This window comes from Alkalicoccus luteus (genome assembly GCF_012034335.1).
GTDB classification, from domain to species: Bacteria; Bacillota; Bacilli; order Bacillales; family Salisediminibacteriaceae; genus Alkalicoccus; species Alkalicoccus luteus_A.
Genome location: NZ_JAATHJ010000002.1, coordinates 115,344 through 173,014, shown reverse-complemented (window position 1 = coordinate 173,014; position 57,671 = coordinate 115,344). Strand labels below are relative to the sequence as shown.

Genomic DNA, 57,671 nt, shown 5'->3' with positions numbered 1-57,671 from the left:
ACGTCAGCGGCAGTATTTCTGAAATGCTTCATGAATAACAAGGAGAGTGGCACATATGGCACTGCTCGGTGATATCGTCATTCAGGTGTTAAATGTATATTGGTTCGTCTGTATTATTTATATTTTCATGTCCTGGTTTCCAAATGCACGGGAATCCGCTTTTGGACAGGCCATCGGTCGAATTGTAGAGCCGTTTTTTGCTCCGTTTCGTCAAATGATTCCTCCGATCGGCATGCTGGATATTTCCCCTATTGTCGCCCTTGTCGGATTGCGTTTTGCGATCCGGGGAGTAGAATTTCTGTTTGGATTGGTCGGGTGAATATATAGATGAGCTTGTATGAACACTTCCGGAGAGATGAGCATCCGTTTATCGATCAGGTAACGGATTGGCTTGGCACAGTGGAAAATGAATATCGAACGAAGCTGACCGATTTTCTGGATCCGCGGCAGCAGTTAATAGTGACAAGCCTGACTGGACAAGGAAGCAGCGTGCGCTGTGCGTTTCTAGGGGGAACGGACAAGGCGGAACGCCGACGGGCTCTTCTTTATCCGGATTACATAGAACCTGAAAAAGAGCTGTTTGAACTGGCAGCTTTTGAGCTTGACTTTCCATCAAAATTCGTTCGTCTGACGCATCCTCAAGTACTCGGAGCTTTGCTGTCGCTCGGACTTAAACGGGGAAAATTCGGGGATATTTTAATCAGCAGCGATGCAATTCAATTCTTAACATGCCAGGACACAGCCGATTACGTGGAGCAGCATTTTCGTGAAGCTGGAAGCGCTCCGGTTCTTCCAAAGCGAATTGACCTTTCGAAATTGAGGTTTCCGGAGGAAGAATCTGCTGACATTCAGGTTACTGTCTCCTCTCTGAGATTGGATACGGTTATATCTGAGCTGTACCGACTGTCCCGTGCCAAAACAAAGCCGCTCATCCAGCAGGAAAAAGTAAAAGTAAACTGGAAAATTACGGATGATCCGTCGTTTCGTTTAGAAGCAGGAGACATGATTTCGGTCAGAGGGATGGGCCGCTGCAAAGTTGTGGAGATTGGTGGTACGACAAGAAAAGGGAACACGGTGCTGAAAGCTGAGAAAATCGGTTCTCAGAGCTGAGCAGGATATTGGCATCATATGTCGAAATGATGCATATAAAACATTCTATGTGGAGGTGCCTTACATAATGCCATTAACACCGCTTGATATTCATAACAAAGAATTCACAAGAGGATTCAGAGGCTATGATGAAGATGAGGTGAATGAATTCCTTGATCAGGTCATCAAAGACTATGAAACCGTTACCCGGGAGAAGAAGGAGCTTTTCGACCGCGTGAATGAACTGGAACAAAAACTGAGTCATTTTTCGAATATCGAGACGACGTTAAATAAATCGATTCTTGTCGCTCAGGAAACCGCAGAAGAAGTAAAGCGAAATGCGGATAAAGAATCCAAGCTGATCATCAAGGAGTCTGAAAAAAATGCAGACCGAATCGTGAACGAAGCGCTTTCCAAATCACGCAAAATTGCGTTGGAGATTGAAGAGTTGAAAAAGCAGGCTGCTGTTTACAGGACCAGATTTAAGATGCTTCTCGAAGCCCAGCTGGAAATGCTTCAGACAGATGACTGGGAAGAGATTATCGATTCACATGACGAGGCACATTACGAACCGCAGGAAGAGCGTTCTTGACGCGTCAGGCAACGTCGCTTATACTGATAATTACTTTCATATTGGCGTAGACAGGGACGAGTAGCTTTCAGACTCTGCTGACCAGCGATTCGGGGACGGTGAAAGCCCGAAAGCAGACCGATTGTGAAGATCACCCTCGAGCCGCGACCTGAATTTGCAAGCTGCAATAGTAAGGGAGCCGGGTCATGACCGTTATTTCATGCCTTAGAGAGCAGTTTTTACAACTGCAGCTGGGTGGTACCGCGGGTTTAATGCCTCGTCCCTGTTATCAGGGGCGAGGCTTTTGTTTTGATCGTGTATTTTACTTTTTACAGGAGGAATACAACATGGACTATAAACAGACATTGCTCATGCCGCAAACGGATTTTAAGATGAAGGGAAACCTGCCGAATAAAGAACCGGTAATGCAGCAGGACTGGCAGGAGCAAAAAATCTACGAGAAAGTTCAGGACCGGACGAAGGACCGCCCTGTTTTTGTTTTGCATGATGGACCGCCCTACGCTAATGGCGATATTCATATGGGTCACGCTCTAAATAAGATTCTGAAGGATTTTATCGTTCGGTCCCGTTCGATGATGGGCTGGCACGCTCCTTATGTGCCTGGCTGGGATACGCATGGTCTGCCGATTGAAACTGCTCTTACGAAAAAGGGGAAAGTAGACCGTAAGAAGCTAAGCATCGCTGAATTCCGGCAAAAGTGTGAAGAGTATGCCCTGGAACAAATCGACAGCCAGCGCGAGCAGTTTAAGCGGCTCGGAGTACGGGGTGACTGGGAAAATCCGTATGTCACGCTGACTCATGACTACGAAGCTCAGCAAATTAAAGTTTTCGGAGATATGGCGAAAAAAGGATACATTTATAAAGGAAAGAAACCGGTTTACTGGTCGCCATCTTCTGAATCTGCTCTTGCGGAGGCAGAAATTGAGTACCATGATAAACGTTCGCCTTCGATCTACGTTACGTTTGACGTCACAGAGGGGAAGGGGATCCTGCTGGGTGATGAAAAGTTCGTCATCTGGACAACGACTCCCTGGACGATTCCGGCTAACCTGGCAATTGCCCTTCATCCTGAACTAGAGTATGCGGTTGTTCAGGAGAAAGAAGAAAAGTATGTTGTAGCGCTTGGTCTTTTAGACGAATTGAAGGCTGCGTTTGAATGGGAGCAGGCAGAGATTGTTAAAACGCTCCGCGGACAGGAACTCGAGGGCATCCGTACAAAGCATCCTCTCTATGACAGAGAATCTCTAGTCATCTTAGGTGACCACGTCACGCTGGACGCAGGTACAGGCTGCGTTCACACGGCCCCGGGACACGGGGAAGATGACTATGTGGTCGGACAGCGTTATAATCTGGATGTTCTTTGTCCGGTTGATGACAAAGGTGTTTTCACAGATGAAGCTCCAATGTTCGAGGGACTGTTTTATGATACGGCAAACAAGCCGATCACAGAGAAGCTTGATGAAGCAGGACACCTGCTGAAGCTCGCCTTTTTTACCCATTCGTACCCGCACGACTGGCGTACGAAAAAGCCGGTTATTTTCCGTGCCACCGCTCAGTGGTTCGCTTCAATCAAAGATTTCAGGGAAGAGCTGCTTAATGAAATTAAGGAAGTGAACTGGCTGCCGGATTGGGGAGAAACCCGTCTTTACAACATGGTCCGTGACCGGGGTGACTGGTGCATTTCCCGTCAGCGCGCATGGGGCGTGCCAATCCCGGTTTTTTACGGCGAGAATAACGAACCGATTATCACGGATGAAACGATCGATCACGTATCCAGCTTGTTCCGCGAGCACGGATCAAACATCTGGTTTGAATGGGATGCGGGCGATCTGCTGCCTGAAGGCTTTTCTTCAGAACACAGCCCGAACGGAACATTTACGAAGGAAACGGACATTATGGACGTCTGGTTCGACTCCGGCTCTTCCCATCAGGCTGTGCTTGAAGAGCGTGATGATCTCGTACGGCCTGCAGACGTTTATCTGGAAGGGTCTGATCAGTACAGAGGATGGTTTAATTCCTCTCTCTCTACGTCAGTGGCAGTCACCGGCAAAGCGCCGTTTAAGTCGGTCATCAGCCACGGCTTTACGCTGGACGGCAAAGGCAAAAAAATGAGTAAGTCGCTCGGGAACGTGATCGTGCCGGATAAAGTTATGAAGCAGCTTGGCGCCGATATCCTGCGCCTTTGGGTGGCATCAGTGGATTATCAGGCGGACGTGCGTGTGTCGGACGATATTTTAAAGCAGGTTGCAGAAGCATATCGTAAAATTCGAAATACATTCCGCTTTTTACTCGGCAACCTGCACGACTTTGATCCTGCTGTGCACAATCGTTCGTTTGACGACTTATCCGGTGTCAACCAATTTATGACGGTCAAGCTGCATAATTTGATCAAAGATGTAAAAACTGCTTATGAAGCTTATCAGTTCTCAACCGTTTTCAATCGTGTTCACAACTTCTGTACGATTGAGTTAAGCTCGTTCTTTATGGACATTTCGAAGCATTCGCTTTATTTGGAGCATGCCGACCATGAAGAAAGACGAGGCATTCAGACAGTGATGTACGAAACGCTCACTTCACTCGTCAAGCTGATGAGCCCGATTCTGTCTCATACTTCAGAAGAAGTGTGGGCGTATATCCCAGGTACAGAAACCGAAGCAGTCCAACTAACCGACATGCCGGACCCTGCTTCCTTTCCGGGAACAGAAACGCTTGTGGCGGAATGGGATCGTTTTATGGATCTTCGGGATGACGTGCTGAAAGCTCTGGAGCTGGCAAAAAATGAAAAAGGTATTAAACGCAGCCTGCATGCGTCCGTTACGGTATATGCTTCTGAAAATGATAAGCTGATGCTCGACAATACAACGGATCTGCATCGCTTATTCATCACCTCAAATGCTGAAGTGAGGCCGCTTTCTGAGGCACCTGAAGAAGCCTTTGCCGGTGATGAAGCAAAGGTGCTGGTAGAAGAAGCTGCTGGCAGCACTTGTGTCCGCTGCTGGCACGTACGCGGCGATATTGGACATCATCCGGACCATCCTGAATTATGCCCGGAATGCGCTGAAACGGTGGAAACGTACTACGCGGATAAAGTCTGAACCCGGACAGGCAGGGCCGGCGGCAGGAGATGCCGGCCCAAGTTCAGGGGAAAACGGAGGAAAAGCGCTTGATTTATTACGTGATTGCAGCAGTAATTATCGGTGCTGACCAGCTGACGAAGTGGCTGGTCATCGACCGGATGGAAATCGGCCAGAGCATTGAAATCATCGAAGGGTTTCTTTATTTAACTTCTCACCGGAATGCCGGGGCTGCTTTTGGGATTCTCCAAGGACAGATGTGGCTGTTCTATATCGCTACCGTTGTCGTTGTCGGGGTGATCATCTACATGATCCAGGCTAAACTGGACGGAAGCCGGTGGTACGGAATAGCACTGGGATTAATTCTGGGTGGTGCTATCGGAAATTTTATCGATCGGGTATATGCTGGAGCCGTTGTGGATTTTATTGATGTTTATATCTTCACCTACAACTTTCCGATCTTTAACGTAGCGGACAGCGCCCTTGTAACCGGTGTTATAATGGTGATTCTGCATGTATTTATAGAAGAAAAACGTCAGGAGACGAATACGACATGAATGAACACGAATTTCAGCCGGAAGAATCCGGCTTAAGGTTAGACAAATGGCTGAGTGATCATACAGAATGGACCCGCAGTGCAGTCCAGGACTGGATTAAATCCGGATACGTTACAGTAAACGGCAGCCAGGAAAAAAGCAATTATAAGCTGAAAGCAGGGGATGTCATTCACGTAGAGGAACCGGAACCGGAGGAGCTTGAGCTCATCCCCGAGAATTTACACCTTGACGTTATCTATGAAGATAAAGATGTGATCGTCGTTAACAAACCTCGTGGAATGGTCGTTCATCCTGCTCCCGGTCACCCATCAGGTACGCTCGTGAACGGCCTGCTGCACCATTGCACGGATTTATCATCTATAAATGGTGTAGTCAGACCAGGTATCGTTCACCGCATCGATAAGGATACTTCCGGCCTGATTGTAGCAGCAAAGAACGACCGGGCTCATCAGTCGCTTGTAGAGCAGCTGAAAAACAAAACGACCAAGAGACGATACGAGGCGATAGTGGCCGGTATTATTCCGCATGATAAGGGAACAATCGATGCTCCAATCGGCCGTGATCCGGAGGACAGGCAAAAAATGGCCGTTACAGACCGGCACTCGCGGGAAGCGGTGACCCATTTTCAAGTTATTCAGCGCTACGAGAGACATACGCACGTGAGCTGTGAACTTGAAACCGGAAGAACGCATCAAATCCGCGTGCATATGAAATACATCGAATTTCCGATTGTCGGCGATCCTAAGTATGGTCCGAGAAAAAAGCATGAATTCCCAATCGAAGGTCAGGCGCTGCATGCAGCGCTGCTCGGATTTCGTCATCCAGTCACGGATGAAGAAATTCTGTGTGAAGCAGAGCCTCCTGCTGATTTTCAGTCCTGTCTGGTGCATGCTGCTTCATTTTAAGTTGACAAGCTAATTATGGTGTGCGATACTTTTGAAAGATCAATATAGTCCTTTAAATCAGTTCAGAGAAACTGGTAAGGAACGTACCGAAGTTGAAGAACTTCGTATATTCTCCTGCCCGGTTTCACTGGCAGGAGTTTTTCGTGTTGGAGGTGGATGGATATATGACAAAAGAACTGATGGACGAACAGGCTGTCAGAAGGGCGCTTACGAGAATCGCCCATGAAATTATTGAACGCAATAAGGGTGTGGAGGAGTGTGTCCTCGTTGGAATTAAAACTCGCGGAGTATATCTGGCTCAAAGGCTGGCCGAACGAATCGAGTCGATTGAAGGTTCGCCTGTAAAAACCGGGGAAATCGATATTACGCTCTACCGCGACGATCTTACTCATAAACGTCACGATGAGGAGCCGGAAGTTCACGGCACGGAGATTAAAACGGACGTAACGGACCGTAAAGTTATTTTAGTCGATGATGTCCTTTACACCGGCCGCACTGTCCGGGCTGCTCTGGATGCAGTAGTTGACCTCGGCAGACCTGCTCAAATACAGCTTGCTGTTCTCGTTGACCGTGGGCACAGAGAGCTGCCTATAAGGCCGGATTACGTCGGAAAAAATGTACCGACCGCTAAATCAGAAATTGTTGAAGTGAAACTGCAGGAATCAGACAGGGAAGAAGGAGTCAGCATCCTTAACCCCAGATCATAACAATACATCATCAGCAGAAACCTCCCTTTTAAAGCGGGCCCGTGAGCCTGAAAAGGGGTGTGTTTTCTGAAAGCCTGTTCGTTGCAGGCCTTTTCAGTAAACAGACCTCTTAGGGAGACTAAGAGGTTTTTTGCTGTTCAGGAGGCATGTCATTCATGGAAACGAACACTGTAGGAATCAGAGAAATACCAAGACTTGATAAATGGCTGATGCTCAGTATTCAGCATTTATTCGCCATGTTCGGTGCGACCATCCTCGTGCCGCTTCTCACAGGTTTAAGTCCGGCAGTCGCTCTCGTCAGCAGCGGGCTCGGCACACTGGCGTATCTCGTTATTACGAAAGGCAGAATCCCGGCTTATCTTGGTTCTTCATTTGCTTTTATCGCCCCGCTGATCGCAGCTGTCGGCATCGGAGGTCCTGAAGGTGCAATGATCGGAAGCTTTTTCGCAGGGATCCTGTACGGAATTGTAGCACTTGTCATCCAGGCTACCGGTGTCAGCTGGCTCATGAAGCTTCTCCCGCCGGTTGTTATCGGTCCGGTGATTATGGTGATTGGACTCGGTCTTGCAGGCGTTGCAATTGAAATGGCAATGGAGAACCCTGCTACGGAAAGCTACAGCGGCACTCATTTCGGTGTCGCCATGATAACACTGGCGATTACGATTACGGCAGCCATTTTTTTCAGAGGTTTCTTCAGTCTTGTACCTATTTTAACGGGGATTGTCGGAGGTTATACAGCAGCCTGGTTTTTTGGACTTGTCGATTTCAGCGCAGTGCGGGAGGCATCCTGGATCCAGTCTCCGGAATTTCTCGTACCGTTTGTCACCTATGAACCTGCATTAAACTGGACAATTATTGCGATCATGGTGCCGATCGCGGTCGTAACGCTCAGTGAGCATATCGGCGATCAGATGGTCCTCAGCAAAGTAGTGGAAAAAAACCTGGTGAAAGAGCCGGGTTTGCACCGGTCTATTATGGGCGACGGCGTCGCAACTGTGATCAGCTCTCTGTTAGGAGGTCCTCCAAATACAACGTACGGAGAAAATATCGGTGTAGTGGCGCTGACAAGAGTGTTCAGCGTGTTTGTTATCGGAGGTGCTGCAGTCGCTGCTGTATTGTTTGGCTTCGTCGGCAAGGTCTCAGCGCTCATCACAACAATACCAACATCCGTTATGGGAGGCGTTTCTATTCTGCTGTTCGGAATCATTGCCTCAAACGGCCTCCGCATGCTGATTGATAATCAAGTGGAAATCGGAAAAAAGCGCAATCTTGTTATCGTTTCAGTCGTGCTTGTCATTGGCATCGGCGGTGCTTTTATTCAAGTATCAGATGATGTGCAGATTGCCGGTATGGCACTTGCAACGATCGTTGGAATTCTGCTTAATCTAATTTTGCCGGGACGGGATCCTGTCAAAACGAACGAAGAAATGTTTCACGATATGAGCCGGAAGAAAGATGGCTCAGCTGCATAGTAACACCTTTTAAAGCCGGTCTGTGAACCGGCAAAGGGTGACGCTTCCGGAGTGATCCGGGAGCTGAGGCACCCGTATATTGATTACGGGTGCCTTTTATTACCATTAAACCGTGGCTCTTTACTTCAAAGGAGGTATTCGATGAAATCTTTAACATCACTGCAGCATCTGTCAGATCAGGCTATTTTGTCACTGCTCGATCGAGCAGACAAGGCCGAATTTCCGAATCTTGCTAATCGAATGGCAGCAAATGTGTTTTTAGAACCAAGCACAAGAACAAAATGCAGCTTTGAAATGGCGGAGATGAACCTCGGAATGCGCTCAATCACCATTGACGAGGCAGGCTCCAGTTTGCAAAAAGGTGAAACGCTTTACGATACCGTTAAAACGCTGGAAGCTATAGGCGTGAGTGCTGTCATCATCCGCACGAAAGAGAAAGCATTTTATAACGAGCTGCACGATGTTCAGATTCCGATTATTAATGCAGGAGACGGATCAGGCGATCATCCGACTCAGTCGCTGCTGGACTTGCTGACAATCAAGCAGGAATTTGGCACATTTCGCGGGCTGCAAGTAGTAATCAGCGGGGATATTCGTCACAGCAGGATTGCGTCAGCGAATGCAGCCGTTCTCGAACGGCTTGGGGCGACTGTCCGCTTCAGCGGACCTTCTGAATGGATGCCTGAAGATGCGAAGACGATTACTGCCGATGAAGGCTGCAGACAGGCAGACGTGTGGATGGCGCTCCGCACCCAGCTTGAAAGGCACGATGAGTCAGAGCCTGTGTTTCCACATTATCTGGAGGAGTTCGGATTGACGCCTGAGCGTGCTGACACATTCAGGCCGCATACGATCTTGATGCATCCCGGCCCTGTAAATCGTGGAGTCGAGCTGCACACGTCGCTTGTCGAAGCACCTTTTTCACGTATTTTTAAGCAAATGGCAAACGGAGTTAAGATCAGGCAGGCTGTTCTGGCTGAAGTGGTAAAAACAAAGGAGGAGAAATGCTATGAAAAAGCTGTATAAAGGTGCACGTGTCTATCAGAACGGGAAGCTAATCAGGCAGGATCTTGTTGTTTCGGAAGTTACCGGGCTGATAGAGCAAATGGCAGTGGAGCTGTCTCATGATACGGCAGATGAAACGATAGATGTAAGCGGACTTATTATCAGTCCGGGATTTATCGATGTGCATGTGCACCTGAGGGAGCCTGGCGGAGAACAGAAGGAAACGATCAGTTCCGGTACGAAGGCAGCAGCTAAAGGCGGTTATACGACTGTGTGCGCAATGCCCAACACCCGGCCAGTTCCGGATACGAAAGAGCAGATGGAAACGCTGCAAGCAATGATTGGCCGCAATGCCCATGTTCGGGTTCTCCCCTACGGCTCGATTACGATCCGCGAAGCCGGAAAAGACCTTACGGATGCTGAAGCTTTAAAGCAGGCAGGCGCCTTTGCCCTTACTGATGACGGAGTGGGTGTTCAGTCGGCAGGTATGATGTACCGCGCGATGAAGCAGGCGGCACAAGCAGGCATCCCTGTTGCAGCTCACTGTGAGGATAACAGCTTACTATTCGGGGGACATCTTCATGCCGGACGTAAAGCAGAAGAACTGAACATAAATGGGATTCTTTCCACGACAGAATCTGTACATATTGCAAGAGATGTTTTACTCGCTGAAGAAACAGGGGCCCATTATCACGTTTGTCATGTCAGCACAGAAGCATCGGTAAGAGTAATCAGGGATGCTAAAAAAGCCGGCATTCACGTAACTGCCGAAGTTTCTCCGCATCATTTGCTGTTAAATGAAGATGATATTCCAGGAGATGATGCTCAATTCAAAATGAATCCACCGCTTCGAAGCCGCCGTGATCAGCTCGCGTTAATCGAAGGGCTGATTGACGGTACGCTCGATTTTATTGCGACAGACCACGCTCCCCATACAGAGGAAGAAAAAGCTGAACCAATCCAGCATGCGCCGTTTGGAATAACGGGCCTAGAGACAGCTTTCCCGCTGCTGCACACTTTTTTTGTAAAGACGAAGCTGTTTAAGCTTGAGGAGCTGCTGGCGTGGATGACGGACAAACCGGCAAATGTGTTTAATCTGCCTTACGGGAGGCTGGCTCCAGGAGAAAAAGCAGAATTTACTGTACTGAATTTGGAGAAACAGTTCAAAATTGACGCCTCCTCGTTTGTATCCCGAGGTAAAAATACACCGTTTGACGGTTGGGAAACGATTGGTCAGCCAGTGATGACAATTTTTAACGGAAAAGACGTGTTGAAAAAGGAGGAAGTAAAATGAGAAAGCTTGTACTGGAGAACGGAGCCGTTTTTAAAGGGAAAGCATTGGGAAGTGATCAGGCTGGTCAAGGAGAGGTGGTCTTCAATACAAGTATGACAGGCTATCAGGAGATATTAACAGATCCATCCTATCGTGATCAGATTATCTGTATGACATACCCGCTGATAGGCAATTACGGCATTAATCGAGATGATTTTGAAAATATCATCCCGCATTGCGCCGGTATGATTGTAAAAAAAGCGGCAGTGCATCCTAGTCACTTCCGACGGGAGCGAACCTTGAATGAATGGCTGAATCATCATAACATACCCGGAATACAGGGGATTGACACACGGAAGCTAACAAGAATGATCCGCACAGGCGGAACGATGCGAGGTGTATTATCTGACAGCACAGAGTCTGTCGAAGAAGCACGTCTGCGGGCTGCTGCTGTTCATAGCGGTGATCAGGTCCGAAACGTTTCTGCGTCTCAGCAGTACTGGTATCCGGGACGAGGCAGACACCGCATCGTGCTCATTGATTACGGAGCAAAAAAAGGCATTATCAGCCACCTTCTTAAGCAGGAATTTGAAGTGATTTCTGTGCCATGGAATACAACTGCAGAGGATGTGCTTTCCCTTTCACCGGACGGTGTGATGCTCAGCAACGGTCCCGGAGATCCTCAGGATATCCCGGAAGCAGTGCAGCAGGTTCGAAAGCTTGCAGAAGTGCTGCCGGTGTTCGGCATCTGCCTTGGCCATCAGCTGCTTGCACTTGCTTTTGGAGCAGATACAGAAAAAATGACGTTTGGACACCGGGGTGGAAACCATCCGGTTCGTCATCTCGAGAGCGGCAGAGTTGCCATCACTTCTCAAAACCACAGCTATACGGTGAGAGAAGCGTCGCTTGCCGGAACTGGACTGAATGTGTCACATGTGAACGTAAACGACGGTTCTATTGAAGGGCTGATACACGAGTCACTTCCGTTATTCAGTGTACAGTACCATCCGGAAGCTGCTCCAGGACCGACGGAATCAGCGGTTTTGTTTGACCAGTTCAAAGCGCTCGTTCATGAGCAGACAGGGGGAACGATTCATGCCTAAACGTAAAGACATTCAAAAGATACTTGTAGTAGGATCCGGACCGATCATTATCGGCCAGGCGGCTGAATTTGATTACGCGGGCACGCAGGCTTGTCAGGCATTGAAGGAAGAAGGCTATGAAGTCGTGCTGGTCAACTCGAATCCAGCGACAATCATGACCGATGCTGCAACAGCTGACAGTGTCTATATTGAACCGCTCACACCCGAATTCGTGACATCTGTGATTCGCCGGGAACGCCCGGATGGCATCATTGCTACTCTTGGTGGACAAACCGGATTGAACCTCGTGATGGAATTGGAGAAACAAGGAATACTGGGGCGCTACAATATTGAGCTGCTCGGAACTGATTTGGATGCAATCCGACAGGCAGAAGACAGAGAGGCATTCAGGGAGCTGATGCACAGCATTTCACAGCCGGTGCCTGATAGTGAAATTGTTCATTCAGTCGAAGAAGCGGAAGCCTTCGCTGATACGATCGGACTGCCGGTTATCGTCCGCCCTGCATATACGCTCGGTGGAACTGGCGGGGGAATGGCACACACGGATGAAGAGCTGAGAGATATAACTGCTCAGGGACTTTATGCAAGCCCTGTGAATCAGTGTCTGATCGAAAAAAGTATCGCCGGCTTTAAAGAAGTAGAATATGAAGTGATGCGCGATAAGAGCGGACAGGCAATTGTAGTTTGTAACATGGAAAATCTGGACCCTGTCGGCGTTCATACAGGAGATTCGATCGTAGCAGCGCCGAGTCAGACATTGTCTGACAGAGAGTATCAAATGCTCCGCACAGCTTCTCTTGAGATTATTTCTGCCCTTGGCATCGAAGGCGGCTGTAACGTCCAGTGCGCCATTGATCCGCATAGTGAGGACTACTACATCATTGAAGTGAATCCGCGTGTCAGCCGATCGTCAGCGCTCGCATCAAAAGCAACGGGATATCCAATTGCAAAACTGTCTGCAAAAATTGCGGTCGGATACAGACTGGACGAGCTTCAAAATCCAGTTACGAAAAATACATTTGCCAGCTTCGAACCAGCGCTTGATTATGTCGTGACGAAATGGCCAAGGTTTCCCTTTGATAAATTCGACTCGGCAAACCGTACGCTCGGCTCTCAGATGAAAGCGACCGGTGAGGTGATGGCGATCGGCAGGACACTTTCGGAATCCTTGCTCAAGGCCGTCCGTTCTGCCGAAATCGGACTGTTTCACTTGATGCCTGAAGATGCTGATGGGACCGATCTGAGAGGAAAACTAGCTGCTCAGGACGATGAACGGCTCCTTTATTGTGCAGAGGCGCTTCGCAGAGACTGGACACCAGAGGAGATCCATGAAGTCACGGCTGTCGACCTTTATTTCCTTTACGAAATACAGGAAATTGTGCAGCTCGAGCAACGATTGAAGACAGAAGAGCTGACGAAAGATCTTTTCAAAGAAGTAAAAGAAGCAGGCTTCTCTAATCAGGCAGTTGCTTACTTCTCCGGAACAGAGACCGATGTGCTGGAATCGATGCAGGAAGAACAGGCGCTCTATCCTGTCTTCAAAATGGTTGATACATGTGCAGGAGAGTTCGAATCTGCAACGCCGTACTACTACAGTACGTTTGAAGAGGAAAACGAATCTGTGGTGACATCAAAGCCTTCCATTCTGGTACTCGGTTCCGGCCCGATTCGTATTGGACAAGGCATTGAATTTGACTATGCCACGGTTCACACTGTCAAAACCATTAAAGAAAGCGGCCGGGAAGCGATTATTATGAATAATAACCCGGAGACAGTCTCAACGGATTTCGAAATTTCGGACAAGCTCTATTTTGAGCCGCTGACGATTGAAGATGTAATGAATGTCATCCGGCACGAGAAACCGGAAGGGGTTATTGTCCAGTTCGGCGGACAGACGGCTCTGAATCTGGCAGGGGAATTAGATAAGCGAGGCGTACCGATCATTGGTACAGCACTCGAATTTCTTGATGCATGTGAAGACCGTGATAAGTTTGAAGCTACTCTGCAGCGGCTGGGGATCCCGCAGCCAGAGGGAAGAACAGCTGTGTCAGTATCAGAAGCCGCAGCTATCGCAGCCGGCATCGGTTACCCGGTCTTAATCAGACCATCATACGTGTTAGGCGGACGAGCGATGCAGATTCTTTATCATGAGTCAGAGCTTGTCACCTATATGCAAAAGGCGGTAAAGGTCAATCACAATTACCCAGTGCTTATCGATAAGTACCTTGTCGGGAAAGAAGTGGAGGTCGATGCCGTTTGTGATGGCGATACGGTTGTCATCCCAGGCATTATGGAGCATATAGAGCGGGCGGGTGTCCATTCGGGAGACTCTATTGCCGTCTACCCGCCTCAAAACATCAGTGACCTCGTAAAAGAGAAATTAATTGAATACACGATTAAACTGGCAAGAGGATTTCAGGTGAAAGGACTCATGAACATCCAGTTTGTCATTCAGGAAGACGATGTGTATGTGCTGGAAGTGAATCCGCGTTCAAGCAGAACGGTACCGTTTTTGAGCAAGATTACGGAGATGAATATGGCGGAAGCAGCTGTAAAAAGTCTGCTTGGCCAATCACTCCGGGATCAAGGCTTCACATCTGGCCTGCTGGAAGAGCCTGAAGAAGTGTCAGTTAAAGTTCCTGTCTTCTCTTTTCAAAAGCTGCGCAGTGTCGACATAACGCTGGGCCCTGAAATGAAATCTACAGGTGAAGTCATGGGACGTGATCATTCACTGGAAAAAGCTCTGTATAAAGGACTGGTAGCATCCGGTATGGATGTGCCGCTGCACGGAAAGGTGCTTTTTACTATTGCAGATCAGGATAAAGAAGAAGCGGGCGTTCTTGCACAACGCTTTCATCAGCTTGGTTTTGACATTACAGCAACTCCTGGAACGGCGGCGTACTTGAGAGGACTTGGAATTCCTTCCGAAACTGTTTACAAGGTCGGCGGAGGAAAGCCGGACATGCTGGACGTCATCTCAAGACGTGAAGTGCACTATATTGTTAATACATTAACGACAGGAAAGAAGCCCGCCACAGATGGTTTCAGAATTCGACGGGAGGCAGTGGAACGTGGAATTGTATGCAATACTTCTCTTGATACGACAAGAGCAGTGCTGCAGGTTATCGAATCCATGCACTTCAGCACGATCCCGGTAAGGGAGAAAAAGGCGGTGACCGTATGATCAAAGAAAAGCTGAAGCTCGCTAAAAAGGAAGAGGTTGCTGCAAACGTCTATAAATTTACGCTGGAAGGGTCACATATTCCGCCTCGATGCTCGCCCGGCCGCTTTTTGCACGTTCAGGCAGGAGATGGAAGAGCGATGCTGTTAAGAAGACCAATCAGTATCAGCGCCGCAGATGACCAAACGTGCGTCATCATATTCAGAGCATCGGGAGCTGGAACTGAAGCGATAGCATCAGTACGCGTTGGCGATACGATTGATGTTTTTGGACCGCTCGGTTCAGGGTTTCCTTTGCTCGATGATGGAACAGCGCTGCTCGTAGGCGGCGGGGTAGGGGTGCCGCCGCTTCATTTTCTTGCAGAAGAGCTCGTAAAAAACGGAATTCGTGTTAAATCAGTGATCGGCTTCCGATCTGCAGAGGATGTATTTTTGGCGGATGAACTGAGGCAGTATGGAGAGGTTGAGGTAACAACGGAGGATGGAACGTATGGAACGAAAGGATACGTCACGGATGCTGCGTTAATGAATTCGGAGTTTGACACCTTTTATGCGTGCGGACCGAAAGCGATGCTGCATCCGCTTCAGGAAAATATCGAGGCGCCAGGATATGTCTCGCTGGAAGAACGAATGGGATGCGGAATCGGTGCCTGTTTTGCATGTGTGTGCGATAAAAAAGACGGCGGCTACGTCAAAATTTGCAGCGATGGTCCTGTTTTCGAGAAGGGAGTGGTTCAGCTGTGAGCAGATTGAAAACTAAACTTCCGGGACTAGACATGAAAAACCCGGTGATGCCAGCTTCTGGCTGCTTTGCTTTCGGTGCAGAATTTGCTGATTTGTACGATCTCTCAGTGCTCGGAGCTGCTGCTGTAAAAGCAGCTACACCGGAGCCCAGACGCGGAAATCCGGTTCCGAGAGTAGCTGAGACGGACAGCGGAATGCTCAATGCGATCGGTCTTCAAAATCCAGGCGCCAAAGCAATCAGGGAAGAGCATCTCGGCCACTGTGGAAAAGCAGGCATTCCAGTGCTTGCTAACATTGCCGGCACTTCTATTGACGATTACTGCGAAGCTGCAGCCGTTATGGCAGCGGCGCAGGAGGTTGGCGCGCTGGAGCTTAATATCTCATGTCCGAATGTGAAAGAAGGAGGCATTCAATTCGGCAATGATCCGCAGCTGGCTGCTGAAGTAACGAGAGCCGTGTGCGAAGTTTCTGCAAAGCCTGTTTATGTGAAGCTGTCCCCGAATACCGGAGACATCGCAGCTATAGCAACATCAGTTGAAAAAGCAGGAGCCTCAGGTTTAAGCATGATTAATACGCTGATCGGCATGCGTCTTGATACCGAAACGGGAAGGCCTGTTCTGGCAAACAAAACCGGCGGACTTTCCGGTCCTGCAGTTAAGCCAGTAGCGATTCGAATGATTTACGAAGTCAGTCAGCGGACGGATCTTCCTATAATCGGCATGGGAGGCATTTCCTCAGTAGAAGATATTATTGACTTTTTAAGTGCTGGAGCTTCTGCTGTAGCAGTAGGAACTGCTAATTTTCAAAATCCTTTTATTTGTCCGGAGCTGATTGGAGAATTAGATGAATGGCTTGAAAAACGACAGATTTCCCACGTTTCAGAATTAACAGGAAGGAGCTGGAAGTCGTGCAGCGTTCCCTTATCGTAGCACTTGATGTAGAAAATAAAGCAAAAGCATTCCGGCTTCTTGATCAGCTCGGAAGCGGCGTTTATGTCAAAATCGGCATGGAACTGTTTTATAAAGAAGGGCTCTCCTTTGTTGATCGCGTTAAACATAACGGGCACGGTGTTTTTCTGGACGTGAAGATGCATGACATACCTGAAACTGTGAAGCGGGCCATGATAATCGTTGCTGCATCCGGAATTGATCTTGTAAATGTTCATGCGCTTGGCGGCAGACGCATGATGGAGGCAGCCCGGGAAGGTCTCGAAATCGGTTCGGACTCCTCCGGTCGTCCCTCCCTTATAGCCGTTACGCAGTTGACGAGTACATCCGATCAGCAAGTTATCGAGGAGCAGGGAATGACATCTGGTTTAGAGCGCTCTGTTAATCAGCTTGCAGCTTTGACAAAAGAGAGTGGTCTGGACGGAGTAGTCTGCTCCGTTCATGAAACCAGACAGATTAAAGTAGCCTGCGGAAGTGATTTTCTTTGTGTCACACCGGGTATCAGATCGATCCATGCAGCAGGACATGATCAGGTCAGAACGGCGACGCCCGCTCATGCAGCAGCGGCCGGAGCAGATGCAATTGTTTGCGGGCGCGAGATTACAAGAAGCAGCGATCCGGCGAGAGCTTATCAGGCAATACAAAAGGAGTGGCTTAACAATGAACGAGTTTAAGGCAGCAGAACTTCTGCTTGAAATCGAGGCAGTTGTGCTTTCCCCGGAAAACCCATTTACATGGAGCTCCGGTCTCCGCTCACCAATATACTGTGACAACCGATTACTTATGGGGCACCCGGAAGGCCGTAAACAAATTGCTGCATGGTTTGCTGAAAAAGCACGGGAGCTCGATGCAGATGTTATTGCAGGAACAGCAACTGCAGGGATACCGCACGCTGCCTGGGCAGCTGATCAGGCAGAACTGCCAATGATATATGTTCGCAGTTCACCAAAATCTCACGGTCGGAAAAATAAAATAGAGGGAAATCTTCTAGAGGGAGCGAAAGTATTGGTTATTGAAGATCTGCTCTCTACCGGTGGGTCCGCACTGAAAGCAGCCGATGCTGTTCAGGCAGAAGGCGGCATACCGGTTGGCATAGCGGCCATTTTTACATATGATTTGCAGATGCTTCATGAACAAACGAAAGACCGCTCCTATCCAGTTGAAGCATTAACCTCCTTCTCCGTCCTGCTCAAGGCTGCAGAACGCAAAGGACTTATTTCCGAAGCAGACGCAGACAGGCTAGCCAGCTGGAATACGGATCCTGCCGGATGGAGCGACGCTTTTACAAGGAGTTGACCGGCATGAGAAGATTTACCGCAGAAGACTTTGATAACAAAACAAACTTTTTCGATCAAATGGCAGCCTCCTCCTGGTTTATCCGGCTTCAAGATGAAACATGCAGGAACTTATCAGGTGAAGAGCTGTTGGATTCCGGGTGCGGAACAGGCAGACTTGCAGCGCGGCTCCGTCAGTTTCAACACCGCGTGGGGATTGATCTTTCTTCTGAAATGATCAGGGAAGCAAAGCAGCTTCACCACGGGGAAAGCGGACTTACGTTTTTACAAGCAGACGTTGAAAAACTCCCGTTCCCTGACGAACAATTTGACGCAGTCATCAGCACCTGCGTTTTGTTTCTGCTTCCGGAGCCTGACCGTGCCCTTTCAGAATGGTTTCGGGTACAGCGCAGAGGTGGCGAGCTGCGACTGCTGAATCCAGCACCTGGATTCTCGTCAGCACGCGCAGAACAGGACGCTCTTCAGCTGCCGGACAAGGAGCGAAACGGTTTGCTGCAATGGGGACGCATTGCAGAACGGCGGCACCGGTTTTCTGAAGCGGAGCTTGAGCGCAAATTGACAGCTGCCGGCTATCAGGAAGTGGAAGTCCGTTTGTCAGCATGTAAACGGGCAACGATCGCGGCTGCAATAAAGTAGCGGCTTGTACGATTCTGTCCCTTTTGCTAGCATGAGAGGGGCAGTTTTGTCATGAAATTCGTTTTCACTATGATCGTAAGATGTGAAATAGCAGCTTATTTCATGTGTTTTAATTCCATTTATCAGGGTACTGACAGTCTAGAGAAACTGGGGGGAGATCGCTTGCTTCATGAACCGCTTCATGCTGCTGCTTGGCTTTTTTTATTTGCTGTTACAGCTTTTGCAGCAGGATTTTCAATATGGAAGGGAGTAAAGCTCAGTCATTATATGGCTGTCGGCTCAAGCATGATTGCAGCAGGGCTTATTCCATTTGTTTCGACCCTGGAATTGATGACTTACAGCTATCCGGCCCCAGAGCTTCCACAGCTCACAGGCAGGCTGTTACAAGCAGAACCGCTTGCTCTAACAGCAGTGCTGCTGCACATTTATCTCTATACCGTTCCAGTCTATCTGATAACGAAAAAGAAACATTGATTTTCTGCCGCCTGCATGATATTCTCATGAAGGCTTTTTTACATTAGTGGTTTATCACGATAAAGACAGGAGCGTACCGTTTAATGAATGCAGTTATTGTTGCCGTATTAGTCATGATTATTCTCAGCTTATCGCGTGTTCACGTTGTCGTAGCTCTTCTCATCGGTGCAGCAGCCGGCGGGATCACTGCCGGTATGGGAATAAGCGAAATAATTCAAGTGTTCTCAGATGGACTTGGAACAAATGCACAGATCGCGTTGAGCTACGGGCTGCTTGGAGCTTTTGCAGCAGGGATCACATTCACTGGTATACCGGACAAACTTGTGGCAGGGGCAGTGAAGCTGTTAGGAAAGCGCGGTGAAGCCAGGAAAACGACACTCGTTAAAGTGCTGCTTCTATTTACTACGGCGCTTATCGCGTGTTTCTCACAAAATCTGGTTCCTGTTCACATTGCGTTTATTCCGCTGCTCATTCCGCCTTTACTAAAAGTGTTCAATGAACTTCTGCTGGATCGCAGGGCAGCAGCAACCGCATTGACGTTCGGGCTGAAGGCTCCTTATATTCTGCTGCCAGCGGGCTACGGTCTCATTTTTCATCAGACGATCTCAGAAAATATGGAAGCAAGCGGTATGGCGATCGATCTCGCTGATATCCCGCTTGCCATGGCACTCCCTGTTGCCGGAATGGTCGCAGGACTGGCCGTAGCTATACTGGTAACCTATCGTAAAAACCGCTCATATGAAAACAGGGAAATTGCAGAAGCCGGAACTCGTCGGGAAGCGCCCCCATTCGGAACAGCAGTAGGATCTCTTGCTGTTCTTGCGGTACTCGCAGCACAGATATGGTCAGATTCTATGATCTTTGGTGTATTTGCAGGATTAACACTGCTTTACGTTTATTTCGCAGTCCTGCACGGCCTAAAAAAATACTCCCTTCAGGAAGCTGACGGACTAATTACGAACGGGATGAAAATGCTCGCCTTCATCGGTTTTGTCATGATTACTGCAGGTGGTTTCGCCGAAGTGATCCGGGAAAGCGGGCACGTCGAGCTTCTTGTAGCATCGGCAGAAACGTGGTTTGATGGCAGGCAGGCGCTGGCAGCACTTGTCATGCTGCTCATCGGCCTATTTATTACAATGGGGATTGGCTCCTCATTTGCCACGGTACCGATATTAGCAGCTATTTTTGTTCCGCTGGCGGCATCGCTCGGGTTTTCACCGCTTGCGGTCATTGCACTTATCGGCACAGCGGGCGCACTTGGTGACGCAGGAAGTCCGGCTTCTGACAGCACGCTGGGACCTACTGCCGGGTTAAATGCTGACGGCCAGCATAATCATATCTGGGATACCGTCGTTCCAACTTTCCTGCACTTTAACATTCCACTGCTGCTTTTCGGCTGGGCAGCGGTGATGATTTTTATGTGAGAATAAAGCTGTCCAGGGCTGAACACTTGGTCAGCTTTTTTTGCATTTACCGATTATATACAGGGTATTCTTCAGCAGGCATATTCATTCTATTTTGACGTATGAAAGAGTATAATCCAGTGAAAAGGTGAAAATATTCAGAAATCACCTGATAATTCCAGGTTACAGTCGAATCTGACTTTATATAGTACTGGATTATTATTTCGGAAACCGATATATTAGAAGAACTGCCATTGGTCGGAAGGAGGAACTATCATGGATACATTTAAGAAATTGAAACAGTTTTACTGGCCGTTTAAAGCCTATTTTTTCTGGTCGATCGTTCTGCTGCTTGCCGTGACAGGCTTCACCGTTGCCTATCCGGTCATTCTGCAAATCACAATAGACTACATTGTGCTTGATCAGAACTACGGCTGGATTCCTTATGTAGCCGTAGGTTTTTTTGTGATAACGCTGCTCAAAGGGATCGCTGTTTACTTTCATCAATATCTAGGTGATTTATTCGGAATTCGTGCCGTATTCGAGCTCCGTAATGCGCTTTATAAAAAGCTTCAGTATCTTCCGTTCCGTTATTATGATAATGCCAGAACCGGAGATCTGATGTCTCGTCTGACAGCCGATGTAGAAGGCTTCCGCTTTTTTCTGTCTTTCGGGTTTGCTCAGTTGATTAATCTCGTGATGCTTGTTGGCCTCAGCTTAGGAATTATGTTCTTTTACAGTCCTTCATTAGCGGTCGTCACGCTTGCAGCGATGCCTTTTCTGATTATCACCGTCTATAGGTTTGACAAAAAAGTTCATCCTGCATTTACCGACATCCGCAAGTCCTTTGCAGGGCTGACTACGAAGGTTCAGGAAAACATAAGCGGTATGACGACCGTAAAATCGCTCTCTAAAGAAAATTATGAGATGGGAAGATTTGAAGATAAAAACACAGACTATAAAGATAAATATATTTATACGTCAAATATTTGGGCGTCCTATTTTCCGTTCATGGAATTGATTGGTCACATTTGTGTGGTAGTACTTCTTGGCTACGGTGGTTTTCTTGTCATTAGCGGAGACATTCAGCCTGGTGTGCTCGTTGCGTTTTTCAGCTTAATCTGGTTTATTATTAATCCGCTCATGAACCTCGGATTTATTGTAAATACATTTTCTCAGGCTAAAGCTTCCGGAGAAAGACTGCTTCAGGTGCTCGAGCAGCCGGAAGAAATTATGGACAAACCAGATGCCATTGCTAAAGACCGTCTTGAAGGCAGAGTAGAATTTAAACAGGTGAGGCACCGCTATGACGAAGAAGAGGATTTAGCGCTTGAGGACCTCAGCTTCCGGGCAGAACCTGGTATGACGATTGGATTAATAGGAGCAACCGGCTCAGGCAAAACGTCGATCACTCAGCTCATTACCAGATTTTACGAGCCCGATCAGGGTGAAGTATTGATCGATGACAGGCCGCTCGCTGATTATACGCTGCGGACCATCCGAAGCAGTACAGGCGTCGTCCTTCAGGAGTCATTTTTATTTTCTTCCTCCGTTAAAGATAATATTTCATACGGGAATCCAGGTGCTGAGATGGAACAGATTATCGATGCGGCTAAACGAGCAGATGCACATGAATTTATCATGCAGCTGCCGGACGGTTATGACACGGTTCTCGGAGAACGCGGAGGCGGTTTATCAGGCGGTCAAAAGCAGCGGATTGCGATCGCCCGGGCCATTTGTGTTGACCCTAGCATTCTGATTCTTGACGATGCAACGAGTGCCGTAGATATGGAAACTGAAGTAAAGATTCAGAAAGCATTTCAGGAAGTGATGAAAGGAAGAACGACGTTTATTATTGCACACCGTATATCCTCTCTTATGCATGCTGATGAAATTTTGGTTATGGATAACGGGCGAATTGTTGAGCGCGGAAATCATCATGAATTGATGCAGCAGCAGGGAGCATACCGTCGTATTTTTGATCTGCAGTACAAAGATAAACATACATTTATGCAGGAAGCTAAATAAACCAGGGGGGGGTGAAACTATGAATGACAAGCAGGAAAGCCGGACGTTGAAACGATTTCACTACTCAACGGATCAGGCGATTGAAAAGCCCTTTAACTGGAAACAAATGACACGGCTGCTTCAGTACATGAAGCCTTACGCCAAAACTATTCTTCCGATCGCTGTTTTTGGAATGCTGCTTTCCACAGCGGTTCGTCTGCTGGCGCCGATTCTTATCGGCAGCTATGCACTTGATCACATTATCGAATTTGGAGATATGAATTTCCTCTTTATAATGGTAGCAGTCATTGCAGGATTATATGTAATATCCTGGGTTGGAAACCTGCTCCGGATTAAATACATGAACAAGCTTGGTCAGTATATTATCTTTGATTTGCGGACAGCATTATTTAATCACATCCAGCGGCTGTCGCACCGGTTTTTTGATCAGCGTTCAGCAGGATCTATCCTTGTACGGATCACAAATGATGTGAACAGCCTGCAGGATTTGTTCACGAACGGTGTTATTAACTTGTTGATGGACATTATCATGCTGATCGGAATCATTGCACTGCTTTTCTATATCAGTCCGGAGCTGACACTTGCTATCATGATCGTTCTGCCGATTATGTTCTTTATCTCGACAAGGCTCCGCCGGAATATCAGACGGTCCTGGCAGGATGTCAGACTGAAGCAGTCGATGCTGAATTCCCATTTGAATGAAAGCATTCAGGGAATCCGGGTAACGCAGTCCTATACGCAGGAAAAGCCAAATATCGGCTTCTTTAACAAGATCAATGGCCAAAACTATGAGTCCTGGAGAAATGCCACGCAGAAAAGTGCCATGTTTCGTCCGTTCGTTGAAATGAGCGGTGCGATTGGAACGGCAGTGCTGCTGTGGTACGGTGTTTTTCTTATTCAGACAGGAGGACTTACAATAGGCGAATTCTTCACGTTCTCTCTCTTTCTTGGTATGTTCTGGGAGCCTATTTCGAGGCTTGGTCAGGTTTATAACCAGCTGCTTGTCGGGATGGCATCTTCAGAACGTATCTTTGAATTTCTTGATGAACTGCCTTCCGTTCCGGAACAGGAACACGCAGTTGAATTAGGTCAGGTCGAGGGACATATCGAGTTTGACAATGTGGAATTCGCATATGACAGTAAGCGTAAGGCACTCCAGTCGATTAATCTGGAAATGAGAGCAGGACAGACGATCGCTCTTGTTGGACATACAGGAAGCGGAAAGACGACGATTGTTAACCTGATCAGCCGCTTTTATGATCCTACGTCAGGAACCGTGAAAATAGATGGTCACGATCTCCGGGATGTGAGTCTGGACAGCCTCCGGAAGCAAGTCAGCATCGTTTTGCAGGACACGTTTATTTTTTCAGGCACCATCATTGATAACATACGATTTGGAAAGCCCGATGCCTCGGATGAAGAATGTAAACGGGCAGCACAGACTGTTGGAGCAGATAAATTTATAAAACAGCTCGCAAACGGATATGAAACAGAGGTTGAAGAACGAGGCAATATTCTTTCAGTCGGCGAAAGGCAGCTGATTTCCTTTGCACGTGCGCTGCTGGCAGATCCGCAGATTTTAATTCTGGATGAGGCAACTGCTTCTATCGACACAGAGACAGAGCAGCTGATCCAGCGTGCTCTTGAAAAACTGCTTCATGGAAGGACGGCTGTTATGATCGCTCATCGACTCTCAACTATTCGGGAAGCGGATCACATTTTCGTGCTGGAACAAGGAGAAATTTTAGAACAAGGCAGTCATGACGAGCTGATTGAACAGCGGGGAGAATATTATGCGCTGGTCAAATCACAATTCGCTGCACTCGATGCAGGCTGATCTCTGAAACGAAGAAAACCTCCGGGCTGACAGCTCCGGAGGTTTTCTAGTATAAAAAGAAACTTCACGTAGTTTTAAAAGAGCGTATGCTGTATAAAACGGCATGTCTATCTGATTTTCACGTGTAAAGCAGTCGGTCTGGTATGACGGAATGTATTCACCAATCCATTATCTTTACAATCATCCAACTGCAGCTGACGTGCCTCAAGCTGAAAATCAATTTGTTTATGAAACGGGGACGGACTGCAGGTAAGCTCTCCATCAGTCCACTCTGCCTGAAAAGACAGGCCGTTTGTAAAAGGAAGGTCTTCTGAAGCATGAAATCCGTTTTCTTCCTGGCGGTATATTCCCGCCACGCCGGGGCGCATGCACACGTACAAGGAGAGACTGTCGGTAAATTGAAGCAGTTTCAGAAGCCCGTCTAAATCGGCCTCCGGTACAAAATCGGCTAACCTGGCCTGTCGAACCTGTTCCCGTTTTAAAAAACGCTTTTCACCTGAAGTGCGGCCTTTTACAAGGGAGCAGTAGTGAAGACTCTGCAGCAGCGCGCAGCCCGGATTTTCTGACTCCGTCTGCTGCAGACCCTGCTCATAAAACACCATCTTCATGTCAGCAGGAAAATCAAGAAACGAGTATGGCTTTTCAGCATGGTCATTCCAAAGAGGTTCTCTGTCCAGAATTTGCCAGGCACGGTCATGTCCTCTCACAGCTGCAGTCAGCAGCTGTGGCATGTCAGTCAGGCCAGGCTTGAACGCAGCAGCCATAGCAGCGGAGAGGCGAGCGTGTTCATGTTGATCAATCATCCAGAAGCTGCGGTCCCGACGTGTAACAATCATCGACTTACCCCCTTTGACTCTGCTTCAATGAACGGATTTTTTGTTCATCAGGCGTGACAAACAGTGTTGTTTGCTGATCATAAGTGACGAAGCCGGGCTTTGCTCCATTCGGCTTTTTAACATGGCGGATTTTCGTGAAATCGACCGGCACATTGCCTGACATTCTGCTTTTGCTGTGCCAGGCTGCAATCTCTGCAGCTTCGTGAAGCGTGGTTTCATCCGGTTCGGTGCTTCGAATCAGCACATGAGAGCCCGGAATATCTTTCGTATGAAGCCAGATTTCATCCTGGCGTCCGAGCCTCATCGTTACATGCTCGTTCTGCTTGTTGTTTTTACCTACAAAAATCTCAATTCCTGATGAAGACAGATACCGATCCGGCATAGGCTTTGAAGCTTTCTTCTTTTTCTTTCTGGAAGGTTTAGCTTTAATATATCCTTCTTCGGTAAGCTCTTCACGAATATCTTCAATATCCTGGGTGTCAGCAGTTTCAAGCTGCTGCATCAGCCTCGAAAGATACTCCATGTCAACTTCCGCTTTTTTAATTTCCTTTTCGACAAAGACCGCAGAGTTTTTTAATTTATGGTATTGCTTAAAGTATCTTTGAGCGTTCTCAGAAGGGGTGAGCCGTTCTGATAGTGGAATAGTAATTTTGGACTGATTTTCATCATAATAGTCTATGACGGTGGCTTCCTTATCACCAGATTTGACGGCATGCATATTTGCTGTGAGTAACTCTCCCAGCTTTTGTTTTTGATCTGCTTTATCTGCATCTTTGAGCGTTTTTGTCAGTTTTTTAATTTTGGAGGCGCTGCGGTCATATTCATTTTTCAGCAGCCGCTCTAAATCATGCGCCTGCTGCCGCACCCGGTCCCGTTCTGCTTTTCCTTCATAATATCGATCAAGCATCGCATGAACGGTGTCGAACGTTTCTGTTTGCCCTTGAAGGTGATGGAGAGCAATGACATGAAAATAAGCTTTCCCGTCGACTTGGGTTATTGCCGGTGTAAACCTTCCATTTCTAACATCGTCCATAACGCTTTGGAAAGAGTCACTCAGCGTGCGGCTGTTTAGAAAACCGGAACGATCCAGAATTTCATCAATAATAAGCGGGGAAAGTCCGCTAAACAGCTGCAGAAGCTGCCGGTTCATTTTCCCCTGATTGAAATCTACCTGCCGGATCAGCTCTTCGGTGCTGATTTCCATCGGATTCCGCTTATCCATGTATGGAGGATTCATGTAATCGTGTCCTGGCAGAACTGTCCGGTACTGAGAGATGGAAGGCGGAACGTGTTTCATGCTTTCAATTATCTTTCCGGTTTCGGCATCTGTGAATATTAAGTTGCTGTGGCGCCCCATAAGTTCCAGGACAAGCTTCTTTTCGGACACATCTCCAAGTTCATTTCTGCCGGTAAAAGAAAATGTGATGATTCGCTCCAGACCATGCTGCTCAACAGAATCCAGAACAGCCCCTTCTAAATGCTTACGAAGCACCATACAAAAGAGAGGCGGCTCAGATGGGTTTTGAAACTTTACATTCGTAAGTTGAAAACGGGCAAAGCTGGGATTGACTGAAATAAATAAAGGGTGGTTTTTCCCGTTAGCCCGAATTGTCATTACTAAATCATGCGGGTGAGGCTGGTGTATTTTTACGACCCTGCCGCTGACTAACGTATCAGCGACAGACTGCGTTACGGCTCGGGTAACGATTCCGTCGAATGCCATGACTGTTTCACTCCTCTTAGATAACTACGGCTCATTATAGCAGAAGCACTCCAGTGAGGGAATTTACTCGACAGACTTGTCCTGTTATTGGAAATTGTTTAGAATGTAGAAGTGGAAGTGATAGCAATGCTGAGAAGTATGACAGGATTTGGCCGTTCGGAAGGATCAGTTCAGGGAAGTCGGCTTACAGTCGAAATTAAGACTGTAAATCATCGTTTCCGGGATGTGTCTGTCAAGCTGCCTAAAGGCTGGGGAATCCTTGAACCGGCATTCCGTTCAACGCTGGAGGATAAGCTTATCCGCGGCCGCGTAGAAATACATGTGCACGTTTCTTCAACGGAACAGGCAGGCAAACTGACCCTGGATCGAGAACGGCTGAAGCAGTATGCAGATGTATTATCCGAAATAAACCAGGTGCTTCACACTAATTTGACTGTCGAGGCTACAGATCACTTATTTCAGGCGGGCGTTATCAGGGAGTCGGAAGCGCTCCCCGGGCTGTCAGTTATGACAAAAGCTGTAATACCTCTTTTTGAAGAGGCTCTAGAGGAAGCAGTCGAAATGAGATGTAGTGAAGGCAAAGCATTGCAGCAGGATCTGCTCATAAACCTGGGAAGTCTAAAGAATCTGCGGGCTGAAACAGAGCAATCATTTCTAGAGAGTCGCAAAGACGTTTACAGTATGCTTAAACGAAAGCTTGAGCAGTTTCTTCATGGAACCGGTATGGAAGAACAGCGTGTTGTTCAGGAGGCAGCAGTGCTGGCTGAGAAGGCTGATATTTCAGAAGAGCTGTCACGAATGGCGAGTCACATCAGCCAGTTCTATGAAACATGTGTCAGCGGGTCTCCGGCAGGCAGAAGACTGGAATTTATACTTCAGGAAATTAACCGCGAGACGAATACGATCGGATCGAAGTCCGGTTCGGAATTCGTAGGCCGGCAAGTAGTTGAAATGAAAGATGTTTTGGAAAAGATGCGGGAGCAAGTGCAGAACGCAGAATAAATATAAGGCGGTGCCAGAATGGATATTAAACTGATCAACATCGGATTTGGTAATATTGTATCGGCTAACAGGATAATCTCGATCGTAAGTCCGGAATCAGCTCCGATCAAACGGATTATTTCTGACGCAAGAGAACGGAATATGCTCGTAGATGCTACATATGGGAGACGCACAAGGGCCGTGATTATCGCGGATAGTGATCACGTTATCTTGTCAGCTGTGCAGCCCGAAACAGTGGCGCAGCGTGTCATTACTAGCAAGGAAGACGCGACAGAAGAATAGTGCGTGGCGAGCAGCCTGTGTGCATGCTATACTAAAGAAATCATGGATTCAGTTGGAGGCGAAGAATGAAGCGAGAAAAAGGTCTGCTGATCGTACTCTCCGGCCCTTCCGGTGTAGGGAAAGGGACGGTATGCGGTGCGCTCAGACAGCATGATACAGATATTAAATACTCTGTTTCCGCCACTACACGCTCCCCGCGTGAAGGTGAACAGAACGGCATCAATTATTTTTTCAAATCGAAAGAAGAATTTGAAAAGATGATCGAGGAAGGTGAGATGCTCGAGTACGCGAGATATGTCGATAATTATTATGGGACTCCGAGGGCATACGTGACGGAGATGATTGAAAAAGGATACGATGTTATTCTCGAGATCGAAGTGCAGGGCGCTCTGCAAGTAAAAGAGAGCTTTCCAGAAGGTGTCTTTATTTTTCTAATGCCGCCAAGCCTCAATGAGCTTCGCAGCCGGATCGAAGGGCGCGGAACAGAAACGGGAGACCTTATTGAAAGCCGGATGACGGTGGCACGTGACGAAATCGAGCTTATGGATAAGTACGATTACGTTGTCGAAAATGATGAAGTTGAGCTTGCAGTAGAGCGGATCAAATCCATCGTAACCGCAGAAAACTGCAAAAAAGATCGGCTGATTCATCAGTATAAACAACTAGCGGAGGAGTGAATCAACAGTATGCTGCAACCATCAATTGATTCGTTACAAACTAAAATTAACTCAAAATATACCCTTGTGACCGTTTCTGCTGCCCGGGCCCGCGAACTTCGCGATTTCCCCGACAAGTTCAGCAGACCTCAAGGCTCGAAATCGGTAAACTTTGTCGGAAAGGCTCTGGAAGAAATTGAAGCAGAAAGTTTAACGTATGAGCTGAATGATGACGATGTCCACGAAACGATCTGAGTTCCCAGATCGTTTCTTTTTTTGATCGGGAACCATTGTTTATTACTGGGACGCACCTTATGGCTTTGCTTACAGAGGATGAAATAGTTAAGTGCAGTCGTGCACCCGGTTAAACCTGCAAGGCTGATGCACGATAAGGTATACTGGTAGCAGATGATTGAAAAAGGAGGCTGCAGACGGTGAAAGGTAAAAAACGAGTTCTTCTGGCAGTATCGGGGGGGATTGCAGCATTTAAAGCGGCAGCTCTGACATCCCGGCTCGTTCAGGCAGATTATGAAGTGAAAGTTATGATGACAAAAAATGCGCTGAATTTTATCGGCGAAGTAACGTTTCAGGCGTTGTCCCGTAACCCGGTCTATACAGATACATTTATTGAGCCGGATCCGGAGAAAATTGCTCATATTGACGTCGCTGACTGGGCTGATATTATTTTTATCGCACCTGCTTCTGCCGATGTAATCGCGCGGCTTGCAAATGGATTAGCTGATGATATGGTGTCGACGACTATTATGGCTTCAACTGCTCCAAAGTATATCGCACCGGCAATGAATGTACATATGTATGCGAATCCTGCTGTACAGCGGAATATGCAGCGGTTAGTTCAGGATGGATATCAGTTCGTGGAGCCGGATGAAGGATACTTAGCCTGCGGCTATACTGGTAAAGGCCGAATGGCAGAGCCGGAGGATCTTCACGCGATGATTGATCATCATTTTATCCGAGCGGCTCATCCTGAATGGCACGGCAAACGAGTGGTTATAACGGCCGGTCCGACTCAGGAAGTCATCGATCCGGTAAGGTTTTTGTCAAACCGTTCTTCCGGGAAAATGGGATTTTCTCTTGCTGCAGAAGCTGCAGCCCGCGGAGCGGACGTTACTCTTGTTGCAGGGCCTGTGTCGCTTGATACGCCCCATGGGGTGAATCGGATTAATGTTCAGTCGGCTGAGGAGATGTACAAAGCCGTAATGAATAAAGCTGAGGCAGCAGATGTTGTGATTAAAGCTGCTGCGGTATCGGATTACAAGCCTGCAGAACCATTAACAGAAAAAATGAAAAAATCGGCTGGAAGTGAAACCCTTCATATGATCCGGACAGCTGATATCCTGGCTGAACTTGGAACTCTGGAAAAAAAACCGGTGCTGATCGGATTTGCTGCAGAATCAGAAAATGTTGAAGACTACGCAAGAGAGAAGCTTCGCAAAAAAAACGTGGATGCAATCTGCGCTAACTCGGTAGTAAGTGAGGGAAGTGGTTTTCAAGTCGATACTAATTCACTCGATCTTTTTTTCCGGGATGGGACAAAAGACCATATTCCACTTATGTCAAAAGCGGATGCGGCGAAACAAATTCTGAATCACATTCCACCGCTGTGGGTGAATCGGTATGATCGCTGAAGTGATCGTTGATGTACCGGCTCAGGCGGTTGACCGGACGTTTGACTATGCTGTTCCAGAAGATATGCAGGAAACGGCAGCTCCGGGCTGCCGTGTTCATGTCCCGTTTGGTCCAAGACCAGTACAAGGGTTTATTACGAATCTTAAGGACTCATCAGATATTCCGACATCAAGGCTTCGGGCAGTGAAAAAATTAATTGATCTGACCCCGGTCTTAACGGAAGAACTGATGCGGACTGCGGACATAGTATGTCAGGAAACCCTGTCGTTAAAAGCATCTGTGCTTAAGGCGATGCTCCCGCAGGCAATGAGGGCAGTCTACCGAAAAAAAGTCGTGGCTGCGACAGATGCCGGAGAGCGGCATTTTTCAAGTGTCTTGCCGATTGAAGACTGGGATACATGGCAGCTGCACGCTCCGGCAGCAGAACGGTCTCAGCTTCTTGCGGCTGTCCGGAAAGGCGACTTGATCGTTGAACCGCAGGTCAGCACGAAAGACGGGTCCAAAAAGCAGTATGTGTATGAGGCAGCTCCAGAGGCTACATTTCTATCAGCTGAGGAGCTATCGGCTAAAGCTCCGAAACAAGCTGAAATTCTAAAGCAACTGCTGAATGCAGGCAAAGCGCTTCCGGCTGCCATGCTCGGGTCTGATAATGCCAGGGGGACAGCTGAGGCACTGGTGAAAAAGCAGCTCGTTCAAAAGCGCCAGGAGATTGTAGAGCGTGATCCTTTTGCAGGTAAAAACGTTCAGTCTGATGAAGCTCTGCTGCTGTTTGATGATCAAAAGGAGGCGCTCGACAAGATAAGCGACTCCATTTATAACGAGTATCACAGAGTTTTTATGATTCGAGGGGTGACCGGAAGCGGTAAAACGGAAGTATATTTGCAGGCAATTGAACGAGTACTGCAAAAAGGACAGGAAGCGGTCGTTCTGGTTCCTGAAATCTCGCTCACACCTCAGATGGTTCACAGGTTCAGGGCGCGGTTTGGCTCTTTAGTGGCGGTCATGCATTCTGCTCTTTCCAAAGGGGAAAAGTACGATGAATGGCGGAAAATCCGGGAAGGAAGAGTAAAGGTTGTCGTAGGAGCAAGGTCAGCTGTTTTTGCACCCTTCCAAAATATAGGGATTTTTATTGTAGATGAAGAACACGAGAGCAGCTACAAGCAGGAAGAAGCTCCGCGCTACCATGCCCGTCAGGCCGCAATCATACGTGCCGAACAGTTTCAATGTCCGGTTGTATTAGGAAGTGCAACGCCTTCTCTGGAGAGCTATGCACGCGCTGAGAAAGGCGTATATGAGCTTCTGACGATGGAAAACCGTGTGAACGAACAGGTGATGCCTCACGTTCATGTAGTAGATATGCGTGCTCAGCTGAAAGAAGGCAACCGCTCCATGTTTTCACGACCGCTGCTGGATGCGATTAAACAGCGTATCGAAAAAGGAGAACAAACCGTACTCATGCTGAACAGGAGAGGGTATTCATCCTTTATTATGTGCCGGGACTGTGGCTATGTACCACAATGCCGGCATTGCGATATATCGTTAACGTATCATCGCAGCTCTCACTCGCTTCAGTGTCATTACTGCGGTTATCTGGAAACATTGCCTTCTGTTTGTCCGGAATGCGAAAGCGATCAAATCCGCTTTTTCGGCACAGGCACGCAGAAAGTTGAGGAAGAACTTTATCAAGTGCTTCCAGGAGTGAAGGTGATCCGGATGGATGTCGACACGACGACGCGAAAAGGTTCGCACGAACGATTGCTGGAATCATTTGGGAAGGGGGAGGCAGATATCCTTCTTGGAACGCAGATGATTGCCAAAGGGCTTGATTTTCCGAATATCACGCTTGCGGGAGTACTGGCTGCTGATTCCATGCTGCATTTACCGGATTTTCGTTCAGCTGAGCGGACATTTCAGCTTTTAACTCAGCTTGCAGGCAGAGCCGGCCGTCATGAGAAGCAGGGAGAGGTTTTTATTCAGACCTACTCACCCGATCATTACAGCATTACAGACGTCATTAAACATGATTTTACCGGCTTTTATGAAAAAGAAATGTATTTGAGAAGAGTAGGCGGATATCCACCATACTATTATTTGACGATGGTCCATGTATCTCATACCGATTTAAATCAAGCGGTCACTGCAACAGAAAAAATCGGAACGTATTTAAGGAATTCTCTGTCAGAACAGGCAAAGATACTGGGGCCTGTAGCCTCGCCTATTCCGAGGATAAAGGATCGTTTCCGGTATCAGTGCATGATAAAATACAAGCGGGAACCAGATCTTTCTAATATATTGAAAAACATGCTCAGTGCCTGGCAAAAAGAAACGGCAGGCACTGATCTGCAGCTCTCAATTGACACAAATCCGTATATGATGATGTAGTGAACAGTTCAAGGAGGCTTTTATGAAACGAGCAGTATTTATGGGTACCCCGGATTTCTCGGTACCAGTACTTGAAAGAATTTTGGCGGAGGGTTATGACGTACCTCTTGTCGTCACACAGCCGGATCGTCCGCGGGGCAGAAAAAAGGAGATGATTCCATCGCCTGTGAAACAGGCGGCGGAAAAGCATGGAATTCCCGTCTGGCAGCCTGAAAAGCTGTCTGATGGCATTGTTCCTCTAAAGGAAGCGGCACCGGATATCATTATTACTGCTGCATTTGGTCAGCTGCTCCCGCCAGAGGTGCTGGAACTGCCACCTTACGGTTGTATTAACGTCCACGCGTCCCTGCTTCCTGAATATCGGGGAGGAGCACCCATTCACCAGGCTGTCATTGATGGGAGAGAAGAGACAGGCATCACCATTATGTATATGGCTGAGAAGCTGGATGCAGGGGATATCATCGTACAGTCAGCAATCCCCATACATGAGGACGATACCGCGGGAACCATGCATGATAAGCTGAGTTTCGAAGGAGCCGAACTGCTGCTTAAAGCACTGCATCAACTGGAAAAGGGTGCTGCGAAAAGGGTGCCTCAAAATCATGAACAAGCTACGTTTGCTCCTAATATTACGAGGGAGATGGAGAGAATTGACTGGCAGCAGCCGGCTGCTGCTGTACGGAATCAAATAAGAGGGCTTGTACCATGGCCGGTCGGTTACTCCATTATTGAAGGTATCCGGCTGAAGCTCTGGGAAGCAGAAGTCGCAGAAAAAGAAACCGAAGCTGCTCCAGGCACTGTTCTGACTTGCTCAGAAGGTGTGCTGGAAACAGCCTGTGGACAAGGCACGGTCATCCGGCTGACAAAGGTTCAGCCTGCCGGCGGAAAGCAGATGAGCGCAGACACTTTTTTAAACGGCAAAGGCCGTTTGCTGGAGCCTGGTCAGCGGTTTGAAAGCGGTGCTGCTCATGGCTGAAGCACCGGTCCGCGAAGCTGCGCTGGACGCTCTTCTGCGAATAGAGAAAAATCAGGCTTACAGCAATTTACTGCTCGATGAAGTCCTGAAAAAACATAAGCTTTCAGACAGGGACAGCGGGCTTCTTACACAAATTGTATATGGAACGCTTCAGCATCAGCGACTGCTGGAGAATACGCTTGCTGCTTATTCAAACAGACCTCCTGAAAAGCTTTCGGCATGGATGAGGCAGCTGCTTCTGTTAAGCCTTTTTCAGTTAAAGTTTTTGGACCGGGTGCCGGATCATGCTGTGGTGAATGAAGCGGTGAACATTGCAGCAAAGCGCGGTCATAAAGGTATCTCCGGCATGGTAAACGGTATATTGCGATCGGTCATTCGCAAAGGGTTTGCTCCGATCGAAACTGCAGATCCTCTCCAAAAAACTGCGATTGAGACCTCGCATCCGGATTGGATGATTAACAGATGGACGAGGCAGTATGGTGCAGAAACAGCTGCAGAAATTGCAACACATAATAATACTCCTCCCGTCACATCCATCAGAGTCAATACTGCCTTGGCGACTCCGGAAGCCGTTCGATTTGCACTCGAAGAAGATGGACTGAGCATAGCGGCGAGCCCGTTGTTTCCATACGCATTACGAGTAAGCGGAGGAAATGCAGCAGTCACTGAAGCATTCAAAAAAGGATGGTTCAGTATCCAGGATGAAGGATCAATGGCAAGCGTACAGGCTCTTAATCCGGAAAAGGGGGATATCGTTCTGGATGCATGTGCCGCTCCCGGAGGGAAAGCCTGCATGATTGCAGAGCGTCTGGAAAACACAGGCCGAGTAACAGCACGAGATCTGCATGCGCACAAAGTAAAGCTGATCGAATCACAGGCATTCAGACTGCAGCTGACCAACTTATCAGCTGAAACCGGTGATGCCCGCACCATGGCTGAAAAAGCGATCTATGATAAAATTCTCGTGGATGCGCCATGCAGCGGTCTCGGTGTCATCCGCAGGAAGCCGGATATGAAGTGGACCAAACAGGAAGCGGATATTGAGAGGTTGTCAGGGCTGCAGAAGGATATTCTTGATAAAGCCTGGCATGCACTAAAGCCGGGAGGAAGACTGGTCTACAGTACATGTACCATTGATGAAGCAGAAAATGAAGCTCAGCTTCTTTCCTTTTTGGACAGACATGATGATGCCGAACCGGATAACACGATGAAGGCGAGGCTCCCAGGGTTGATACAACAGCAAATGGATAAAGAACATGCTTTGCAGCTGATCCCGGGAAAACTTGGTACAGACGGGTTCTTTATTTGCAGCATAACGAAAATGAACAGGCAGGAGAGATGAACGTGATTTACAGCATTCACTCGGATACTGGAAAGGTACGGAGCCACAACGAAGATTCTGTTCTGTTTCATGAACGGTCGGGCTGGTTTCTTACGGTAGTTGCAGACGGAATGGGGGGGCATCAGGCCGGAGATGTTGCCAGCCGCATGGCCTGTAATCGCATGCTGGATCAGTTTAAATCAGCCGCAGATGCGCTTGATACGGAAACGATCGAAGAGTGGCTTCGGAAAACAGTAGATCGAATTAACTCGGATTTATTTACTTATCAGCAGGAACACCTTGACTGCCGGGGGATGGGGACGACCTTGACCGCTGCAGTAGGAAGAGGGGAAGACGTTTACTATATAAACGTCGGTGACTCAAGGCTCTATCTTCTGACAGGAAATGCAGTTACTCAAATCACAAAGGACCAGTCTCTAGTTGGAGAACTCGTCCGACAGGGAGAGCTGACGGAGGCCGAAGCGGAAGTGCACCCGCGCAGAAATGTTCTGCTTCAGGCTCTCGGAACGGAAATGGATGTTTCCGGAGAAATTGGTTCTATTCGCTGGAGGCCTGAAGATACTTTGCTGTTGTGTACGGACGGACTGACAAATAAACTGGCAGACTCACTCATTATGGAAATTGTTCATAATGAAACAAGCCTGGAAGATGCTGGTGAAAGGTTGATTGCCTCGGCGAACGATAAAGGCGGCGAAGATAATATAACAGCTGCACTCGTCCGGTTTCATAATCAGGACGGCGGTGCGCTATGATCGGCCGCAGAATCAATGAACGCTATAAGCTGATTCGTCCGATTGGCGGAGGTGGAATGGCAGATGTGTATCTGGCGAAAGACCTGATCCTGGACAGACACGTCGCTGTCAAAATGCTTAAAAGTCAATTTTCCAAAAACGAAGAGTTTATCCGCAGATTTCATCGCGAAGCGGAGGCGGCAACCAGTTTATCTCATGAAAATATTGTATCCATCTATGATGTGGGTGAAGAAAATGATCTTTATTATATCGTCATGGAGTATGTCGAAGGGCAGACTCTAAAGGAGTACATTCAATCTAGCGGTGTGCTGACTGTGGAGGAAACCGTGCGGATTCTGAAACAAATTGCAGAAGCAGTGAAACACGCCCACGACAATCAAATCGTTCACCGGGATGTAAAGCCCCAGAATATTCTGATGAGCGTAAACGGTCAGGCGAAAGTGACCGATTTTGGTATTGCCAGGGCGATCAGTGAAGCTACGATTACGCACACGAATTCGATTCTTGGATCTGTGCATTATCTGTCCCCGGAGCAGGCAAGGGGCGGACAAGTCACATATAAATCAGACTTATATTCACTCGGAATTATTGCATATGAAATGCTTACCGGAAGCGTGCCGTTTAAAGGTGATACGGCAGTTACCATTGCATTGAAGCATCTGCAGGAGCCGCTGCCTGAACTCCGTACTTCTGCTGTACCGAACAGCGTGAAAAACATGATCACCCGGCTGACTGCTAAAAAGCCTATAGACCGCTTCAGCGGAGCAGGGGCTCTGCTGGAGAATCTGCATACGGTGCTGGACCCGTCAAGACGTTCTGAGCGTCTGCTTGAGTGGAGCACAGAAGAAGAGGAAGAAACAAAGAAAATGCCTGCTGTTTTTCCGGCGGGAAGGGGCAGCGACCCGGAAACAATTGTGCATACAAAGGCCGGTGCAGCAGGTGAACATGAGCAGACACCGGCAAAACCGTCGAAAAAGAAAAAATGGCTTCTCCCAGTGATGATTGCTGTCTTGCTGACACTGAGTGCGTTTATATGGCTGCCTGGTCTTTTGCATGTCGATGAAGTAGCGGTTCCGGATTTGGCTGGTCAGCATGCTGATGCAGCCGCTGAGCAGTTGGAAAGTCTCGATCTGGAAGTAGAACGAGCATACCGGGAAAGCTCGGATACAGCTGATAACCATGTCATCAGTGTGCAGCCTGATGAGGGAACGAACGTAAAAGTAGGTTCAACCGTCAGACTTGTCATAAGTGAAAATGATGCATCTCTTGAAGTGCCGGATGTCACAGGGCTCTCAGAAGAAGAAGCTCAAAGCCAGCTTGAAGCATTCGATGAGGTTTCTGTTTCATACGAGACAGTCTCCGAACAGGAAAACGGCATTGTTTTAGAGCAGGAGCCTTCAGCCGGCGAGACCGTGATCCCATCTGAAACAACAGTGATGCTTAACGTGGCTGAACGTGAAGTTGTATCTATCGGCAATCTGTTTGGTATGACAGAAGAAGAAGTAACGGAATCATTTGAAGGCGTTCCTTATGTGACCGTCAGATTTACGGAAGAATACGATGAATCGATGAGTGAGGGCAGAGTAATCGAACAGGATCCGCCGCGCGGAACAGAAATAACGGAATCGACTACTGTAATGGTTACCCTTTCCGGAGGGCCGGAACCAGGACCTGCTGTAGCTTCAGCAGAAGTGCCATTCTCAGTACAAGTCCCTGAAAACGGCAATGGACGCTCTTATCAGATTGAAATCCAGGTGATTGATGATGAAAATGATACACCTGCAGAAGTCATTGACGAAGAGATCACATCCTCCACTGAATTTGATGTTCCTATGAGAGTAGAGGAAGGCTCTACCGGTTATCTGATATTGTACGTTGACGGAGAAGAATTTGATGCTTCACCTTATGAATACACGTTTGAAGAAGTACAGTCGTACAGTACGGATGAATAAAACCATTCAGGGAGGTGACTATGGAAAAAGGCAGAATTATTAAAGCACTCAGCGGCTTCTATTATGTTGAATCCGAAGGCCGCACCGTACAGTGCCGTGCACGAGGTAATTTCCGAAAAAAAAAGATCACACCGCTTGTGGGTGATATCGTTGGGTTTGAAGCGGAAAATCCTACAGACGGATATATTCTGGCAGTTGCTGACCGGAAAAGTGAACTTTTCAGGCCTCCGATTGCAAATATTGATCAGGCTATTCTCGTTTTTTCAGCAAAAGAACCGGATTTCAGTCCGCTTCTGCTTGATAAATTTTTAGTGCACACAGAAGCTGCAGAGCTGGAATCTGTGATTTGCGTTTCGAAAGCGGATCTCGGACTCGAAAAGGCAGACCCTTATTTATCAGCCTATGAAAAGGCCGGTTATCGTGTGATTATCACCTCTTCCGAAACAGAAGGCCAGGTGAATGAACTGCTTCCAGTGCTGTCGGGCAGACTGTCAGTTTTTGCCGGACAATCGGGAGTAGGGAAATCATCTATCCTCAATGCGCTTAAGCCGGAATTAAAGTTGGAAACTGCGGCCATCTCGAAGAGCCTGAACCGGGGAAAACATACGACGCGCCACGTTGAGCTGATTCATATGCCAGATGGAGGCTTTGTGGCTGATACACCGGGATTCAGTTCGCTGGATTTCCGGCACGTTGAAACGGAGACACTCAGCGCTATGTATCCGGAAATGGCCGCAAGAATCAACGACTGCAAGTTTAGAGGCTGCACCCATTTAAATGAACCCGGGTGTGCAGTTAAACAGGCAGTTAAGAGCGGAGAAATTCCAGCGTTCCGCTATCAGAGCTATAAACAATTTTATGAGGAAATTGCTAATAGAAAACGGAGGTACTGATGATGACGGAAAAAATAGCCCCATCGATTCTCGCTGCAGATTTTGCTAATCTTGCATCTGAAATAAAAGAAGCAGAAGCAGCTGGAGCAGACTATATTCACATTGATGTCATGGATGGCCGGTTCGTGCCCAATATTACTATAGGGCCTCTTATCGTGGAAGCAGTCCGGCCGCATACGAAACTTCCACTCGATGTGCATCTGATGATTGAAAAACCGGAGAACTATATCGATGCATTTGCTGATGCCGGAGCAGATATTATCAGTGTTCATGCTGAAGCGTGTCCACATCTTCACAGGACCATTCAGCAAATAAAAAGCCGTGGTGTAAAAGCAGGCGCCGTATTAAATCCCGGAAGTCCGCTCAGTATGGTGGAAGAAGTAATCGATGATCTGGATCTACTGCTTTTCATGACGGTCAATCCCGGCTTTGGCGGACAGAAGTTTATTCCATCTGTGCTAAATAAAATTAAACGCGCCAGCGAATGGAAGCCAGAAACATTGGAAATTGAGGTTGACGGAGGAGTAAATGCAGAAACAGCACGGCTTTGCCGGGAGGCAGGGGCTGATGTCCTCGTAGCAGGCTCTGCATTTTTCCAGGCACCTGACAGAGCAGAGGCAATGCGCTCGCTTCGTGCTGAATCCGGTCAGACAAACTAAACCAAATAACCGCATGGGGAGCCGGAAACCGGCTGAGAGGGTGCAGACAGGCACCGACCCAGTGAACCTGTAAGTTAATGCTTACGAAGGGATGTGGAATCGTGAGGGAGCATACAAGCTCCCAAACAGGCCGTATCCAAAGGGTATGGCCTTTTAGCTTTTCTGTGATGAGAGGATGATGTTCATGCGCTCAAGTAAAGTAATCATAATGATAGAGACAGCTCTTATGGCTGCCCTGGCACTTATTCTCAGCTTCATTACTATATTTACGATGCCGTTTGGAGGCTCTGTAAACTTAGCGATGCTGCCGATCGTTCTGCTTTCATTCAGAAGAGGACCGGCAGCTGGAATAATGTGCGGGTTTTTATTCGGGCTGTTAAATTTGATAACAGGTCCTTATGTTGTCCATTGGTCTCAGGCGCTGCTCGAGTACCCGGTTGCCTTTGCGCTCGTAGGAACTGCAGCATTTTTTACCGCCTGGCTTGGCGGTAAGCAAGCGATTGGTGCTGTTGCAGCCGGGATTATAATCGCTGTGCTGCTGCGATTTGCAGCGCATTTCAGTGCAGGCGTTATCTGGTTTGGAGAGTTTGCACCTGAGGGAACACCGGTGGCTTGGTATTCATTTTTGTATAATCTTGGTTACCTTGGACCGTCATTGCTTCTGATCTTACTTGTAACCATCTTTCTTTTGAAAAAAGGCGGCAGAATTCTAGAGCCTGAAGGCAGGATAACATGAAGCCGGTTATTATTGCAGGAGGAAGCCCGGAGCTCTCAAAAGCTCATTTAATCCGGCTTGTGGAGTCCTATCCTGGTGCAGAGGTGATTGGAGTGGATCGAGGGGCAGCTTGTGCAGCAGCCTGCGGCATTCGGATGAGCAGAGCACTGGGGGATTTTGACAGCGTAACGCATATGGAGAAACTGCAAATTACCCAGTTTGCTGAAATCGTTGAGGGCCACCCGCCCGAAAAAAACCGGACAGATTTGGAGCTTGCACTTGATAGTGCGAAGGGGGATCCGCTGATTGTCACCGGAGCCGGCGGCGGAAGACTGGATCATACGCTGTCAGCCGTTTTCCTGCTTGAAGCAGCTCCGGAGCAAACCATGATTGAAGAGGAACATTACTCAGCGCAGCTGCTTCGCCCGGGCACCCACAAATTGTATTCGCGAGGGCATCGATATGTATCGCTGATACCGTTAAATCACTCGGCAAAAGAAGTCACAACGACAGGGCTGCAGTATCCGCTGCAGCGGGAGGCCTTGTTCCGGAGCCGTTCATTAAGCATAAGCAATGAATGGGCAGGAAACGGTGTAGCTGAAGTGTCATTTACAGAAGGTCTGCTGATTTTCATCGAATCAGACGATGCCGGATACGGGCAGAAGTGAGCATCAAAGTTCTTATCGTCAGCATAAAACAAAAAGCTTCCGTCCCGGATTCGGGAAAGAAGCTTTTTGCTGCGATTATACGCGCTGTACTTTGCCTGATTTCAGAGCGCGGGCGGATACGTAAACGCGCTTTGGCTTACCGTCCACCATGATGCGGACTTTTTGCACGTTAGCACCCCAGCGACGCTTAGTAGCGTTCAGTGCGTGGGATCGTTTATTGCCTGTAGACGGCCCTCGGCCGGTAATAACACATCTGCGTGACATATGCATTCCCTCCTTCATTTCACTAGCATCGATCATACCTGAATATTGTAGCATTGTACATTTTTTAATTCAAGCAGTAATTTCAAGTAATGAACCTTGACAGATGATATCGCAATTTTGGAGCTTTTGTGCTATTCTCTTAGACGGGTGCATGAACTATGCAAGCAGTCATGCGTATAGTAGAATGACGGTAGCTGAAAAGCCAAATACCCCATGAGGAGGATTACCTTCTATGACGATTGAAATGAACACGAAATACGGAAACATTGATGTTTCCAGAGAAGTTGTAGCTGTAATAGCCGGCGGTGCAGCAGTGGACTGCTACGGTATTGTCGGCATGGCTTCTCAGAAGCAGCTGAAAGACGGCATCACGGATCTTCTCGGTAAAGAGAACCTGGCAAGAGGTGTTGTCATCCGTGAAGAGGGTGAACAGATTCATATCGATATGTATATTATCGTCAGCTACGGTACAAAAATATCAGAAGTAGCACATAATGTGCAGCAGAAGGTGAAATATCAGCTTAGCCAGATGCTTGGATTAAAAGTTAGCTCGGTAAATATTTTCGTTTCAGGAGTAAGAGTTACGAATTAGTTTTATGTCAGGAGGAACGTACGTGGCAATGAATACAATTAACGGAAAAAAGCTTGCTGCCATGATGCAGGAAGGTGCCGCCAATTTGTCTGCCAATTCGCAGCGAATCGATGCACTTAACGTTTTCCCTGTTCCGGACGGTGATACAGGGACAAACATGAATTTAACAATCACATCCGGGATTCAGGAAGTGAAAAATAATGAACAGAAACATGCGGGAAGCGTCGCAGCAAGCTTCGCCAAAGGCCTGCTGATGGGCGCGAGGGGGAACTCGGGTGTTATTCTCTCCCAGCTGTTCAGAGGATTTTCCAAAGCGATTGAGAAAAAAGAAACGCTGGCTCCAAAGGATCTCGCTGATGCGTTTGATAAAGGAGTGGAAACTGCATATAAAGCGGTTATGAAGCCTGTTGAAGGAACAATTCTTACTGTAGCTAAAGATGCAGCAGCATCAGGGAGAGAGAATGCGGAGCAGGAGGATTGCCTGGAGCTGATGAAACAAGTGCTCGCAGAAGCTGAACAGTCACTTGAGAGAACTCCGGACCTGCTGCCTATACTAAAAGAAGTCGGTGTTGTCGACTCCGGCGGCCAAGGTCTCGTAACGATCTATGAAGGATTCGCTGCTGCCATGGAAGGCCGCTCGATCGCTCCTTCCGAAGAAACGCCGTCGCTTGAAGAACTGGTTAAATTTGAACATCATCAGTCTGCTCAAAGTCACATGTCAACCGAAGATATTGAATTTGGATACTGTACAGAAGTAATGGTAAAATTCGCGTCTGATCAGCTCCATGAAAATCCGTATGATGAAGAAGCATTCAGGCAGAAGCTGAGTGAGTACGGGGATTCGCTCCTCGTTGTGTCAGATGAAGATCTGCTGAAAATACATATCCACGCGGAGTATCCGGGGGATGTGATCACAGAAGCACAGCGTTTTGGATCTCTTATAAATATTAAAGTCGAAAACATGCGTGAACAGCATTCCTCTCTGCTGGAGGCAGACAAAGCTCCTGAAGTTCCCAAAACAAAAGCCGGACCATCCAAGTATGCGGTCATTACGGTAGGAATGGGCTCTGGGATCACGGAACTTTTCGAAGGGCTCGGCTGCAGCAAAGTGATTGAAGGCGGGCAGACAATGAACCCTTCTACGGAAGATTTCATAAAAGCGATCGAGGAAGTGAATGCGGAGCGTGTGATTCTGCTGCCAAACAACAGCAATATTATTATGGCAGCTGAACAGGCTGCAGAAGTAGTGGAAAGAGACGTTGCGGTAGTCCCGAGTAAATCGGTTCCGCAAGGCCTCGCTTCTATGCTTTCATTCAACGAAGAACAGAGCCTCGACGATAATATTTCCGCAATGAAAGAGTCGCTGCAGTTTGTTAAAACCGGGGAAGTAACCTATGCTGTGCGCGATACAAGCTTAAATGGGGTATCCATTAAAAAAGGCGATTTTATGGGTATTACAGGTAAAGATATTATTTCTAACGGGGAAAACGTTTCAGAAGTTTCCCGCGAGCTGCTTGGCCATCTGATCGATGAAGATAGTGAGATTGTCACGATCATCTTTGGTGAGGACCGCGTTGAAGAAGAAGCAGAGGAATTGTCCGTATTTATTGAAGAATCGTTTCCTGAGGTGGAAGTAGAAATTCATGCAGGAAGACAGCCACTTTATTCTTATATTATTTCAGTCGAATAACAATTCGCTTTAAAAAGGGGGCGGCTTCATCATGGCAGCAGTTAAAATTGTTACTGATTCCACAGCTGATATACCGAAAGAATGGACCGACAAACTAAATATTGAAGTAGTACCGCTGAAGGTGCATTTCGGTGAAGAATCGTTTGAGGACGGAGTTACGCTCACATCGGATGAATTTTACAGCAAGCTTGCTACAGCGGATAAAATTCCAACGACGTCGCAGCCGACGCCGGCTCAGTTTGAAGAGATTTATAAAAGGCTGCTTGAGAATGGTGACACGGTTATTTCCATTCACCTTTCAGCAAAGCTCAGCGGAACGTTTCAGGCTGCTTCCATTGCGAAAGACTCGATTGAAGCATCCGACCGGCTTCATGTAATTGACTCAAAGCGGGCTTCCTATGCAATCGGTCTGATCGTTGTGGAAGCTGCAGAGCTGGCCGCATCCGGAGCAGACAGTGAGGAAATTCTTACAAGAATCGAAACGCTGCTGGAGGATACTACCGTATTTTTTATGGTGGATACGCTTGAATACCTGCAGAAAAACGGTCGTATCGGAAAAGCTTCGGCATTGATGGGGTCGCTTTTGAAAATCAAACCGATCCTGTCGCTGACAAACGAAGGTGAGGTATACCCATTTGAAAAAGTTCGTGGATCCAAAAAAGCTGGACAGCGGATCAGAGCAGAATTTTTAAGGAGATTTAACGGTAAGCCCCTCCATGTCGGCATCTCTCATGCTATGGCAGAGGACGAAGCTAAAGCATTTATGGAGTCGATGAAAGAGCAATTCGATATCCAGCAGGAAGTCATTACTTCGATCGGACCAGTTATCGGTACACATGTTGGACCTGGTACCATTTCGATCAGTGCCGCACCAATCAAAAGGTAACGATTAAAAGCAGCTCCTTTAGAAATCTTCACGGCTGAAGCTGTGAAGATTTCTTCTGTGTGTGTTCAGCCGTCGTTTACGGATGACCCGGGATATGAGATGATATATTAGGAAAATAATAAGTTGACAGCGCTTTCACTAAAGCGGGAGGTAGATAAACATGAAGTACCGAAGTGTATTTGAAATCATAGGACCTGTGATGATCGGGCCTTCGAGCTCACATACTGCCGGAGCTGCCAGAATTGGCCTTGTCGCCAGACAGCTGTTCGGCAAGGCGCCGCAAGAAGCAGATTTTCACCTTTACGGTTCATTTGCAAAAACGTACCAGGGTCATGGCACGGATGTAGCATTGCTCGGTGGCGTCCTCGGTTTCGATACGAGCGATGAACGAATAAAAGACGCCTATCGCGAAGCGGAAGAAGCGGGCATTTCATCTCGTTTTATTGAAGAAGACGAGGTTACCCACCATCCAAATACAGTAAAAGTCGTCCTGCGTTCCGGCGATTATGAAATGTCCCTTGCCGGGATTTCGATTGGTGGAGGAAAAGTAGAAATCAAAGAACTGAACGGCTTTGAGCTGCGACTCAGCGGAAACCATCCTGCAATTTTAGTCGTACACGATGACCGGTACGGAGTGGTCGCAGGTGTTGCGTCTATTCTCGCTGCAAGGCAGCTGAATATCGGACATATGGAAGTTTCCCGAAAAGAGCAGGGTAAAGAGGCGCTGATGGTGATTGAAGTAGATCAAAATGTAACGGCACGTACGCTTGGTGAATTAAAGAAAGTGGAGCACGTCCGACAGGTTACGAAGATACACGAGTAGGAGGGAAGAACATGTTTCGAAATGCAGAAGAACTCGTATCAGCAGCTGAAAGAGAACAGATTCAGATTTCGGAAGTGATGATTCGTCAGGAAATGCAGGTGCACGACCGCTCTCGGGATGATATTATCGCACAGATGGAACGAAATCTGGATGTCATGGAGCGCGCTGTAAACCGAGGAATTACAGAGAGTGTAAAATCTGTATCCGGATTAACAGGAGGCGACGGGAAAAAGCTTCATGAATATATGATGATCAATGACACACTCTCTGGTAATCTGACGCTGGATGCTGTTGCGAAAGCGATGTCGACAAATGAAGTTAATGCGGCAATGGGAACGATCTGTGCGACGCCTACAGCCGGTGCTGCCGGTGTTGTTCCAGGCACCCTTTTTGCAGTTAAGGATAAGCTGAACCCTACCAGAGAACAGATGATACGCTACCTGTTTGTGAGCGGAGCATTCGGATTTGTTATTGCCAATAACGCATCGATTTCCGGAGCTGCCGGCGGCTGTCAGGCTGAAGTTGGTTCAGCGACCGGAATGGCAGCAGCTGCGATCGTCGAAATGGCCGGCGGAACGCCTCGCCAGTCCCAGCAGGCCATGGCAATCGCATTAAAAAATATGCTAGGACTCGTCTGTGATCCGGTGGCGGGCCTGGTAGAAGTTCCCTGCGTTAAGCGAAATGCATTTGGGGCTTCTCATGCGCTTGTAGCTGCTGACCTTGCACTTGCCGGCATTGAAAGTAAAATTCCGTGTGATGAAGTGATTGACGCCATGTATCGGATTGGGCAGAATATGCCGACAGCACTTAAGGAAACCGGAGAAGGGGGACTTGCCGGAACGCCGACCGGCCGGCGTCTTCGTGATGAAATATTCGGAGAAAAGCAAAAGGCGTGAACGTACTGGAGCAGCCGGTTACCTCTGTGAAAGGGATTGGCGGTAAAGCAGAAGAACAGCTTGCCCAGCTTAATATTTATACAATTGAAGACCTGCTTTTTTACTTTCCATTCCGCTACGATGATTTCTCGATCCGCCGTGCAGATGAAGTACAGCACGAGGAGAGAGTCACGCTGCAGGGAACCGTTCACAGTGAACCTGAACTCCGTTTCTATGGGCGGAAAAAATCAAGGCTTACACTGCGGATTTTATCAGACGGCGTTCTGGTGCAGGCCGTGTTTTTTAACCAGCCGTTTTTGAAGCGTCAAATCTCACCCGGAGATTACGTGATTTACCACGGTAAATTTGATAAACATCGTCTGGCTGTCCAAGGTGCGATTATTAAAAGCGGAGCTGCTGAAGGGGCTTTTGAACCGGTCTACCCGCTAAAAGGAGACATAAAGCTGACTTCGCTTCGAAAGTGGATTGCAGCGGCTTATGAGCTCCATCAGCATGACATTCCTGAAATACTCCCTGCTCAGGCGATGGAAAAATACAGGCTGCTTTCAAGAGCGGAAGCCTGCAGATCGCTTCATTTTCCGGAAGATATGAGTGTTTTTAAGCAGGCTAAGCGCAGAATGGTATATGAAGAACTTTTACTTTTTCAGCTGAAAATGCAGCTCTTCAGGCGTAAGGCTAGAGAATCATCGGAAGGAACGGCAAAAGTGTGGCCGGACGATACTGTGACGTCCTTTCTCGCATCACTGCCATTTCCACTTACAGGAGCGCAGCAGCGCGTACTGGACGAGATTTTAACTGACATGAAATCACCTTTCAGAATGAACCGGCTCTTACAAGGGGATGTCGGCTCCGGTAAAACAATTGTTGCCGCTGCAGCTCTGCTTGCAGCTGTTAAATCAGGAAATCAGGGGGCTCTCATGGTTCCTACTGAAATTCTCGCCGAACAGCACTTTGACTCGCTTACGAAGCTTTACGAAGGAATGGGGGTCAGGGTGGGTCATTTAGCCGGATCATCCAGAGCAGCAGAGAAAAGAGAGGTGCTGCAGCAGCTTAAAGACGGAGAGATAGATGTGATCACAGGCACTCATGCACTGATACAGGATACCGTGGACTTCTTCAGACTTGGACTTGTTATCACGGATGAACAGCATCGCTTCGGCGTTCAGCAGCGTCGTGTTCTCAGGGAAAAGGGAATGAACCCGGATGTGTTATTTATGACCGCTACGCCGATCCCCAGAACGCTTGCGATCACGGCATTTGGTGACATGGATGTTTCTACAATCGATGAAATGCCGGCTGGCCGGAAGCAGATTGAAACGTACTGGGCGAAACCGGACACGCTGCCGAGAGTCATGCAATTTATTCAAAAGGAAGTGGCCAAAGGGCGTCAAGCGTATGTTATCTGTCCACTGATCGAGGAATCGGAAGTGCTTGATGTACAAAATGCGATTGATCTGCACGCACGCTTCCAGGCAGCATTGCCCGATTTAACGACAGGGCTTATGCACGGTAGACTCCCTGGTCCGGAAAAAGAAGAAGTCATGCAGGCATTTGCTTCGGGGAATGTGGATATTCTTGTTTCGACAACGGTAGTGGAGGTCGGGGTTAATGTTCCAAATGCCTCGGTTATGGTTATTTATGATGCAAACCGGTTCGGGCTCGCACAGCTTCATCAGCTGCGCGGAAGAGTAGGACGAGGAAGCGAGCAGTCTTATTGTATTCTGCTTGCCGATCCAAAGTCCGAATCAGGCAGAGAGCGAATGGCTATCATGACAGAAACAACAGACGGTTTCGAGCTGTCCAGACGGGATTTGGAGATGCGCGGACCTGGAGATTTTTTTGGTTACAAGCAAAGCGGTCTCCCTCAGCTTAAAGTGGCAGATATCGTAGAGGATTACCGTGCCCTCGAGACAGCCCGTGAAGATGCAGCTAGACTTGTACAGTCCGAAGCGTTCTGGCAGAATGAACAGTATCTTCTTCTTCGTGAGGCTCTGTCGAGACAGGCTGGTGATTTATCTCAGCGCATCGACTGACACCTTCCTGTTGAAATAGGAAGGTGTTATCTATATACTACAATTAGTACCTAGTCCTAGTAGTGCAGAGGAGATGGCCGAATGAAATGGACGAAAAAGCTGCGGCAGCCAAAACTGCAGCAGTATATCGAAGCAGATCCGTTCATCACAGATGATGAGCTTGCTAAAAAGTTTGAAGTGAGTGTTCAGACCATCCGACTGGACAGGCTGGAGCTGAGTATTCCTGAAGTCAGGGAAAGAATTAAAGGAGTGGCCCGAAAGCAGTATGATCCTGTAAAGGCCCTTGCAGAAGAAGAAATCATAGGTGAAATGATTGATCTTGAACTGGACAGCTATGCAATTTCTATTCTTGATATAAAGCAGGAACATGTTTTTACGAGACAAAATATAGCGAGAGGCCATCATTTATTTGCCCAGGCTAACTCGCTCGCAGTCGCGGTAATTAACGATGAGCTAGCGCTTACAGCTGACGCTTCTGTCTCGTTTACAAGACAGGTACAGGCTGGTGAGAGAGTCGTTGCTAAAGCCAAGGTAGCAGATATCCGAGGGTCCAGAACGATTGTTGACGTTGAAAGCTTCGTCGGCCAATACCCTGTTTTTAAAGGTGAATTCCATATGTTCAGAAGTGACAGACCTGAAAAGGAGGATCAGACATGAGACTGGCAGTAGATGTCATGGGTGGTGATAACGCCCCGGATGCTGTACTGGAAGGGTGCCGGACAGCACTTAATACATATACCGATCTGCACGTGCTGCTGATCGGCGACGAGCAAAAAATTTCGGGAATGGAATCGTTTGGTGAGAGGGTTTCGATCCTTCATACTGATTCTGTCATTGATAACGAGGATGCTCCGGTGCGGGCAGTCAGAAGAAAGAAAGATTCGTCCATGGTAACCGCTGTGCGAAAAGTAAAAGAAAATGAGGCTGATGCATGTATCTCAGCAGGAAATACCGGTGCACTTATGACCGCAGGCCTGCTGCACGTGGGACGTATTAAAGGAATAGACCGGCCTGCGCTTTCCCCTATGCTTCCAACGACAGATGGAGGCGGATTTTTATTGCTGGATGTCGGCGCAAATATGGAAGCTAAACCGGAGCATTTGCTGCAGTATGCGGTGATGGGTGACATTTACATGAAGCAGGTGCGCGGTCTGAATCGTCCCCGGGTCGGACTTCTGAATGTAGGATCGGAAGAAGGCAAAGGAACGGAACTCGCGAAAGCCGCCTTCAAACTTATGGAGGATGCTCCCTTTGAATTTATCGGCAACGTTGAATCCCGGGACCTTCTGGATGGTGCCGCAGATGTTGTCGTCTGCGACGGTTTCTCCGGGAATCTCGTTCTGAAATCAATCGAAGGAACGGCAATTTCTATCTTTTCCATTCTCAAGCAGGAGCTGACTTCATCACTTAAAAACAAGCTGGCGGCAGCTGTTTTGAAACCAGCATTTAAACGTGTGAAAAATAAAATGGATTATTCTGAGTACGGAGGAGCCGGGCTTTTTGGATTAAACGCACCGGTCGTAAAAGCGCATGGATCATCTGATGCAAGAGCCTTTTTCAGCGCGATAAAACAGGCAAAGCAGATGCATGATGAATCAGTGACGAGCCGCATTAAGGACGTGATGAGCGATATATCGGTAAAGGAGGAGTATCATGACTAAAACTGCAGTATTATTTCCGGGGCAGGGATCACAGAAAACCGGAATGGGAAAAGAGCTGTCAGATACATATAAAGAGGCTGAAGCGGTTTTTAAGCTTGCTGATAAATCCCTAAATGAAGCTTTTTCCGAATCGGTATTTAACGGAACCGAATCTTTTCTTAAACAGACGGAAAACACACAGCCTGCCCTTTATGCCGTCGGAGCGGCAGTCTGGGAAGTGTTGAAAAGCAAGGGAGTTCACGCGGAATTTTCAGCAGGACACAGTCTTGGAGAATATACGGCGTTAACGGCTTCCGGGATGCTCTCGTTTTCAGAAGGTATTCAGGCAGTGCGCCGTCGGGGGCAGCTGATGGAAGAGGCAGTGCCGTCCGGTGAAGGCTCGATGGCAGCCATACTGGGCTTAGACCGGGATCCGCTGGCAGCGGTATTGAAACAGGCTACTGAGGAGGCGGGTGTCGTAGAAGCGGCGAACTATAATTCACCCGGTCAGATTGTTATCTCCGGACGTGCCGAAGGCGTTGCACGGGCAGTGGTGCTTGCAAAAGAAGCCGGTGCGAGGCGTGCGGTGGAACTTCCGGTAAGCGGACCGTTTCATTCCAGTCTGATGAAACCTGCAGCTGAAGAAATGAAGAAAGTTCTCGCTCACCTCCATTTAGGTGAAGCCGATATGACGGTTATCGCAAATGTCACAGCAGAGCCTGTTCGCCGCGAAACAGCAGTCGAGCTGCTCGAACAGCAGATTTATTCACCTGTGCAGTGGGAGAATACGATCAAACGGCTGCTTAGCGAAGGTGTTACAACGTTTATTGAAGCAGGTCCGGGCAAAGTATTATGCGGACTCGTTAAAAAGATGGATCGACGGGCAGTTACTATACCGGTTTATGATCCGGATACGCTTGAAAAAGCGATCGCACAGCTGAAGGGAGAGAATCAGACATGAATGCACTTGTAACAGGAGGGTCAAGAGGAATTGGTCGTGCTGTATGCCTTGAGCTTGCAGGAGCAGGTATGAATGTTGCGGTGAACTATTCTGGGAATAAAGAAAAAGCAGAGGAAACCGCCGATGCATGCCGCGCTAAAGGTGTCGAAGCAATTGTCATCCAGGCGGATGTCGGCAACAGCGATTCCGTTAAGGACATGGTGAAAGCTGCAATTGAAGCTTTTGGTTCTTTGGATGTACTTGTTAATAACGCGGGAATCACGCGGGACAATTTGCTGATGCGCATGAAAGAAGCCGAATTCGATGATGTTATTTCGACGAATTTAAAAGGCGTATTTAACTGTTCAAAAGCAGTAACCAGGCCTATGATGAAGCAGCGAAGCGGCAGAATCATTAACATTTCCTCCGTGGTGGGAGCACTGGGAAACGCTGGTCAGGCGAACTATGCTGCCTCAAAAGCGGGAGTTATTGGTTTTACAAAATCGATGGCTCGCGAACTGGCCAACCGTAACATTCTCGTCAATGCAGTAGCTCCGGGATTTATCACGACAGAAATGACGGATGAGCTGACAGATGAACAAAAAGAAGCGCTTCAGGAGCAGATTCCGCTTGGCAGGCTCGGCTCCGGAGCAGATATTGCGAAAGTAGTCCGCTTCCTTACGTCAGACGGTGCCTCGTATATGACTGGACAGACGCTGCACGTTGACGGCGGCATGTATATGCCGTGACATTGAAAACTGCTAGTATTTGAGACTGCTTTATCCTATAATAGCGGAAGGAGGTGATACACATGGCAACGAAGCAGGAACGCATCGCAAAAATCGTCTCTGAACGACTGGGAGTAGATGAATCCGAGGTAAAGCGTGAAGCTACGTTCAAAGATGATCTCGGAGCAGATTCTCTTGATGTAGTTGAACTGGTTATGGAACTTGAAGATGAATTCGATCTCGAAATCTCTGATGAAGACGCAGAGAAGATTGAGACAGTTGGAGATGTTGTAGACTACATAGAGAGTCACAAATAAGATATGCCGGACGGCCGCACGGCCGTCCGGGTCATCTCTTCAGCATCTCTGTACTGATAATTGAGACTGGTGGAGGTTTTCTCATGCAGCAATCGAGGAAAATTTACAGGCGCGGCATGAAGCGCCACGGTAAAAAACTGCAAATGACAAAAGCACAAAAAGCTAAGTACAAACAGTTTCTGGATGATATCGGTGCAACGTATCAAAAAGAAGACCTGTTTATTCAGGCGTTCACTCATTCATCCTACGTCAATGAGCATCGGATCCGTCCGCATGACGACAATGAACGGCTTGAGTTTCTCGGCGATGCTGTTTTGGAATTGGCCATCTCCCAATATTTGTTCAAACTTTTTGAACATATGAGTGAAGGCGAGATGACCAAACTCAGAGCTGCCATCGTATGCGAGCCCTCCCTTGCTAAAAACGCAGAAGAACTGAAGTTTGGTGAGTATGTCCTGCTGGGAAAGGGAGAGGAAATGACCGGTGGAAGAGAGCGTCCTGCCCTGCTTGCTGACGTTTTTGAAGCTTTCATCGGGGCATTGTATCTTGATTCCGGTATGGACGCTGTTTATGCGTTTCTGGAGGATTATGTGTATCCGAAAATTCATGATGGGGAATTTTCTCATATGATGGATTTTAAGAGTCAGCTTCAGGAGCTGATTCAACGGGAGAATCAGGGTCAGGTGGTATACCGCATCGTTCAGGAGAAAGGTCCGGCGCATTCACGTGAGTTCGTATCAGAAGTTCTCCTCGATGAAGATCCGCTCGGAAGGGGAAGCGGACGTTCAAAAAAAGAAGCAGAGCAAATGGCGGCCCAGAAAGCGCTTGAAAAATTAAACGAAGAAGAAAAGCAGCTATAAGTAAAAAAGAGCTTTGCGGAAAAACCGCGAAGCTCTTTTTTAACAAATTCGGTATTACGCTAATACTTTTTGCTGAACAGGAGATCAAGGTTTCAGTCGATAATCCTGCTTCAGACTTCGGAGAGTTTCAAGTGAGGCGTCAGCGAACGGGCTGTTCTCATTGACGAGACTTTCCTCGAACAAATGTACGGCGTGAATGAGAGATTCATTATAATTTGGTAAATCACCACTATACGGCTTCAGATGAGTATCCGGGATGTTCGCTTTTTCATTAAAAGCCAGCGCTTTTCGTTCCTGAAACAATGCAACCTCCGTTTTCCCAGGCTGATGAAGATCTCCCTGGACGGGGTGGCGCAGGACGGCTAGAATCTGAACAACCGAAGTTGTTTTAGCCGGGGTAGGATCTACAAGTCTGCCTATGTACCGGCCTGTTTTATACGTGCACGTAACCAACTCTCCCGTTTCCATTCCGTCCACCTCCTGCTAGGCTTTATTTCTCATTGCACCGAGTTCACTGACAATAGCGTCCATTTCATTCACGCTGAAAGAAGGCTTAGCCATTACCATCTGATGAATTTCTTTAATTTCTTCATACTGATCTGCGGCATAAAATTCCGACTTCATTGCACCTGCATTAACAATCTGAAGCTTCGTTTTTATGTCGTCAATCATCTTCTCGATTTCCTGCTTACGCTCATCTGTATTTGACAATTCAATCACCCTTTCCAAATCATATACTGCTAATGATAACATGTCCGGACAATGGTTACACTCGTTTTTGCCGGGGTTGTTAATAATACGGCCGAACTGTGATAAAATAGGCTGGTTAGAATGATTATTTTGAGGAAACAGAGGTGAGTGGCATGTTCCTGAAGCGGCTTGAACTGTCGGGTTTTAAATCGTTTGCAAAAGCTGTATCAGTTGAGTTCGAAAACGGAGTGACTGCAGTTGTCGGACCTAACGGCAGCGGGAAAAGCAACATATCAGACAGTGTCAGGTGGGTGCTGGGTGAACAATCCGCACGTAATCTGCGCGGTGCCAAAATGGAAGATATCATCTTTTCAGGCAGCGAGGGTAGAGCCGCCCAGAACATGGCGGAAGTCACACTCGTTTTAAATAATGAGAAGAAGCAGCTTTCCGTTGAATATACGGAGGTTGCTGTTACTCGAAGGGTCCTGCGCTCAGGTGAAAGTGAATACTTAATAAACGGCCAGCCGTGCCGTCTTAAAGATATAGTCGAACTGTTTATGGATTCCGGTATTGGCAGAGAGTCCTTTTCCATTATCGGACAGGGCCGGGTAGAAGAGATACTAAGTTCGAAATCAGAGGACCGCCGCGCGATTTTTGAGGAAGCCGCCGGAGTGCGTAAATATAAACAGAGGAAGCAGCAGGCGGCGAAAAAGCTTCATGATACCGAGGATAATCTCAGCAGAGTCAGAGACATTCTTTTTGAAATTGAATCGAGACTCGAGCCTTTAAAAGAACAAGCTGCGGTTGCAGATGAATTTTTAGGACTCAAAGAAGATCTCCGTCAAGTAGAAACAGGCGTCCTCGTAGAAGAAATAAAGGAACGGCATCATAAATGGTCAGAAGCCGGCCAAAAGCTGGAAGAACTCGAAGTTCAGCACAATCGGGCTGACAGTGCCTTGAAAGGACAGCTTAAAGAAAAGGAACGGCGCCGAAAGCTTCTCGAGGATGCAGAGAATAAGCTGGATGAGGTGCAAAATGAGCTTCTCCATGTGAGTGAAGAGACAGAGAAACAGGAAGGACTTCGCGAGCTGTGGAATGAACGGAAAAAACATTACTCGGAAAACAGAAGTCAATACCGTAAAGAGCTGGAACAGTTGCAATTGGAGCGGGGCAATCTTGAAACCGAACTAAGCCGTGCGAAAGAAGCTCTCAAAGATGCTTCAAAAAAAGCGGACGAGGCAGATGAAGAATTACAACGTCTGCTGACCCGTCTTTCAGCAGCAACCGGAGATAAAGAAATGCTGCTCGAGGACTGGAAAAGCGAATATTTCGAGCTGTTGAATCAAAAGACGAGCGCTGCAAATGATCTTAAGTATCTGGAAGACCAGCTTGAACGAGGTGAAAAGCGGACGGAATCAAAAACGGAGTCCTCTGAGGCTCGGAAAGCAGAGCTGGATAAACTGATCGCAGCGCTTCGGGAAGCAGAGCAGGAATGGAAGCAGCAGGAGCTGAAAAAGAACGAGCTTCAGCACACGTGGAGGGAAACGAATCGCCGGTATGAAGAGCTTCGTTCAACTTACGAGAAGAAAGAGAACTTTTACTATGAAGCACTCCACCGTCTGCACCAGCTGGAAGCAAGGCTTGATTCAATTAAGACCATGCAGCAGGAATACAGCGGCTTCTTTCACGGGGTTAAAGAACTTTTAAAAGAAAAAGAACAGCGATTTCCAGGTATTGCTGGAGCGGTGGCGGAATTAATTCACGTACCTGCAGCCTATACGACGGCACTGGAGACAGCTCTAGGTGCTGCCCAGCAGCACATCGTAACAGAAGATGAATCAGCAGCTCAGGAAGCCATCCGGTACCTGCGCAGCCACAAACTCGGCCGTGCTACCTTTCTCCCGCTTTCTACTATTAAGCCGAGATCAGTAGGAGCAGCAGACCGGTCAAAACTTAACCAGATTGAGGGCTATCTCGGCACTGCAGCAGAAGCGGTCAGAGCTGAGGAAGGCCGTGAACGAGTGGTTGAACATTTGCTTGGCAATGTGATCCTGGCTGAGACACTGGACCATGCCAAACAAGCAGCTGCAGCTGTTCAGTATCGGTACCGTGTAGTCACACTCGAAGGTGACATCGTGAATGCAGGCGGTTCGATGACAGGAGGCAGCCGCAATGTTAAACAAGCATCACTGCTTGGGCGCAAGCAGGAAATTGATAAATTGGAAAGACAGAAAGCTAAACTGCAGCAGCAGACGAATAAAGCAGAAAAGCAGCTGGTGGATGCGAAGAATGAAGGAAACACTCTCAGCGATAAACTGGCCTCGCTTCGTCAGCAAGCAGAAGCAGTAACGAACTCCGAAGCGGCTGCACGCAATAAAGTTGACGAGCTGGCAATAAAAAAAGAGCATGAGAAAGAACGAACAGAGCAGATCAGCTTCGAGCTGGAAGAAATCAAGCGGGAATTCAATTCTTTAACTGAAATTAAATTAAAGAAACAGGCTGTTCTCTCTGAAGCAGAACGCAAGCTGGAAAAGGCAGACAAACATATTTCGGAACTCACTGAAGCGCGAGAAGAAGACCGTACGCGGGAAGAGGAACTGCGTGAGCGTATTTCAGAGCTGAAAGCGACAAAAGCTGCCGGTCAGGAACAAGTCCGAAGCGCCCGTGAAAACACGTCTCGTATCCAGACTGCTGTTCAGAAACTGACGCGTGAAATCATCGAAAAAGATGAGGCCAACAGTCTGCTTGAGGCAGAGCTAAGCGAATCTGCATTGGATTCTACGAGTATAGAAGAAAAGCTGCAGGAAAGCCGCAAACAACGGAAGCACCTGCAAAAAGAGCTGACAAGTCTGAAAGAGACGAGAAAGCAGCTTGCAGATGAAGTTACACAGCTTGATGAGGCATGCTCCAGAGCCAGAAATCAGCTAACCTACTGCAGCGAACAGAAGCATTCTGTAGAATTGGAAAAAGGCAGGCTTGATGTGGAACTGGATACGAGGCTGGAAAAGCTTCAGCAGGATTATGAGCTTACGTATGAGGCAGCAGAGACCGAATTTCCTCTACAGGAGCCGATCGAAGAAGCTGTACGAAAAGTAAAGCTGTTGAAAATGAGCATGGAAGAGCTTGGTCCGGTAAATATTGGAGCGATTGATGAATATGCGGAAGTGAAGGAACGGTATGATTTCTTAAGCGGCCAGCAGCTGGATCTGGAACAGGCGAAGGCTTCGCTGGAATCTATTATTGAAGAAATGGATACAGAAATGACAACAAGATTTATGGACGCCTTCACGGAAATTCAGTCGCATTTCAAGGAAGTTTTCCGTTCCTTATTTGGGGGAGGGAGCGCCTCACTGAAACTGACTGATGAAGAAGATTTACTTCAGACAGGAGTGGATATCACTGCACAGCCGCCCGGTAAAAAGCTGCAGCATCTGGCACTGTTATCCGGAGGTGAGCGTGCACTGACAGCTATCGCTCTGCTGTTTGCAATACTCCGCGCCAGACCGGTACCATTTTGCGTGCTGGATGAAGTGGAAGCTGCTCTGGACGAAGCAAACGTGCACCGCTTTGCTTCCTACCTGAAGGAATTCAGCCGTGATACTCAGTTTATCGTCGTCACGCACCGAAAAGGTACGATGGAAGAAGCGGACGCCTTGTATGGGATTACGATGCAGGAGTCAGGTGTATCAGACATTGTATCAGTTCGGCTGGAAGAAAGCCGGGAACTTGTAGAAGCCGGAGCATTAAAGGAGGAAAATAAATGAGTTTCTTTAAAAAGCTGAAGGATAAATTGTCCAATCAGACAGATCAAGTGACAGATAAGTTCCGGGACGGGTTGTCTAAAACGAGAGAATCATTTGTTGGAGCAATGAATGAACTGATGATGGACTACAGGACCGTGGATGAAGAATTCTTCGAAGAACTGGAAGATATTTTAATTGCTTCAGATGTTGGAGTTAACACGGTAATGGAACTGGTTGATGAGCTTCGTGAGGAAGCACTTCGGCAAAATATTAAGAAATCAGTCGATCTGCAGCCACTCATTTCTGAAAAGTTGTCAGAGCTTCTCGTTCGTGATGAGCAGGAGACGAAGCTGAATATGCAGGAAGACAGCCTTACTGTTATTTTATTTGTCGGTGTAAACGGCGTAGGAAAAACAACGACGATCGGCAAGATGGCGCAAAAATTTAAAAACGAAGGCCGCCGCGTGATGCTTGCTGCGGGGGACACTTTCCGCGCAGGAGCTATCGAACAGCTTGAAGTATGGGGAGAGCGGGCCGGCGTGGAGGTCGTAAAACAACAGGCAGGCTCTGATCCGGCAGCTGTCATGTATGATGCGATCCAGTCTGCTAAGTCGCGAAAAGCGGATGTACTGCTCTGTGACACAGCCGGGCGGCTTCAAAATAAAGTCAATCTGATGAAAGAGCTCGAGAAAGTGAAGCGGGTGCTCACAAGAGAAATTCCCGAGGCGCCACATGAAGTGCTGCTCGTTCTCGATGCTAC

Annotated in this window: 55 protein-coding genes, 1 riboswitch and 1 other annotated feature (2 of these 57 cut by a window edge); of the genes, 50 read left to right on the top strand and 5 right to left on the bottom strand. The window is 47.9% G+C overall.

What is annotated here, in order from left to right; all coding sequences use genetic code 11:
• The 22 genes from HCN83_RS02415 to HCN83_RS02310 form a co-directional block, all read left to right on the top strand.
• A protein-coding gene (locus HCN83_RS02415) for a cell division protein SepF (RefSeq protein ID WP_168004720.1) crosses the window boundary here: on the top strand, positions 1-38 show its 3' portion. It extends 394 nt beyond the left edge of the window; only the last 38 of its 432 coding nucleotides appear in the window; the start codon falls outside the window, past its left edge; it ends in the stop codon at positions 36-38.
• 17 nt (positions 39-55) lie between these two features.
• The gene (locus HCN83_RS02410; protein WP_168004719.1) at positions 56-319 is read left to right on the top strand and encodes a YggT family protein; all 264 of its coding nucleotides are present in this window, start codon (positions 56-58) and stop codon (positions 317-319) included.
• An 8-nt stretch (positions 320-327) separates the two neighbouring features.
• Positions 328-1,110: an RNA-binding protein gene (locus tag HCN83_RS02405; protein WP_168004718.1), complete on the top strand. Its 783-nt coding sequence runs from the start codon at positions 328-330 to the stop codon at positions 1,108-1,110.
• 67 nt (positions 1,111-1,177) lie between these two features.
• The gene (locus HCN83_RS02400) at positions 1,178-1,681 is read left to right on the top strand and encodes a DivIVA domain-containing protein (protein WP_168004717.1); all 504 of its coding nucleotides are present in this window, start codon (positions 1,178-1,180) and stop codon (positions 1,679-1,681) included.
• Between the two features lie 38 nt (positions 1,682-1,719).
• Positions 1,720-1,948 (top strand) — a binding site (T-box leader).
• 59 nt (positions 1,949-2,007) lie between these two features.
• On the top strand, positions 2,008-4,776 hold the full coding sequence (gene ileS / locus HCN83_RS02395) for an isoleucine--tRNA ligase (RefSeq protein ID WP_168004716.1): 2,769 nt from the start codon (positions 2,008-2,010) through the stop codon (positions 4,774-4,776).
• Positions 4,777-4,844: 68 nt separating this feature from the next.
• Positions 4,845-5,312 (top strand): signal peptidase II, encoded by a 468-nt coding sequence (lspA, locus tag HCN83_RS02390; RefSeq protein ID WP_168004715.1) that lies wholly within the window; start codon positions 4,845-4,847, stop codon positions 5,310-5,312.
• Complete coding sequence (locus HCN83_RS02385; protein ID WP_168004714.1) at positions 5,309-6,217, top strand: RluA family pseudouridine synthase; 909 nt, start codon at positions 5,309-5,311, stop codon at positions 6,215-6,217. The genes lspA and HCN83_RS02385 overlap by 4 nt, the downstream gene beginning before the upstream one ends.
• 164 nt (positions 6,218-6,381) lie before the next feature.
• The gene (pyrR, locus tag HCN83_RS02380; RefSeq protein ID WP_168004713.1) at positions 6,382-6,924 is read left to right on the top strand and encodes a bifunctional pyr operon transcriptional regulator/uracil phosphoribosyltransferase PyrR; all 543 of its coding nucleotides are present in this window, start codon (positions 6,382-6,384) and stop codon (positions 6,922-6,924) included.
• 155 nt (positions 6,925-7,079) lie between these two features.
• Complete coding sequence (locus HCN83_RS02375; RefSeq protein WP_168004712.1) at positions 7,080-8,396, top strand: solute carrier family 23 protein; 1,317 nt, start codon at positions 7,080-7,082, stop codon at positions 8,394-8,396.
• 141 nt (positions 8,397-8,537) lie between these two features.
• On the top strand, positions 8,538-9,422 hold the full coding sequence (locus tag HCN83_RS02370) for an aspartate carbamoyltransferase catalytic subunit (protein WP_168004711.1): 885 nt from the start codon (positions 8,538-8,540) through the stop codon (positions 9,420-9,422).
• Positions 9,406-10,695 carry a dihydroorotase gene (locus tag HCN83_RS02365; RefSeq protein ID WP_168004710.1) on the top strand — a complete coding sequence of 430 codons (1,290 nt, stop codon included), beginning with the start codon at positions 9,406-9,408 and terminating at the stop codon, positions 10,693-10,695. The genes HCN83_RS02370 and HCN83_RS02365 overlap by 17 nt, the downstream gene beginning before the upstream one ends.
• Positions 10,692-11,777 carry a carbamoyl phosphate synthase small subunit gene (locus HCN83_RS02360; RefSeq protein WP_168004709.1) on the top strand — a complete coding sequence of 362 codons (1,086 nt, stop codon included), beginning with the start codon at positions 10,692-10,694 and terminating at the stop codon, positions 11,775-11,777. The genes HCN83_RS02365 and HCN83_RS02360 overlap by 4 nt, the downstream gene beginning before the upstream one ends.
• Positions 11,770-14,961 (top strand): carbamoyl-phosphate synthase large subunit, encoded by a 3,192-nt coding sequence (carB, locus tag HCN83_RS02355; RefSeq protein ID WP_168004708.1) that lies wholly within the window; start codon positions 11,770-11,772, stop codon positions 14,959-14,961. Before HCN83_RS02360 ends, carB begins: the two co-directional genes overlap by 8 nt.
• Complete coding sequence (locus HCN83_RS02350) at positions 14,958-15,701, top strand: dihydroorotate dehydrogenase electron transfer subunit (RefSeq protein WP_168004707.1); 744 nt, start codon at positions 14,958-14,960, stop codon at positions 15,699-15,701. Before carB ends, HCN83_RS02350 begins: the two co-directional genes overlap by 4 nt.
• Positions 15,698-16,630, top strand: coding sequence for a dihydroorotate dehydrogenase (locus tag HCN83_RS02345; RefSeq protein WP_168004706.1), 933 nt, complete (start codon positions 15,698-15,700; stop codon positions 16,628-16,630). The genes HCN83_RS02350 and HCN83_RS02345 overlap by 4 nt, the downstream gene beginning before the upstream one ends.
• Positions 16,609-17,322 (top strand): orotidine-5'-phosphate decarboxylase, encoded by a 714-nt coding sequence (pyrF, locus tag HCN83_RS02340; RefSeq protein WP_168004705.1) that lies wholly within the window; start codon positions 16,609-16,611, stop codon positions 17,320-17,322. The genes HCN83_RS02345 and pyrF overlap by 22 nt, the downstream gene beginning before the upstream one ends.
• Positions 17,309-17,944 (top strand): orotate phosphoribosyltransferase, encoded by a 636-nt coding sequence (pyrE, locus tag HCN83_RS02335; RefSeq protein ID WP_168004704.1) that lies wholly within the window; start codon positions 17,309-17,311, stop codon positions 17,942-17,944. Before pyrF ends, pyrE begins: the two co-directional genes overlap by 14 nt.
• A 5-nt stretch (positions 17,945-17,949) precedes the next feature.
• Positions 17,950-18,579 (top strand): class I SAM-dependent methyltransferase, encoded by a 630-nt coding sequence (locus HCN83_RS02330; protein ID WP_168004703.1) that lies wholly within the window; start codon positions 17,950-17,952, stop codon positions 18,577-18,579.
• 162 nt (positions 18,580-18,741) lie between these two features.
• Positions 18,742-19,053, top strand: a complete 312-nt coding sequence (locus HCN83_RS02325; protein ID WP_168004702.1) for a hypothetical protein — start codon at positions 18,742-18,744, stop codon at positions 19,051-19,053.
• An 83-nt stretch (positions 19,054-19,136) separates the two neighbouring features.
• Entirely contained in the window at positions 19,137-20,477 is a 1,341-nt protein-coding gene (locus tag HCN83_RS02320; protein ID WP_168004701.1) for a Na+/H+ antiporter family protein, read from the top strand.
• 255 nt (positions 20,478-20,732) lie between these two features.
• On the top strand, positions 20,733-22,484 hold the full coding sequence (locus tag HCN83_RS02315; protein WP_168004700.1) for an ABC transporter ATP-binding protein: 1,752 nt from the start codon (positions 20,733-20,735) through the stop codon (positions 22,482-22,484).
• A 19-nt stretch (positions 22,485-22,503) separates the two neighbouring features.
• Positions 22,504-24,321, top strand: a complete 1,818-nt coding sequence (locus HCN83_RS02310; protein WP_168004699.1) for an ABC transporter ATP-binding protein — start codon at positions 22,504-22,506, stop codon at positions 24,319-24,321.
• A gap of 107 nt (positions 24,322-24,428) precedes the next feature.
• On the opposite strand, the gene HCN83_RS02305 is transcribed toward HCN83_RS02310, so the two are convergent.
• Both HCN83_RS02305 and HCN83_RS02300 read right to left on the bottom strand, forming a co-directional pair.
• On the bottom strand, positions 24,429-25,157 hold the full coding sequence (locus HCN83_RS02305; protein ID WP_168004698.1) for a DUF3891 family protein: 729 nt from the start codon (positions 25,155-25,157) through the stop codon (positions 24,429-24,431).
• Positions 25,158-25,161: 4 nt separating this feature from the next.
• Positions 25,162-26,880, bottom strand: coding sequence for an Rqc2 family fibronectin-binding protein (locus HCN83_RS02300; protein WP_168004697.1), 1,719 nt, complete (start codon positions 26,878-26,880; stop codon positions 25,162-25,164).
• A gap of 126 nt (positions 26,881-27,006) precedes the next feature.
• Here HCN83_RS02300 and HCN83_RS02295 point away from each other — a divergent pair, with 126 nt between their 5' ends.
• From HCN83_RS02295 to HCN83_RS02230, 14 genes are all read left to right on the top strand, one after another.
• Positions 27,007-27,882 carry a YicC/YloC family endoribonuclease gene (locus tag HCN83_RS02295; RefSeq protein ID WP_168004696.1) on the top strand — a complete coding sequence of 292 codons (876 nt, stop codon included), beginning with the start codon at positions 27,007-27,009 and terminating at the stop codon, positions 27,880-27,882.
• A gap of 18 nt (positions 27,883-27,900) precedes the next feature.
• Positions 27,901-28,164 (top strand): extracellular matrix/biofilm regulator RemA, encoded by a 264-nt coding sequence (remA, locus tag HCN83_RS02290; RefSeq protein ID WP_168004695.1) that lies wholly within the window; start codon positions 27,901-27,903, stop codon positions 28,162-28,164.
• Between the two features lie 65 nt (positions 28,165-28,229).
• Entirely contained in the window at positions 28,230-28,841 is a 612-nt protein-coding gene (gene gmk, locus HCN83_RS02285; RefSeq protein WP_168004694.1) for a guanylate kinase, read from the top strand.
• Positions 28,842-28,850: 9 nt separating this feature from the next.
• Complete coding sequence (gene rpoZ / locus HCN83_RS02280) at positions 28,851-29,075, top strand: DNA-directed RNA polymerase subunit omega (RefSeq protein WP_168004693.1); 225 nt, start codon at positions 28,851-28,853, stop codon at positions 29,073-29,075.
• 179 nt (positions 29,076-29,254) lie between these two features.
• Entirely contained in the window at positions 29,255-30,469 is a 1,215-nt protein-coding gene (gene coaBC, locus HCN83_RS02275) for a bifunctional phosphopantothenoylcysteine decarboxylase/phosphopantothenate--cysteine ligase CoaBC (protein WP_168004692.1), read from the top strand.
• Positions 30,459-32,852, top strand: a complete 2,394-nt coding sequence (priA, locus tag HCN83_RS02270) for a primosomal protein N' (protein WP_168004691.1) — start codon at positions 30,459-30,461, stop codon at positions 32,850-32,852. Before coaBC ends, priA begins: the two co-directional genes overlap by 11 nt.
• Positions 32,853-32,874: 22 nt before the next feature.
• Positions 32,875-33,828, top strand: a complete 954-nt coding sequence (fmt, locus tag HCN83_RS02265; RefSeq protein WP_168004690.1) for a methionyl-tRNA formyltransferase — start codon at positions 32,875-32,877, stop codon at positions 33,826-33,828.
• Complete coding sequence (rsmB, locus tag HCN83_RS02260; RefSeq protein WP_168004689.1) at positions 33,821-35,170, top strand: 16S rRNA (cytosine(967)-C(5))-methyltransferase RsmB; 1,350 nt, start codon at positions 33,821-33,823, stop codon at positions 35,168-35,170. Before fmt ends, rsmB begins: the two co-directional genes overlap by 8 nt.
• A gap of 2 nt (positions 35,171-35,172) precedes the next feature.
• Entirely contained in the window at positions 35,173-35,922 is a 750-nt protein-coding gene (locus HCN83_RS02255) for a Stp1/IreP family PP2C-type Ser/Thr phosphatase (protein ID WP_168004688.1), read from the top strand.
• Complete coding sequence (pknB, locus tag HCN83_RS02250) at positions 35,919-37,874, top strand: Stk1 family PASTA domain-containing Ser/Thr kinase (protein ID WP_168004687.1); 1,956 nt, start codon at positions 35,919-35,921, stop codon at positions 37,872-37,874. The genes HCN83_RS02255 and pknB overlap by 4 nt, the downstream gene beginning before the upstream one ends.
• Positions 37,875-37,894: 20 nt before the next feature.
• The gene (gene rsgA, locus HCN83_RS02245) at positions 37,895-38,767 is read left to right on the top strand and encodes a ribosome small subunit-dependent GTPase A (RefSeq protein ID WP_168004686.1); all 873 of its coding nucleotides are present in this window, start codon (positions 37,895-37,897) and stop codon (positions 38,765-38,767) included.
• Positions 38,768-38,769: 2 nt separating this feature from the next.
• Positions 38,770-39,426: a ribulose-phosphate 3-epimerase gene (gene rpe / locus HCN83_RS02240; protein WP_168004685.1), complete on the top strand. Its 657-nt coding sequence runs from the start codon at positions 38,770-38,772 to the stop codon at positions 39,424-39,426.
• A gap of 4 nt (positions 39,427-39,430) precedes the next feature.
• Positions 39,431-39,535: riboswitch (TPP riboswitch) on the top strand.
• 75 nt (positions 39,536-39,610) lie between these two features.
• Positions 39,611-40,162 carry an energy-coupled thiamine transporter ThiT gene (thiT, locus tag HCN83_RS02235; RefSeq protein ID WP_168004684.1) on the top strand — a complete coding sequence of 184 codons (552 nt, stop codon included), beginning with the start codon at positions 39,611-39,613 and terminating at the stop codon, positions 40,160-40,162.
• Complete coding sequence (locus tag HCN83_RS02230) at positions 40,159-40,809, top strand: thiamine diphosphokinase (protein WP_168004683.1); 651 nt, start codon at positions 40,159-40,161, stop codon at positions 40,807-40,809. Before thiT ends, HCN83_RS02230 begins: the two co-directional genes overlap by 4 nt.
• Before the next feature lie 75 nt (positions 40,810-40,884).
• Here HCN83_RS02230 and rpmB read toward each other — a convergent pair whose 3' ends face one another.
• Positions 40,885-41,073, bottom strand: a complete 189-nt coding sequence (gene rpmB / locus HCN83_RS02225) for a 50S ribosomal protein L28 (protein WP_168004682.1) — start codon at positions 41,071-41,073, stop codon at positions 40,885-40,887.
• Positions 41,074-41,305: 232 nt separating this feature from the next.
• Here rpmB and HCN83_RS02220 point away from each other — a divergent pair, with 232 nt between their 5' ends.
• The 12 genes from HCN83_RS02220 (at position 41,306) to rnc (ending at position 52,478) form a co-directional block, all read left to right on the top strand.
• Positions 41,306-41,665 carry an Asp23/Gls24 family envelope stress response protein gene (locus tag HCN83_RS02220; RefSeq protein ID WP_168004681.1) on the top strand — a complete coding sequence of 120 codons (360 nt, stop codon included), beginning with the start codon at positions 41,306-41,308 and terminating at the stop codon, positions 41,663-41,665.
• A 22-nt stretch (positions 41,666-41,687) separates the two neighbouring features.
• The gene (locus tag HCN83_RS02215; RefSeq protein WP_168004680.1) at positions 41,688-43,355 is read left to right on the top strand and encodes a DAK2 domain-containing protein; all 1,668 of its coding nucleotides are present in this window, start codon (positions 41,688-41,690) and stop codon (positions 43,353-43,355) included.
• A 31-nt stretch (positions 43,356-43,386) separates the two neighbouring features.
• On the top strand, positions 43,387-44,241 hold the full coding sequence (locus tag HCN83_RS02210) for a DegV family protein (RefSeq protein ID WP_168004679.1): 855 nt from the start codon (positions 43,387-43,389) through the stop codon (positions 44,239-44,241).
• A 160-nt stretch (positions 44,242-44,401) separates the two neighbouring features.
• Positions 44,402-45,064, top strand: a complete 663-nt coding sequence (sdaAB, locus tag HCN83_RS02205; RefSeq protein WP_168004678.1) for an L-serine ammonia-lyase, iron-sulfur-dependent subunit beta — start codon at positions 44,402-44,404, stop codon at positions 45,062-45,064.
• Between the two features lie 11 nt (positions 45,065-45,075).
• The gene (gene sdaAA, locus HCN83_RS02200; RefSeq protein ID WP_168004677.1) at positions 45,076-45,960 is read left to right on the top strand and encodes an L-serine ammonia-lyase, iron-sulfur-dependent, subunit alpha; all 885 of its coding nucleotides are present in this window, start codon (positions 45,076-45,078) and stop codon (positions 45,958-45,960) included.
• Positions 45,957-47,993: an ATP-dependent DNA helicase RecG gene (gene recG, locus HCN83_RS02195; protein WP_168004676.1), complete on the top strand. Its 2,037-nt coding sequence runs from the start codon at positions 45,957-45,959 to the stop codon at positions 47,991-47,993. Before sdaAA ends, recG begins: the two co-directional genes overlap by 4 nt.
• Positions 47,994-48,074: 81 nt before the next feature.
• Complete coding sequence (fapR, locus tag HCN83_RS02190) at positions 48,075-48,650, top strand: transcription factor FapR (RefSeq protein ID WP_168004675.1); 576 nt, start codon at positions 48,075-48,077, stop codon at positions 48,648-48,650.
• Complete coding sequence (gene plsX, locus HCN83_RS02185) at positions 48,647-49,654, top strand: phosphate acyltransferase PlsX (protein ID WP_168004674.1); 1,008 nt, start codon at positions 48,647-48,649, stop codon at positions 49,652-49,654. The genes fapR and plsX overlap by 4 nt, the downstream gene beginning before the upstream one ends.
• Positions 49,647-50,594, top strand: coding sequence for an ACP S-malonyltransferase (gene fabD, locus HCN83_RS02180; protein ID WP_168004673.1), 948 nt, complete (start codon positions 49,647-49,649; stop codon positions 50,592-50,594). Before plsX ends, fabD begins: the two co-directional genes overlap by 8 nt.
• Positions 50,591-51,322, top strand: coding sequence for a 3-oxoacyl-[acyl-carrier-protein] reductase (gene fabG / locus HCN83_RS02175; RefSeq protein ID WP_168004672.1), 732 nt, complete (start codon positions 50,591-50,593; stop codon positions 51,320-51,322). Before fabD ends, fabG begins: the two co-directional genes overlap by 4 nt.
• 62 nt (positions 51,323-51,384) lie before the next feature.
• A complete protein-coding gene (gene acpP, locus HCN83_RS02170) occupies positions 51,385-51,618 on the top strand; it encodes an acyl carrier protein (RefSeq protein ID WP_168004671.1) in 234 nt (77 codons plus the stop codon).
• 83 nt (positions 51,619-51,701) lie between these two features.
• Entirely contained in the window at positions 51,702-52,478 is a 777-nt protein-coding gene (gene rnc, locus HCN83_RS02165; RefSeq protein WP_425483578.1) for a ribonuclease III, read from the top strand.
• 84 nt (positions 52,479-52,562) lie between these two features.
• Here the strand turns inward: rnc and kapB are convergent, their stop codons facing one another.
• Together kapB and HCN83_RS02155 are read right to left on the bottom strand one after the other, a co-directional pair.
• Entirely contained in the window at positions 52,563-52,946 is a 384-nt protein-coding gene (gene kapB / locus HCN83_RS02160; protein WP_168004670.1) for a sporulation phosphorelay system protein KapB, read from the bottom strand.
• A gap of 15 nt (positions 52,947-52,961) precedes the next feature.
• The gene (locus tag HCN83_RS02155; RefSeq protein ID WP_168004669.1) at positions 52,962-53,231 is read right to left on the bottom strand and encodes a DUF1128 domain-containing protein; all 270 of its coding nucleotides are present in this window, start codon (positions 53,229-53,231) and stop codon (positions 52,962-52,964) included.
• A 110-nt stretch (positions 53,232-53,341) separates the two neighbouring features.
• Between HCN83_RS02155 and smc the strand changes: the two genes are divergently transcribed.
• Both smc and ftsY read left to right on the top strand, forming a co-directional pair.
• Positions 53,342-56,932 carry a chromosome segregation protein SMC gene (gene smc, locus HCN83_RS02150; protein ID WP_246238070.1) on the top strand — a complete coding sequence of 1,197 codons (3,591 nt, stop codon included), beginning with the start codon at positions 53,342-53,344 and terminating at the stop codon, positions 56,930-56,932.
• Positions 56,929-57,671: the 5' portion of a signal recognition particle-docking protein FtsY gene (ftsY, locus tag HCN83_RS02145; RefSeq protein WP_168004667.1), read on the top strand. 253 nt of this gene lie beyond the right edge of the window; only the first 743 of its 996 coding nucleotides appear in the window; the start codon lies at positions 56,929-56,931; its stop codon lies beyond the right edge, outside the window. The genes smc and ftsY overlap by 4 nt, the downstream gene beginning before the upstream one ends.

What these genes read in the sequence shown, in the direction of transcription:
- HCN83_RS02410 (WP_168004719.1), top strand. Translation starts at nt 56, where the DNA reads ATGGCACTGCTCGGTGATATCGTCATTCAGGTGTTAAATGTATATTGG.
- HCN83_RS02405 (WP_168004718.1), top strand. Translation starts at nt 328, where the DNA reads ATGAGCTTGTATGAACACTTCCGGAGAGATGAGCATCCGTTTATCGAT.
- HCN83_RS02400 (WP_168004717.1), top strand. Translation starts at nt 1,178, where the DNA reads ATGCCATTAACACCGCTTGATATTCATAACAAAGAATTCACAAGAGGA.
- ileS (WP_168004716.1), top strand. Translation starts at nt 2,008, where the DNA reads ATGGACTATAAACAGACATTGCTCATGCCGCAAACGGATTTTAAGATG.
- HCN83_RS02385 (WP_168004714.1), top strand. Translation starts at nt 5,309, where the DNA reads ATGAATGAACACGAATTTCAGCCGGAAGAATCCGGCTTAAGGTTAGAC.
- pyrR (WP_168004713.1), top strand. Translation starts at nt 6,382, where the DNA reads ATGACAAAAGAACTGATGGACGAACAGGCTGTCAGAAGGGCGCTTACG.
- HCN83_RS02375 (WP_168004712.1), top strand. Translation starts at nt 7,080, where the DNA reads ATGGAAACGAACACTGTAGGAATCAGAGAAATACCAAGACTTGATAAA.
- HCN83_RS02370 (WP_168004711.1), top strand. Translation starts at nt 8,538, where the DNA reads ATGAAATCTTTAACATCACTGCAGCATCTGTCAGATCAGGCTATTTTG.
- HCN83_RS02365 (WP_168004710.1), top strand. Translation starts at nt 9,406, where the DNA reads ATGAAAAAGCTGTATAAAGGTGCACGTGTCTATCAGAACGGGAAGCTA.
- HCN83_RS02360 (WP_168004709.1), top strand. Translation starts at nt 10,692, where the DNA reads ATGAGAAAGCTTGTACTGGAGAACGGAGCCGTTTTTAAAGGGAAAGCA.
- carB (WP_168004708.1), top strand. Translation starts at nt 11,770, where the DNA reads ATGCCTAAACGTAAAGACATTCAAAAGATACTTGTAGTAGGATCCGGA.
- HCN83_RS02350 (WP_168004707.1), top strand. Translation starts at nt 14,958, where the DNA reads ATGATCAAAGAAAAGCTGAAGCTCGCTAAAAAGGAAGAGGTTGCTGCA.
- pyrE (WP_168004704.1), top strand. Translation starts at nt 17,309, where the DNA reads ATGAACGAGTTTAAGGCAGCAGAACTTCTGCTTGAAATCGAGGCAGTT.
- HCN83_RS02330 (WP_168004703.1), top strand. Translation starts at nt 17,950, where the DNA reads ATGAGAAGATTTACCGCAGAAGACTTTGATAACAAAACAAACTTTTTC.
- HCN83_RS02320 (WP_168004701.1), top strand. Translation starts at nt 19,137, where the DNA reads ATGAATGCAGTTATTGTTGCCGTATTAGTCATGATTATTCTCAGCTTA.
- HCN83_RS02315 (WP_168004700.1), top strand. Translation starts at nt 20,733, where the DNA reads ATGGATACATTTAAGAAATTGAAACAGTTTTACTGGCCGTTTAAAGCC.
- HCN83_RS02310 (WP_168004699.1), top strand. Translation starts at nt 22,504, where the DNA reads ATGAATGACAAGCAGGAAAGCCGGACGTTGAAACGATTTCACTACTCA.
- HCN83_RS02305 (WP_168004698.1), bottom strand. Translation starts at nt 25,157, where the DNA reads ATGATTGTTACACGTCGGGACCGCAGCTTCTGGATGATTGATCAACAT.
- HCN83_RS02300 (WP_168004697.1), bottom strand. Translation starts at nt 26,880, where the DNA reads ATGGCATTCGACGGAATCGTTACCCGAGCCGTAACGCAGTCTGTCGCT.
- HCN83_RS02295 (WP_168004696.1), top strand. Translation starts at nt 27,007, where the DNA reads ATGCTGAGAAGTATGACAGGATTTGGCCGTTCGGAAGGATCAGTTCAG.
- remA (WP_168004695.1), top strand. Translation starts at nt 27,901, where the DNA reads ATGGATATTAAACTGATCAACATCGGATTTGGTAATATTGTATCGGCT.
- gmk (WP_168004694.1), top strand. Translation starts at nt 28,230, where the DNA reads ATGAAGCGAGAAAAAGGTCTGCTGATCGTACTCTCCGGCCCTTCCGGT.
- rpoZ (WP_168004693.1), top strand. Translation starts at nt 28,851, where the DNA reads ATGCTGCAACCATCAATTGATTCGTTACAAACTAAAATTAACTCAAAA.
- priA (WP_168004691.1), top strand. Translation starts at nt 30,459, where the DNA reads ATGATCGCTGAAGTGATCGTTGATGTACCGGCTCAGGCGGTTGACCGG.
- fmt (WP_168004690.1), top strand. Translation starts at nt 32,875, where the DNA reads ATGAAACGAGCAGTATTTATGGGTACCCCGGATTTCTCGGTACCAGTA.
- rsmB (WP_168004689.1), top strand. Translation starts at nt 33,821, where the DNA reads ATGGCTGAAGCACCGGTCCGCGAAGCTGCGCTGGACGCTCTTCTGCGA.
- pknB (WP_168004687.1), top strand. Translation starts at nt 35,919, where the DNA reads ATGATCGGCCGCAGAATCAATGAACGCTATAAGCTGATTCGTCCGATT.
- rsgA (WP_168004686.1), top strand. Translation starts at nt 37,895, where the DNA reads ATGGAAAAAGGCAGAATTATTAAAGCACTCAGCGGCTTCTATTATGTT.
- rpe (WP_168004685.1), top strand. Translation starts at nt 38,770, where the DNA reads ATGACGGAAAAAATAGCCCCATCGATTCTCGCTGCAGATTTTGCTAAT.
- thiT (WP_168004684.1), top strand. Translation starts at nt 39,611, where the DNA reads ATGCGCTCAAGTAAAGTAATCATAATGATAGAGACAGCTCTTATGGCT.
- HCN83_RS02230 (WP_168004683.1), top strand. Translation starts at nt 40,159, where the DNA reads ATGAAGCCGGTTATTATTGCAGGAGGAAGCCCGGAGCTCTCAAAAGCT.
- rpmB (WP_168004682.1), bottom strand. Translation starts at nt 41,073, where the DNA reads ATGTCACGCAGATGTGTTATTACCGGCCGAGGGCCGTCTACAGGCAAT.
- HCN83_RS02220 (WP_168004681.1), top strand. Translation starts at nt 41,306, where the DNA reads ATGACGATTGAAATGAACACGAAATACGGAAACATTGATGTTTCCAGA.
- HCN83_RS02210 (WP_168004679.1), top strand. Translation starts at nt 43,387, where the DNA reads ATGGCAGCAGTTAAAATTGTTACTGATTCCACAGCTGATATACCGAAA.
- sdaAB (WP_168004678.1), top strand. Translation starts at nt 44,402, where the DNA reads ATGAAGTACCGAAGTGTATTTGAAATCATAGGACCTGTGATGATCGGG.
- sdaAA (WP_168004677.1), top strand. Translation starts at nt 45,076, where the DNA reads ATGTTTCGAAATGCAGAAGAACTCGTATCAGCAGCTGAAAGAGAACAG.
- fapR (WP_168004675.1), top strand. Translation starts at nt 48,075, where the DNA reads ATGAAATGGACGAAAAAGCTGCGGCAGCCAAAACTGCAGCAGTATATC.
- plsX (WP_168004674.1), top strand. Translation starts at nt 48,647, where the DNA reads ATGAGACTGGCAGTAGATGTCATGGGTGGTGATAACGCCCCGGATGCT.
- fabD (WP_168004673.1), top strand. Translation starts at nt 49,647, where the DNA reads ATGACTAAAACTGCAGTATTATTTCCGGGGCAGGGATCACAGAAAACC.
- fabG (WP_168004672.1), top strand. Translation starts at nt 50,591, where the DNA reads ATGAATGCACTTGTAACAGGAGGGTCAAGAGGAATTGGTCGTGCTGTA.
- acpP (WP_168004671.1), top strand. Translation starts at nt 51,385, where the DNA reads ATGGCAACGAAGCAGGAACGCATCGCAAAAATCGTCTCTGAACGACTG.
- rnc (WP_425483578.1), top strand. Translation starts at nt 51,702, where the DNA reads ATGCAGCAATCGAGGAAAATTTACAGGCGCGGCATGAAGCGCCACGGT.
- kapB (WP_168004670.1), bottom strand. Translation starts at nt 52,946, where the DNA reads ATGGAAACGGGAGAGTTGGTTACGTGCACGTATAAAACAGGCCGGTAC.
- HCN83_RS02155 (WP_168004669.1), bottom strand. Translation starts at nt 53,231, where the DNA reads ATGTTATCATTAGCAGTATATGATTTGGAAAGGGTGATTGAATTGTCA.
- smc (WP_246238070.1), top strand. Translation starts at nt 53,342, where the DNA reads ATGTTCCTGAAGCGGCTTGAACTGTCGGGTTTTAAATCGTTTGCAAAA.